This window comes from Sphingobacterium phlebotomi, from assembly GCF_008180195.1.
Taxonomy (GTDB): Bacteria; Bacteroidota; Bacteroidia; order Sphingobacteriales; family Sphingobacteriaceae; genus Sphingobacterium; species Sphingobacterium phlebotomi.
Window position 1 is genome coordinate 1 of record NZ_VTAV01000004.1, and the last position, 57,671, is coordinate 57,671.

The following is a 57,671-nucleotide window of genomic DNA, read 5'->3' on the forward strand; positions in this document are numbered from 1 at the left end:
ACATGGTATTTTCATCGTATTCGTACGAACCACCCCTATGCGCAAATATTTTAACTTCTTTTTGCTGCGCAAACGAATTGGAAGCATGAAAAGAGATAATCATTGAAAAAAGAATAAAATGAATATGTTTCATATTAATAATATATTTATTTGTTAATAGATTTTACGCATATCTTCCCATAATCTAGTGCATTAAATACCCAAAAGCTTTTGGTCTAACCATAGTCTCGGTATATACATTCCCAAAGCGGTCGGTAACCCTGATCTCCACCGTAGTTGTCGGGCCGGATGCTACCGCTCTAAACATATGCGTCGTTGGGGTGGATACGAAAGAGGTAGCAGGCGTTTCATTAGCGTTCAATCGTCTGGCATTATACGATGCGTTGTGCAGCGGATCATACGCGTTTACTCTTGTCACAGGTAACGGTACACCGTTTTCTATCATCTCCACTTTCCATTTCGAATCATAGCTCCAAACATTGACAAGGACAACATTATCGCTACGTTTATCTACGAATTTAGAATATGTATTCCATTCGTCTCCCCTATAATCGGGTGCATACTCCTCCTGTGTGATATGTACTTCATTGAGGTCATAGGCTCTGAACTGGTAATTCCTGTTGTAACCAATGCCTTTATAATACCAAGCCACATCCTTGTTATCCATTTCCCAAACACCGTAACCTCCGGGACTACCGTCCTTGCATACATGATTGCCTGCATATCCCACTGCACCGGTCCACCACCATGTGGCACATACAGCTCCGGTATTATGCTCCATCAAATTTGAAGAGTTTTCCACCGTATAATTTGTATGGATATGCCCGGTGATAACATGAACCTTGGAAAATCCGCTTACTGCAGCAACAAAATCCTCAGCATTCGTTAATGCGTACTTTGGTGGATTTTCCTGCCCGCCACTCAGAGATGGTCTTTGGTGTAACGGAATATGCATAGCAATGACAATGGGGGTACTTTTATCCTCGATCATCGCCAGGTCTTTTCTCAACCAATTCATCTGGTCTGCCACTATTGTTTCATTAACATGACGATTGCCCATACTATTGGGGGTAGCTCCACTATTTGCATACTCTACATTGTCCAACACCACGTAATGTACCCTCCCTATATTAAAGGAATAATAGTTCGGCCCCAGGATCTCCCTATACTTATCCGCAGTTGCCCAATCGCCGTCAACATAGGGATTATGATCATGATTTCCGATGGTATTAAACACGGGAGCATTTATAGCGTCCATTTGCGCCCTATATTCGGGCAAGCCATAATTGTTCGAACGCCAGAAAGTTTCCCAAGTTTGATCGCCAAGGGTCAGCGCATATACCTTCGTACCTGAACTCTGATAAGCCTGTATAGTTTCGTTTATATCTTTTAAGGCCATTTCTTGAAACTGCGCTATATCACCGTTCTCTTGCCTATTCGCCAAATGCATATCACCCAATGCCAATACGATGTGCTTGTCATTATTCACAGGCGTCAGTTCAAAATCCTTCGTTTCTGTCACACGCATAGGTCGGGTCAGCTTATTAAAAAAAAGAGGTAAACTACCGTCATTATTGACTTCATAATTGCCCGGTATAGAAACAAATATGTAGCCATTTTCCTTAGGGGACCAGAGGTAATAAACACCATTTTCATCGGTTTTCACTACATTATAGCCATCAGAAACCACAACATTTGCCACACCGACCCCACCCGAATAGACAACTCCTTTTAAATTCGTCCCTTCCCGATCCGGAATATTTCTATTGAAGACAATATCCAAAGAGGTATCCCCGACAATTGCAGTATGCTGCCCACGCTTTATTGTTACCCGATATTTTCCGGATAAAAATGCGGCCGGTAATACGATCTGGATATACGTCTCCATGAGGCTTTGGATATTCAACGTATACTCTTCACCGATTCCATTTAATGAACGAAATATAATCTGGTCATTCTTATCGAAGCCCTTACCCTCAATATCTAAGCTCCCTCCTTTTTCTATATCGATATATGGATCAATAGAGACATCGGCTAGTCGTATACCGGTTATGTCATCTTCGTCCTGTTCATGGTCGATAATAGGTTTGGCTTCCTTCGTGCAACTGTACAAATTCAAGGAAAGACCTATTCCTGTCACAGCCGAAACCCAAATAAAATCCCGACGGTTATAGTTTTTATTTTTTGGTTTCATTCGTTTATAATTCAAATTAATAACATTCATGCGGTAACTATACTAAGGTAGATATCGCATGAGAATATTATATTTAATTTCGGTTTTACACGATATTGACTGCAACGTCACCTTATTTAGCTATTCCCAATACTTGTTCCTGTTTTATCAGCTCACTTCTCAGTTTATCGTAATCAATGTTTTGAACAGCTTTATTGGTATCAATAGCTTGCACAGCAGCCACAGCAGCACTTTGCCCTAAAATCATAAACACAGGTTCCATTCTGATGGAGCCGAACGCAATATGGGAAGCCGATAGCGAAACAGGCACCAATAAATTCGTACATTCTTTTGCTTTTGGCGTTATCGAACGATAAGATATGGGATAGGGCGGAAATTTACCTACTTCTACATTTCCCTCATTTTTTACCATGCCATTTACTACAATACGTTGCACATTATGACTATCCATCGTATAAGCTGCCATACCTATCGGATCAGTGATTACTTCTTTACTTCTGCAATTGTGCTCTGTCATCACGTACTCTCCTATCATGCGTCTGCCTTCACGCACATACAATTGCGGCGTAAAATGTCCATGCTCGACATATTCGTCTTTCGGATAACCCCAGTTTTTCACAAAGTCCTGCAGCTCTTTCGGGACGCGTTCGTCACTTACATAAAAATAAAGTAACCCCTTTACATGCGCTACGTGTTCCTCGAATATCTTCTTCCGCTCTGCAAAGCTTGCCTCTGGCCAATTATGATTTCCACCAATCAAATTGGACGAAAAAGCGCCACGGTTGTTGATATCGGTTTTGCGATTTGGCATCCGGCTCCATATAAAATAATTATTGATTTTACGATCATTGGGCTGCGCTTCAAATAGGCGCACCAACAGCTCATATTTCTTTGGATCATATCCTTCCGGTTTCGTTATCGGAATCATATTCTCTGCACTATCTGTCAAACAGATCCGAAAATTATAAGCCTGAACCAGTTTGTCTCCTGTACCGGTGGGATTCGCCTGTCCGCTACTTATTCCCGGCAACAGGCCGCTTGATGGATCTCCCGGAACGATATACGGATTTACACCGTCGGGAAACTGATGATAACCGGATTGTTTTCGGTATGCTGCTAATTGATATCCATTTAACGTCTCCTTATATACGCTATTATCTTCTCTTCCCACCGTATACGATACGCCTGCCATAGCGAAAAGATCACCTTCATATGTACAGTCTAAAAAAACCTGTGCTTCAATTCGTTGTGTTGTTCTATCGGAACCATAGGTATCGGCTAAATCAACAGATTTAATTTGTGCTTTTTTCTTATTTACCTTTTTTATACGTTGGTTATAAATAACAGGAATATCAGCCGTTTTGATATAGGTTTCAAAAATTCTCTTCGCTTCTTTCGGTTCAAATTTCCAGGATTCATCCTGGCCATATACTTCACCTAATTGCTTATAGAATTCCCGCGATAATCCACCGATGGCATTTTTATTTCCGATGTCAGTCTGGCCTAAGCCTCCGGATGACAAACCACCAATATGACCGTCCGGTACAATGATCACGACAGATTTACCCATTTTCTTTGCTGTATAAGCAGCAACTACTCCTGCTGAGTTTCCACCATAAATACAGATATCATACGTATTGTTCGCGTATCCCATTGCCGCACTGATTAATACAGTCAGCATCATCAATACACATTTTGTCATCATTACCTTTCTCATTCTTTTTGATTTATATTGTTTTAAATAAAGTTTATTTTTTGTTGTTTACATATGGTTATATAGAGGGATACATCTATTACGGGCATTCCCTAGATATACCCTCTTAAAGTTATGTATCCTATTAATAGTATCAAGACCAGAGCCAATTTATCGATAGTAAGAGGACGATAAAAAAATAAAACGAAACCTGCTCATAGATTAAAAGATGCGAAGTCTCTTTTAACTCTACATCTTTATTAACTTACACACATTATGAAATGGTATCCTTAATAGACACATTTTCAGAAAATTCTGATGAAAAAAACATCAGTATTAAAGGTATTATAGTAAGTAAGCCTATAGTTATATACCATAATACATGGATTTTTTGCTTATGTCTAACCTTCAATAAAATGGTAACTAATACAAAGACATAAAGCAATGAATATAATATAAGATATATCATAATAAAATACTTGAATTTTTAAAACACTTATTACTCCTAAAAGGAGATATACTAAGCTCTGCTGAATTTTACCAGCACGCAGCAAAGCAAATTGTAATGCATCCTAAATTTTGTTTATTCTATTCAACTCTTACAACCTGACCAAAGACACCTATATTACCGAGAAAAAAGTGCGGTTGATTTTCAAAGGTTTCCATTGCCCTGATTCGGATAAATCTCACCACAGGCGCATCCATAGAAATAGTAATTTCATGACCTTCCTGCGCTGCAGCTATATCTTCAGCCGTCACTGGCTGTCCCGGAGACAAACCAGAGGGTCGGACGACTTCATGCTCTCCTAGCTTATACCAATTGGCATAATCGCCGTCAGGATCAGGGTTATCCGTCCCCCAAAGCTCAATTTTTTTAGGGCTGGCATTTGCATAGAGCAGTCCATGCTCCGTTATGACTCCCCGTTGCCAAAACTTAAAACGGGTCAGCTTAGCTACTACTCCCATATCAATAGTCACCTGATTGGGTACGCCTGAATTTGTCGCTGTACGGTACCATCCACCAGACCCAGAGGTGGCTCCCTCAAAATCACCATTCCAAAGGAACGGTACCCGGTTTACACCAAAATCACCAGGGTCATTGTCTAACTTGTGTGCTGCAAATCTAGCATAGTCTAATTCCCTTTCTATTAACCGAATTTCTTCTGTTTTAAAATTGGTATAAAAAGTATCGATTGCCAACGAGTCAGGACGATGCCAGGTACGATAATCGAATGTATCTCCCAACGCCACATTATCTAGTGTGGTACTTGTTTCGGTTGTCGGTACGAAAACCGTTGCTTCCACACCATCTGCATTGGTATAACGGATTTCAGAACCGACTTCGTTACTTTCTGGATTAAACCAGAGGACGATAGCCTGATCATCAAAAAAACTGATACTTTCTATCGCCCGATGAAAACGATTTTGCTGATATTCATCACCATACACCTGGCCCTCTACTGTCGACTTGATCGATCTGTCTCCTTCTGCATTAATAGAATAAATATCAAAAGAATAGAAACGTTCCTCCAGATCTTCAATAACGACACCTATACTGTCCACTCCGTCGGTTTTATTGACATCGATCGTCAAGGAATCCAAATTGCTATTCCAATAAACTTTCATTTGGATAATGTTCGGATCTTTTATTCTCCAGGAAAGCTGCGCCCGGTTTTTACCCGGATGGAACAAAACGGAGTCTGCCTTTCCCGTATAAATGATTTCTCCTCCTTCAAGAAACTCTTTATAAAAATGGTCTTGCTTTCTACAGCTGAAAAGCAGACAGCTTATACAAATATATGCGAACACGCATTTCATTATTATTTTCATGGTATATCAGTTAACAGGTTGACCATATAATCTAAACAAACTCATCCAGAAATAATCTGTAACGCCGTATGTCTCGAGAACCTTTATCCGAAAGTAACGCATAGGCTCTATATCAGCGGAGTATATATCGTATTCATGCCCTTCTACGGCTGCGGCGATATCATCCGGCGAATTATTGGGAATCGGAAGACCCGATGGTTTAATCAATTCACAATCGGCGATTTTTGTCCAACTATCAAAGGATCCATCCGGATTCGGATCATTACTGCCCCATAATTCAAAAAAACGTGGACTTCCCGCTGTGTATAGCAAATTTAGCTCCGCCACTGTTCCTCGCTGCCAAAATTTAAAGCGACTTAACCTTACCTTTTGCTTCATATCAAACGTAACCTGGGTCGGCATCGGCGTGCCATTATCCGCACGGAAATATGATCCAGCACCAGATAGGTTATTGTTCAATAGAAAAGTTAACACGGCGTTATTCCAGTGGTTCGGATCATTTGGCATCTTCATCGCTGTGAATAGAGAACGATCTAGCTCCACTTCATATATAGGAGTCAATTCTGTATTCAATATGTCAGATCTATTACCCCACCGATCATTTACAAAAATTCTAAAAGATTGCAGTCTGGATTCCAAACCTCTGACCTTCAAGACGTCTGCTTTTTTATTCGTATAAAACGTTTCTACGGTATACCATTCGCCATTTTCATTTATACTTTCTACAACCATAGACACGTCGGCTTCCTCGTCATTCTCAAATTCAATGGCCATTCCACCGAAAGCTTCGTCAACTTTTAATGATCTAAAAATGGTGGAAACAGGAGGTTCCAACGGGTTTACTTTTACAGCGATAGGTTCCGATCTTTTCAGATTTCGACCAACAGAATACAATTTCACTTCATATTCCCGTGAAGCTCCAAATCCAGCGATTTCCAGCGAATGATTGTAGTTAGAAGATTTAGACGTGACTATCCTCCCTTGTCCCATATCCACTTCTGCTTCCACGTATAATAAAGAGGTCTCCCGGGGAAGCGTGTAAGAAATCTCGACCTTTCCAGGTCTATTTTCTACTTTTGGGTCCCTTACTGCTTGTGGAATAACATCACTATCATACATGATTTTCGTAACTTCTTCCTTGCATGAAGACGTTAATAATATAGCGAGTATGGGTGTAATAATAGATTTTATCGTTTTCATCTCAATTAATTATATACAAAAAATATAAATCACCATCCCGGACTTTGTATCAAGCCCTTATTTCTCAGCATTTCAGATTCTTGAATAGGCCAGAAATAATCTTTCAACCCAAAGGTTTGGTTAAAAATAACAACCGGTCTATAATAGGTTTCCGGTGCTTGTTGCTGCGTATCCCAACCAACAATCGGGTTATTGAGTACCTGCGGAGCAGTTCTCCATCTCCTTAAATCCCAAAAACGGCTTCCTTCAAAAGCAAGTTCTATGCTCCGCTCCCGGCGAATAATATCGCGCAATCCTTGTTTTGTGTTGTACTTATTGGGTTGATTGGAATAATTGCTCCACGATTCTTCTATCGATTGAAGACCGGCTCTCGTGCGTATTAGATTTAAATAGTGAAATATTTCAGGTGAGGGGCCGAAGACCTCATTGGATGCTTCGGCATACAATAAATATAAATCTGCTAGCCGCATAATCGGCCATGGATACCGTTGTACCGTCCACTGCGCAGCTTGAGCCGCGTTCAAATAGTTTACCACTTTTTTGGGCAGGTATCCGGTCGCAGAGTAGGCGTATGCATGTCCAGATGCTGCCCCTCCCAACCTACTTTCCACATAGAAAGTCTCATCATCCGTCAATCGCCCGTGTCCATACCATCTTCCGCCATCAAATCCTAAATAGGCATAAAAACGCGGTTCACGGTCGAAATTGAGCGATGCTGTCGTATAGCCCTCTTTAATGTAATTTCTATCTATACGTTCCGCTGTTTTTAAGGTATAGCGGTTGGCATAATCCCAGGAAGTATCTTCTTCTATCGGCACTCCGTTTTCTGAATAAAACGACTCTACAATGGAGAACGGAACAGATAGATACCCACCGAAATACGTGGCATTTCCCGGAAACAGACGTGGGTATGCAGCAGTCTGTATACCGCCCGCTGTACTGTTGGTACTTCCCCAGATAATTTCTGAATTCCATCGCTCGGTCATCGCTGTCCTGAGATCCAATTCCGTCTGCGTCGTGTCGGAAATAACATGTCCGATATTCCCTATGTAATGAAGCTTCATATCTAAATCATGGCATAGATCAACGGCTTCTCTACATGCATCCGCAGCTCTCACCCATTTCTGCTCATCATATTGGCTATTAAAAAGAACTTCTCCTCGCGCATTCCGGTACTGCGGAAAATCCATATTACCATTGAACAACGGACTAGCCGCCGTGACTAGGACCTGTGCTTTAATCGCCATCGCTATCGGCTTGGTAATTCGCCCCAGCTCTTCCACGTCAAACTGAACTCTATCGGGCAGATCAGCAATGGCTTCATCCAGTAAACCTACTATATAATCTACTACCTGATCGATAGGGTCACGCGTCACCAATTTGACCTCCTCTACACCTACCGATATTGGCGGACTTTCGTGCATGATCGGAATTGGACCATACATGCGCATCAACCAAAAATGATAGTAAGCTTTCAGAAATTTCGCTTCCGCGCTCATTTTTGCTTTGTCATAATCCGACATATTCGGAACCAGATGGATATTGTCGAGAAAGATATTGCAGTCCCGGATTCCCATAAACATGTTATGTCCTCCTTTACTACCACCTTGCCAATAATTAATAATCGGGTCTTGCACATTTTGCAGTCCTCTGGCGATGGCAAAAGAATTGTATTCATAATAAGAATTAAACCACATTTCATCCGCCCCTGCAATCGCCGGATTTCCGCTGTAGGGATCCGCAAAACCGGGGAGCCAGGAATAACAGGTAAACAGGTATTTCTCGGCCGTCAAAGGCGTGCGAAAGGCATAGTCAAGCGTTGGTATATTATCTGGAGTCACATCCAGATAATTACAGGAAGTTAATGTTCCTGCAAAAAAAAGATAAAGTATATGTTTCTTAAATTTCATTTTCAACAAATTTTAAAAAGATACATGAACACCTAGATTATAGACCTGTTGGACGGGGTAACCCAGACCATTTCCCGCCATTTCGACATCCCACAGCTTGAAGCTGCTTAATGTCAGCAAGTTGATACCGCTAGCGTAAACACGAATACTTTCCAGTCCGATGCGTTCCAATTTGGATCTAGGGATGGTATAACCAAATTCGGCATTTTTCAACCGTAGGAAAGAGCCGTTTCGCATAAACCAAGTACTGCGTTGCATATTATTAGCATGTTCCAAAGTTGTTAATCTAGGCCATAACGCCATAACATTTGCATTATCTTCTGACCAATGATTATCCGCATACGCCTTCAGTAGCTGCTTTTCCCCAATAAAAGGTGAGGTAGCCGTCGGATCGATCCAAAAAGACTCTTGTGCCAGCCCCTGAAAAAAACAGGATAGATCAAAGTTTTTGAAGCCTGTCGAAATCCCAAAACCGTATACAATCTCCGGTCTAGTCGGATTTCCAATCGGTACCTGGTCCAATGCTGTAATCTGTCCGTCGCCGTTCACGTCCCGATATTTAATATCTCCTCCGCGGGTGGACATTCCAGTACCAAAGTTCTGCGTGGGGGAATTAGCGACTTCTTCGTCATCTACAAATAGTCGTTCAGCAATATATCCCCATTGCTGGGTTAACGGATAGCCGATTTTTGACTTCCACCATTCCTTATCATATTCCGGTTCCTCATTTATTTTATATTCACTCGTGGCATAGGTAAAATTACCACGTGCCGTGATCCAGAAATGGGGAGAAAAACTATGCTGATAATCTATCGACATATCCATTCCACGTCCTAATGCTTCTCCCACATTCGCTCTGATGGGTGCTGCAAAGCCCATATACGCCGGAATAAAAGCCCGTGTCATCAAGATGTTCTTTCTAATCTCTGAAAAGAAATCGGCTTGTATACCCACCTTATTAAAGAGTTTGAGTTCGACACCTAAGTTTGCCTTTTGTGCGATTTCCCATGTGATATCTGTATTCTCATAACGGTTGACGGAAACACCACTATTGGAATAATTCCAATCCGTCCCGAATACAGCACCTCGTCCGGAATTATCCATGTTGACATCTGAAAGATAAAAAAAACGATCTGTTGCACTACCAATTTCATCGTTCCCCACTAATCCGTACGTAGCTCTTAGTTTAAACAACGGTACAACGGACGAGAAAGGTTCCCAGAATTTTTCGTTCGATACCTGCCATGCTACTCCTCCAGATGGAAAGAGGCCAAACCGGTTGTTCATATAAAATCGCTCTGAGCCATTATATCCAAAGTTAAATTCTGCGGAGTAACGGCTATCATAATTATAGGTAAATCTTCCTGATAGCCCTAAATTACGGGCGGGTAGCGAGAGCTGTAAACTGCCGGCGTTCGCATCCAGCGCCTGACGCATAATATAAACCATCATGGCACTTACCCCATGTTTTTCCCGGAATGTGCGATTATAGTTCAGTGCGGACTCCAGATAAAAAATAGATTTTATTGTTTTTGATCCCGGATCAAAACTTAAATATTCTTCCCCTACAGGATAGGGACTACCTCCCCGTTCGTTGAGTACCTGCAGTGTCAAGTCTCCGGTTTGGCGGTCATAAAAAGAGGGTTGATAATAAAACGGTGAATAAGCACGTGAAAGACTAAAGTAAGACTGACGGTTTGTATTGGCCATGGCACGAAAAGAAAGTCCCTCCGTGAGAAAAGAAAGGTTTTGTTTCAATTCAAATTGTGCCATCAAAACCGAACGGGAATAATCACGGTACCCTTTGACCATATCTGCATAAGGATTAATATATCCATGTTCATCTGATCCACCAAACAAAATATGCTCGACGTGTGCGTATTCTTCCGTTTTTGGATAGTAGGCGGGAAACATGACCGGATTGCTACGCATCACCTTTTCGTACATTTCTTTACCACCGTCCAGTGGTCCGGTATATTCATCAAACGTACCATACATGCGCACACCTACCTCCGTTGTTTTGGTCAAATTGACATTGACATTCGACCGCAGAACGTACTTTTTAAGATCGATGTTATTGTTAAAATTATTTTGTCCGTCTACCTTCAGCACGCCATTGTCCTGCGTAAACGCACCCGCAAAATAATAACGTGCGACTTTCCCTCCCCCGCTAACACTCAAATTGGCGCGTTGGTTCATCGCATAATCTCGAAAAAGTTCTTTCCGCCAATCCGTAGCTGGATACATATACGGGTTTGTTCCCGCTATCGTGTTGTCTATATAGCTTTGCGGATACAGTAATCGAGCTAACGGATCCCTCGTTCTCACGGCTTCGTTATGCAAGCGCATATACGTAATGGGATCGGCAAGTTCCACATTCTGCGTTGGTGTCGAAATAGAATTTTCGAGACGGAAGGAGACTTTTGCCGGCCCTTCTTTTCCCTCTTTCGTCGTGACCAATATGACACCATTCGCTCCCCGAGCGCCATATAAAGCTGTTGATGCCGCATCTTTCATGATCGAAAAACTGGCTATATCATCGGGTTGTAGATTTCGCAAATCTGTGGTAGAGAATTCAACCCCATCAATTAGAATTAAAGGATCTACCTTTCCTGTTCCGAAAGAGGTTACACCGCGGATAAAAAAATCAGCATTATCCTGTCCGGGTTCTCCACTCCGTTGGTAAGCAATTATTCCTGCAATTCGCCCCGCTAACGCTGTTGTCAGGTTGCTGGATGGTATCCGAAGCTCACTCGGATTGATCGTGGTCATGGCACCCACTACTTCCGATTTCTTCTGCGTCCCAAAGGCCACCACGACTACTTCATCGATGTCGCTGTCGGCATAGCGCATCTTCACGTTCACCACGGATCTGTCCTTAACCGAAATTTCCTGTCTATTATATCCCACCATACTAAAGACCAATATGGCATTTGTAGGCACTTCCAGTACATACCGGCCGTTCAGATCGGTGGTTGTACCGATTCTATTATTGTCTTTCACCCCTACCGACACACCGGCAAGAGGCATTCCTAAAGAATCTGTTACTAAACCATTTACCGTTCTATCCTCTTGTTGTATGATAAGCACAGGCTCTTTTTTTATGACCGTTTTGGACACAGCGCGCAGTACAATTGTTCCATCATGCAGCTGATACGTCAGGGGTTGGTTTTCCATGAGTTTATCCAAGGCATTTTTGAGCGGCACATTTTGTAGGTTTACGCTCACCTTTTCCGTTTTTCGAAGGGCCTCCGCCGGATAAATAAAACGGTAGCCGGTCTGCTGCTTAATAGCGGAAAATACAGTCTCCAGCGAGGTGTTGTTTAAACGCAATGTGACCGTCTGTGCAAGTCCAGTCGACATGGCATTTAATGTAGCAATTAGCATAAAAGCAATTGTTAATTTCATTGCCAGAACATTTTTTTTAAACAGGTGAATACAACGATCTCGACGTCGTTGTCTCCTATGGATATTATACATATCTTTGTTATGGATTAAGGTTATAAATAAAAACAATTAATACAGTTAGTACAGCCTTGGTCTTTTTACTGGGGGTATAGGCGTACCCTCAGTTTATAGACTTTTTTTGGTTAATTCATCGTTCTTTTGTTTTCATAATTATATTGTCTTTTAGTTTAACATTTTCTATTCTCTAACCTGGAGTTTTTTCCCCACTATCGTAATTTTGTATGGCGTCAGGTCGCTCAACACCGCGCAGACAGCCGCAATGGATTCACTTTTCTTAATTCCTCCTATATATCGCTTATCGGCTAGTGGGATCGTAATATCCAATTCTACATTATACCAACGGGCGATATCATCCAATACTTCTTTCAATCGTTTACTATTAAAATAGAAATAACCTTCTTTCCACGCCAACGCTTCCTCTAGATCGGCTTTTCCAATTTCAATATTTCTATTCCCATTTCCGCTTATCGTCGCATAACCCGGTTCAATAATTTTACTATCTTCCGGTGTACTGACTTTAATTTTACCCTCCGTTAAAATCGTTTTAATTTTTTCTCTATAGAGATGAGTGTTGATATTAAATGCTGTACCTAAAGCCTCCACCTGTGTTTTTCCGACTTGTACCCTAAACGGTCTAGTGGCGTCTTTGGCAACTTCAAAATAGGCTTCACCGCGTACGGTTACTTTCCGCTCGTCTCCCGTAAAGGCTGATGGAAACTCCAATTCGGAATCGGCATTTAACCATACTTTAGTTCCGTCAGCCAATTGGATGTGGTACGTCCCTCCTAAGGGTACATGTAATTTGTGATGCTGCACCGTTGCATTTTTTGCAGTACTATAATCTAATGTTGAGCCCGAGATGGATAGGGTCATCTGACCATCCACTACGGTACGTTCTTCCTCCTCTTCCAATACCGTGACGGTACCATCGGATAAGGTCAACGTAGCGAGGGTTCTTCCCGGAGCCACCTCCATAACCTGCTGTGTTTTTTCTGCAAACCTATTTTCCTTTTGTTTTTTTAGAAAGAAGCTTCCCGCTACTCCACAAATGACAAGCACGGAAGCTGCGACAGCCCACCATGTCCTATGCCCGGTTTTTCTATTTGTGTTATGGCGATATTTTTCGAGTACAGACTGCCACTCTTTTTCGACATTAATCGTTTGATAGTCCGTAAGCCTTTTATTGATTTCTTCTAAAGGTAAATCTTGATTAGCTATCCACGAACGCAATGTTGGATATTTTTTCGCCATATCCATCAGTTCGTTGTATTCCTCTTCCGAAATATCGCCTCGTATATATTTGGAGACAAGCTCAGCAGCCTTTACATATTCATCATCCATCGGTTCTCTCATGTGCCGTTTTTTATCTTTATACTACCAATCCCTTGGTGATATAACATTAAGACACCTATACATGAAAAAAGGATGAAAAGGGGTGAAAATTTTTCTAAAAAAAGATGAGAACAAAACTTTTCAGTACGGACACCACTGGAGCGAGCCTATGTCGAAGAAGTTCTACCGAACGCCTTTTTTGTGTTTTTATCGTATTGATCGAAACACCACATAGTTCTGCTGCTTCACTATTTGACTTGCCCTCCAACCAGGTCAGTCTACATACTTCCTGACAGGATTTAGGAAGAGATTCGATGGCTTTATATAAGTTATGAATGGTTTCGGCATAAATCATGGCATCTAAAATACGAGCGTCGTCGATCTCATTCAATGGATTGATTTGATGGTATTCATCCTGAACTTTCTGATGCCTGATATAGTTGAGGGCAGTATTTCGAACAGCGGTATAGAGGTAACTTTTTATTGCTTTTTCATGAGAAGGAAGTTCCTCCACCTTCTCCAACATTTTTACAAAGGTATCTTGAACAATGTCTAACGCAATTTCTCGGCATTTCACAATATGCCATGAAAATTCTACGAGGGGAATATAATATTGCTCAAATAGAATCTTTATCTGCGTTTCCGTCAAAACCTTATCCATGCATTTAAATTTATAACCGCTTCATATTTTTTATGTTGCAAACATATGTAAAATAAATAAAGACGTTATTACAGAGGTGTTATCAAAATATTAAGTTCGGTTCAAATATAGTAAAATAATTTTCACTGTCAACTCTTGATATAACTTCTGGTAAATCGACATGCAATAATAGGTGAATTATTGAGTTACCGAGATCAATCCAATAATAATTCAGGATAATCTGTTATAATACCATCTACTCCCATTGCCTTCAATTCTTCAATCTCTTTTTTCGTGTTGGGCGTCCAAACGACGACCTTCATTCCCATCTTTTGGCATTTTTCGACATCTTCCGGTGTTATGTATTTGAAATTTGGGCTATATATATCAGGTCGAAACCCGAGTACTTCCAAGTCTTCCTCAACAGTAAAATCTTTCCTCCTAGCACCTACTAAATAGGAGGTTCTAACATGTGGATATTTTTCTTTTAGTACGCGTAAGGTCCGGACATCGGCGGACTGTACAATGACATAGGGCGTAATACCTTTCTTTTCAACGATCTCCATCAGCAACTTCACAAACTCTTCCGGAACAGGATTATATTGATGATCACCTTTCTCAGACGATTTGGTTTCTATATTATAAAAAACTTGTTCCCTCTCTTGTTTCTCAATAAAATGTTGTACAGAATCGATGACGTCTTCCAGTAAGGGGATGGAAACTTCCATTTTATGCTGTTTCGGAAAAAGATGATGAACTTTTGATCCAACATCAAATTGCTTCAATTCCGCATAGGTCATCTGCATAACGGGATAACGCTCTTTTTCCTCCTTTGTGAGATCATCTCCATTAGGTTTCCGTGTAAACCAGGGGTTCAAATAATTATCATGTCCCAACACAAGCTTTCCATCCGCCGTCACTCTTACGTCCATCTCCAACGTTGTAATGCCATCCAGAGAAAGGCTATAGAGCATAGCTGGAATTGTATTTTCCGGCATCACTCCCCGCCCTCCGCGATGACTCTCGGTATCAAAGGTGGGAAGCGCGGCAGGTTCTTTTTTGGATGGTTGTCCTTTCATGGTGGAACAGGAGGTCGTAAACCCCGCTATGATCAAGATTAAAAAAAGCTTCGTTCGTAATCGTTTATTATGTTTCATTTTATTCGTTTTTCTGTTTTCGAATCACCGTACTTAATTGATTTTTAACAAGATGTTTCTTGCCTGCTTTGCCATAGCGCGATCTTGACTACGGGATAGTATTTCTAGTTTCTCTCGTATTCTTTCATCTATTCGAGGTTTATTGCTTTCGATGATATTCAACGCTTTTGTAACGTAATGTTCTTGAAGGTTAGGTAGCGAGGAAAGAAGCATGACCATCGTATTAGCGTTCATGGGAACAGAAGCTAATCGGTCTAGTAGTGCATTTTTAAGCGCATTGTCCGCCGCCGGAAAATAGACCAGCAACTGTTGTTGGATATTCGGTAAAAACAGGACGCTATCTTTCAACTGTGCCAACGCCCAGTGCGGTATATACATATCGCTGCTCCCCACCAGTTTAACAATATCGCTCCCCAATCGACTATGCTGTTCTTCCGTGATATGTTTGAAAACAAAACCCACATAATCCCTGTTGTCGGAAGCTAGCATATTTTTAACGACAGCATCATCGGACATGAATGACTTGGTATGTGCTTTGATCTTCGCCCGTATAGCACCATTCGTAAAATGCCAAAGCGTGTATACCGTATACAGTGCCCCTTCAACCGTTGCGGCACTAAATGTCAAGCTGGTAGGCCGTGTAACCGCATCTATCTGTTGAGATCGCAAATAACCGGCAGTATCTATCATGTCATTTACTTCATAGTCCCGAAGAATGGCGGCAGTATCAGAAAGTATGCGATGCAGCTGTTTATGATCTTCATCCGTGAATTCTATATGATCAAATTTGGTCAGGGAATACAAATCTGCTGTATGGTATGCTATAAATTGCCCCAATAAATCCCAACTTACCGTGAGACTGATCGGCTTACATAAACCATCCGAACAAACGCCCGTCTCTAAATGGGCTGTATAAATAACCGGATAGCCATCTTCCTTATAGATAAGGTCAACGTCTACCTCTACGGAATCGTTGACCTTAAAATGGAATGCCGGAACTGTTTTATTAGACGTTTGCACATCTTGCGCATAACAGCTGCCGCCTATCCAGAAAATCAGGAAATATACAATACCTACTTTTATCCCATTACGCATAGCATCGGATTTCAAAAATCCGGGCAAGTTTATCATCATGTGTTTTTGTCACTTTAATCCGCACGGTATCTGCCTGCACTTGTGGAAAACTATGCACGAATTTACGTAAATAATTTTTCTCAAAATACGCCTCGTAAACTACTTTCCCCTTATTGCTCAATTCAATCTTAAAATCAGAGACCGTTTCAGGTTGATACCCTCTTATTTGATTCCTTTGAACCGAACGCTGTCCGGATAGACGTAAGAAACGATTCAAGCCTGTATCAAAAGTACATTCCACCGTCGCGATTCGTTGTGGCTTTTTCCAGTTCAGTTCAATCCAGGGTTCACCATCTGCCATTTCTGCGCGCCATTGATGAGCCGCACCATCCTGTATGTCACGGTTCACACCATCAATAACATAACCCGCTTTCCCTTCGGCCGTTTCGTGAGACGCTTTTACCTGTGCCGAACGTGCCAAATCCTGATCGTCACTATTTACCACGCCCAGCATCGCCTGATCCTGACGTAATAATATTTGCTGAAACTTCGCTAAATGCTTTTTATCCAGACAAAGCTCTTTGGGCGTCAACGCATGCCTGATATTGTAGGCCATCGCCGTACCAATCGCTTGACCCAGCACTGCACATGTAGCCATTACCCTCGTGGTGGACAGCGCAACATGGGATACGCTGATATTGCGGCCGGCCATATACAGATTCTTGAAACTCCTACTGTATAAAGATCGCATAGGAATGGAGTAAGGTCCCTTTAAGGGGATCGAGCGGAAAGGTTTCTGTGAGGTGTCGTCCATACCTTCGGGGAGATGGTCGTCTAACGGCCATCCGCCATAGGCGACACGGTCTTCCAATAAGGAAGGCGCCTGGGCATCCCGTTGTGTCATCACATAATCACCGGTAATGCGCCGGCTTTCTCTCTTACCGGGGATCATCCCAAACCAACTCAGCGCCCAATTGGCCGATTTGGGGTGGTCACCTGAGTTTTTAACATAGTCCCAGATGCCAAAGACAACCGCCATTAAATCATCCCGGATCTTTTGCCCATCGTTGACGATATCTTCCATGCCACCCAATTCAATCCACCAATAACCATATTCGTAAGAACGTATCTTGCGGTGCTGAAAATCTTTGAACGTATATTTCCTTGCCCATGAAGGCGCCACAAAAGGCATCGGTTTATCATGTTCGCGCGCTTCAAACATCAAACTGTTTCCCATGGTAATATCATCGGCTTTTTCAAGACCTAACGACTCATTATACGTCGATTTTGCTTCGCGTCCGCGCATAAATTCTGCACCGGCGAGAGCTGCCAAAGTTCCGTCACCGGTACAATCTGCAAATTTTTTCGCAGTAATTTCATACAGTTCTTCCGTTGGCGAACAAAAAGCATTTACCCGGCTGATATTATCGCCCTCCGTGAACACCTCATACATGACCGTATCCAGCAATAACGTGATGTTTTTTTCTGAAAAGACTTTATCATACAGCACATAATCGAGCATCTCGTAGCAATCCTGTGGATTGGTGACAGATTCGGTCAGCATGAGTTCTTCCAAAATCCCTGTTTCCCGCCACACCTGTTTCAAAGCGGTAGCCCCCACGATATGCATCCGGATCTCGCTGCTGGCATTCCCGCCCAAACGGGAACGGTCCTGCACCAGGACAACTTTCGCACCATTTCTCGCGGCTGCCAGCGCGGCACAGACGCCGGATAAACCACCTCCTGCAATCAATATATCGGTGTCGATCTTGCGTCGTGCATAAACGTCATCCTTTTTATCGATGGCCGCAATCTCCTCTTTTATGCTTTCCGAGCTAAATCCGGCCGTAGGGTTCATCAGTAACGCGCCCGATCCCAGCCCGATCGTCTTGATAAAATTTCTTCTGTTCGCTTTAATCTTCTTCTCTTCCATATCTTATATTTATTTATTAGGTAAGTCATATATCGTAATATCGTCCAGATTCATCCGACAAGCCGCGGTAGTACAATCAGGAGTTTCAAGCTTGAAAAACCGAAACCTTACCGGGCCTTCTATGTCGATCGAAATCTCTCGGTGAATCAAGTTTGCCGTATTGGTAAACCCTCCGTTACTGATATCAGTCCAAGTAGCTCCCTGATTTTGTGAGGCTTCTACCCTAAACTGACTAACCCCATCCGATGAACAAGTCCCATGATAAAAAGAAATCTTCGATGCCCCGTTGGGCAGGTCATACAACATCTCAAAAATACACTGCGCCTTCGCAGAGGACCTAATCGCACCGTTACCATTTTTTCGATCGGCAGCATTCCCCCTAGCGGTTATAAACTTATCAAACCTCCACTCTCCCGAGCCTATTACCACATTTGCTGGTGTTGTCTGGTTGGTATGGTTATATTGTGTATCTTCAAAAGTCTCCGGAAATCCAAATGCGTTGTATATCCGGGCACTATGAACCGGAGATATCGGAGAATAATCCGTATAAAACGTATCGATGGCATTCGGGTGGGGAAGGAATACAGTCCGATATTCTATAGAACCTTCTAGAGGCTCTTCATCGATAATAGTTTCCATATCGCCAGCATCCACCCGGATCTGATGTGCTGTTCCATCTTGGCTTTTATATCGGATTTCTGATCGTATGGCATTTTCATTGGATTGCGTATACCAGGAAATAATGACCTCCTCCTCTATTAATGATGCTTGGGAAATTAATCTGTTCGACATGGAACTGATGTATTCATCCCCATACACATAGCCCACCGTATCGACCACAATAGAGGTATTCCCCTCTCTGTCGAAGGTCAAAAACTCAAAGGTGTATGAGCCTTCTTCTATATTGTCGATAATGACGCTCAATGTATCCGTTTCAAAAGCATCTGTCACGGGGACTTCGACAGAATTCCCGCGGTCATTCCAGTATATTTTAAATTTGGATACATCCGTTCGCTTTGCGACCAACCATGCTTTAACGCGGTTATGGCCGGGGCTTATGCCGAGTGTATCCGGTTTTTGGCTATAGCGGATCTCCCCATCCTTTATAAAATCTTTGTATGTAGCATCCATCTTGCTACACGCCGCTACGAGAATCCCTACCAAAGCCACCATCATCCATAAGCCTTTTCGCAATATTTTTGTTTGACTTACCATTTTCTAATTTTCTTAAGTTTCATTACCATATGATATCCCTTAGAGCTGTTCCTGTCCCCAAAATGTAATTTCCCGCATCCAAGCTTGTGCATTGGCCGCATTGCGCGGCGAAGCAAAAGTAGATAGTATATTGATACGTATATATCTGACGGGCGGTACATCCTGCGATATCTCAAATTCAATTCCCGCAGCAGCGGTAGCTCTGTCATCTGCAGACAACTCCCCTTCAGGCAAACCCGACGGTTTAGCCACCGTATATAACCCGATCAATTCCCAACCATCAAAGCTACCCTGCGGATCCGGATCGTTACTGCCCCATAGCTCAAACTCCCGGATATTGCCGGCGCTGTATTCCCGACCATCGTATACACCCCAGAATTTAAAACGACTTAATTTAGATCGCGTGCCTATATCGAAATTATACCTTGCTGGAAAAGATCCCGTGGAACTGATTCCATGTCCGGAAGCCGTGACGTCATTCCACAATCCGGAAAGTGTCCAAGCATTGACTCCGTCGCCCGGTAAAGCAAGCGTCGTAAATTTACTTTTATCTAATTGCGCCTCATAAATAGGTGTAATTTCCCTGATCAGGGTGTCTGAACGGTTTTCCCAACGGTCGTAGATAGACACGCCAAATGTCGTAGGCACTGCATCTACGCCCCGGACGGAATAAGCCCCCGAAGGTAAAGCCGTATAATATTTATCATACTCCACCCATTCCCCATGCGCATCTTTGACCAGGACATTGGTTACCAGATTTGCTTTCGCCGCATTTTCAAAGGTCAGGTAGATCCCGCCAAAACCCTGCACATAATCCAACGTTTCAAAAGCGGTTTGCACCGGCGATGGCAGCGGTGTTATGGTAACGGTTGTCTTTTCCGAACGGTTTCCACTGCGATCTACGACATACAAGTCTACGGTGTACTCGTCTGTCGTCCCAAAACCGACTACGGTCAACGAATTATTGTAATAAGACGATTTTACATTATAGCCTACCCCTGTTCGAATATTATACTCTCCAACCACATACAGAACATCATTATCGTCCGGCAAGGAATAGTTTATCTTAGCCGCTCCCGGAAGACCTTCAAACGAGACGTCGGTCACCGACCCCGGGGCTACGTCGTCTTGCTCCAGGTTATCCCGTAATTCGACCTTATCGCAGGAAGACAGCATAAAAATAACACCACAAAGTAACAAGACTATGTTTTTATGCCGTGTTTTTAAAATTTTCATATTCTTTATCATTTCTAATTAAATATAAAGTCTACCAACCGGGGTTTTGTACCAGATTTTTATTGATGATCAATGAACTTTCCCGCAAAGGCCATAAATAGTTTTTCTTTCTGAATGACTGGCTGAAAAGCAAGACTTGCTGGTAATAGGGTTCTGTTTCAGCCTGCGAAACATCCCACCCCTTAATCTGCTGACTTAGTACTACTTCTGCCCTTCTCCAGCGTAATAGATCCCAATAGCGCGTTCCCTCGAATGCCATTTCGATTAGCCGCTCCTGCCGGATAATCTCCCTAAGCCCTTCTTTTGTTAAGTGTTTGCCTGGTGTTTTTGCAGCGGACAATGTCCAAGATTCTTCTACATCGGGGATTCCGGCTCGTCTACGAACCAGATTGATCCAAAGATAGGCTTCTGGTGTAGGGCCATACGCTTCGTTTAGTGCTTCCGAACAATACAGGTAGAGATCAGATAATCGGATTTCGGGAAAAGGATATTGCTGTACGGAATAAACACCGCTCGTCTGCAAAACACTACGGTAATCAATCAGTTTCTTAGCGTAATAGCCGGTGATAGAGTGCTCGTCTGCCCGTTTTTTACCGGCAAGCTGTCCACTTTTTCCTTCCAGGTGCCAAGCTGCATCCTGATTGTAGTTTCCGTTTCCCCACCATACGCCGCCATCGAATCCCAAGTCCGCATAGAAACGGGGTTCGCGGTAGAAATTCAGCTTTGCCGTTGTATAATAAGGCTTGATGTAGTATTTATCCTCCTCTTCGGCTTCTTGCATCTCGTATCGGTTTGCATAATCCCAAGAGAGGTCTTCATCGATGGGTAACCCATTCTTGGTATAAAACATTTCTGCAATCTTCAGTGGCGGTGCCCATTGCCCTTTAGGCCGTGAGCTTCCATTGGTCATGACAGACGCTGGATCAATAAAAGGCTGCGCATACCTTTGAATCCAATTGACCATACTATTGTTCAATCCCCAGATGATTTCGGTATTCCATTTTTCCGTCACGGCTGCCCGTATGTCCATCTGTGTTTTTAGCTCAGGGCCAAGATTGTAGGTGTTCACCGTCGGATTGAAGTAGTGCAGCTGATTCCCGTTATCGTGGATCATATTGATCGCATCGATACAGGCCTGGGCGGCTTTCTCCCATTTTTCAGGGTCATTGACGGAATTAAAAAGATGCACGCCTCTTTTATCTACAAAATTCGCATAATCCGGATTTCCGTTAAACAAGGGGCTGGCAGCCGTCACCAATATTCTGGCTTTCAGCGCCAAGGCAATGGGTTTTGTGATCCGTCCCATCTCATTCACCTGGTCCACGATGGTTATCGGAAGCGTAACCGTCGCCTCGTCCAGCAGATTGACAACATAATTAAATACATCGTCGACAGGATCCCGAAAAACCTGTGCTTCCTCGGGTGTAGCCGATATAGGCAGATTAACGTCCGTAATGGGAATAGGACCATACATACGAAGCAGAAACCAATGGTAATAAGCCTTTAAAAATTTCACCTCGCCAATCCATCTTTCTTTTTCCGTATCATCCATATCCGGCACCTGCTGGATATTTTCCAGAAAGATATTGCAGTCCCGAATGGCACGCCACATACTTTTTCCACCATTCGCACCATCCCAATAATTCAGATAAGGACCGGTTATGGTCTGGTTCCCACGCGCTACTTCCCACACATTGGGCGGCGCACCGTAAAAGGCCGTCGTATATGGATAGAAAAACCAAACCTCATCACCGCTCAACAATGCGGGGTTATAATTCTGAACCCCCAGATCGGGTAGGTATGAATAGCACGTAAACAAGTACTTCTCCGCCTCGTTGCGCAACGCAAATGCATGTTCGACCGTCGATATATTATCGGGTATCACATCCAGATAATTACAGGAAGAGGCCGTTCCTAATAAGAGTATAATAATATATAGTTTGATTTTTTTCATGATTCAATACTTTTGGACATTAAAGAGAAATTTGGATACCCATGTTAATTACCCGCTGCACGGGATACCCCAAACCGTCTCCTGCCATTTCCACATCCCACATTTTAAAACCGCTCCACACCAATAAGTTTGTGCCGCTCAAATAAAACCTGGCCTTGGTTAGCTTTACCCGATCGGTAATCCGTCGTGGTAATGTATAGCCAATTTCAGCATTTTTGAGACGTAAGAAAGCTCCGTTTCGCATAAACCAGGTACTCGTTTGGTTGGTATTGGGGTGTAAACCCGTGCTTAGACGTGGCCATAAGGCATACGGATTGGGATTATCCTCCGACCAATAATCATCAGCATAGGCCTGCAAAACATGAGTCTTTAGCTGCTCGCCACCATTTTGGCCAACTCTAAATGGAGAAGTAGATTCAATATCTAACCAAAAGGATTCACGTGCCAATCCTTGAAAAAATACGGAAAAGTCGAAGTTTTTATACCCTAAAGATGTTCCAAATCCGTAGACAATCTCTGGTGTTTCGGGATAACCTATCGGTACCTGATCCAATGAGGTAATCCGTCCATCGCCGTTGACGTCGCGGTACTTGATATCTCCTGCTCTTACCGGTTCCCCAAAATCCTGGCTCGGCGAATTATACACTTCCTGGTCATCAATAAACAGACGCTCAGCGATATACCCCCATTTCTGTTTTATGGGGTATCCTACGCGAGACTTCCAGGGCTCGTTATCATACACCGGTTCTTCATAGGCCAGAAAATTACTGGATGCATAGGTAAAGTTAGCTCGTCCCTGTATCCAAAAATCGCTACCTATATTTTGGGAATAGTCTACAGAAAAATCAATCCCCGATCCTTCCGCTTTTCCGACATTGGCCCGAGGTATGGCATCTGCTGCCAGCCCCATCGATGTTGGGATGGAAGAACGTGTCATCAGGATATCGGTTCTCCGCTCTTTCCAGTAATCGACGATGACGTTCATATTATGAAACAGCCCCATATCAAAACCAATATTGGCTTTGTATGATTTCTCCCAGCCGATATCTGCGTTGGCATACCGTTTAACCAACACACCATCTCTTCGATAGAGATTTTCGAGTCCGAATACCGTCCCTCGTCCCGGATTGTTCAGATCAACTTCCGATAGATAAAAAAAACGGTCACTGGCACTGCCTATGGCATCATTACCGATCAGGCCATAACTGCCCCGAAATTTCAGGTTCGTGATGGTTTTGGAAAGCGGCTCCCAAAACTTCTCGTTGGACACCTGCCAGGCCAAACCGGCAGAGGGGAAAAAACCAAAGCGTCTGTCTGCATGGAATCGTTCGGAGCCGTTATAGCCAAAGTTGAACTCTGCAAAATAGCGTTCATCAAAAGAATAGGTCATTCGTCCGGAAAGCCCTAAATTTCGACTTGGTAGTGAGGTTTGTAAGGTATAATCTATATCCGGATCCACGACGCCTTCATTTTGGAATCTGTTCTGCATCAAAAACACGAGCAAACCACTGATGCCATGTTTATTAAATGTCCGATTGTAGGTTGCTGTGCCTTGAATATAGGTTGTTGCAGTAATATCTGGAATACTTTGCGAATAATCTAAATATTCGGTGCCCGAATTTGGGTTCAACGCATCAGTCAAGGTAAACGTATCGGTGAATCTATCGTAGGAACCCACGTCGTAATAAAAAGGATTGTATGATCGCCTTGTCGTGGAATAAGCATAACGCGATACATTGAACATACCTTGTAGCTTGAGTCCTTCTGTGATAAACGATAGATCCTGTTTCAATTCAAATTGCGCCAACATCGTGCTACGGCTGTAATCCCGGTAACCACTGACTAGTCGTGCATAGGGATTCACCATTAAGACATCAGTGGAGTTACCAAAAAGAATGTGGTTGACATACTGATACTGCTCGCTCGCGGGAAAATAGGCGGGAAAAGAAACCGGATCGGTTCGCATCGCCAACCGATAATAATGGGAACCGGATTCCTTTGGCCCTAGATAATCATCAAACGTTCCGTAGAGTCTTACGCCCACTTCGGTAGATTTAGTAAGATTGACATTGACATTCGAACGAAGCTGGTAACTTTTTAAACTGATATTATTATTAAAGTTATTTCGTTTATCCACGTTCATGATCCCATTATCATGATTGTAAGTTGCCGCGATATAGTAACGGGCATTTTTTCCGCCTCCCGTCACGTTCAGGTTTGCTCTCCTGTTCATGGTATGATCCTTAAATAACATATTCAACCAATCGTTATTGGGATAGACATATGGATTTGCGCCAGCTATCGTATTGTCAATTTTAGCGGGCGAATACGGCACATCACCAAGGGGGTTACGGGTCAGCACAGCCTCGTTATTCATTCGCATATAGGTAATGTTATCCACCAAGTCAACCGTACTGGTCGGCGCTGAAATGGAGTTTTCCAGACGGACAGCGATTGATGTTCGTCCTTCCACCCCTTCTTTGGTATTAATTAATATAACACCATTTGCACCCCGCGCGCCGTATAAAGCAGTTGCGGCGGCATCCTTCAATATGGAGAAGTTCGCGATATCATCTACCTGCATACGAGACAAATCACGGCTCGTCATCTCGACCCCATCGATCAAGATCAAGGGATTCTGTTTGTACCCAAAGGTCGTTACACCCCGTATAAAAAAATCAGCGTCATCTGCCCCGGGTTCACCGCTTCGCTGATAAGCGACGACACCTGCCAGACGCCCAGCCAAGGCTGTGGAAAGGTTGCTGGAGGGAACCCGTAGCTCTCCGGGGTTGATCGTGGTGATTGCACCGACTACCTCTTTCTTCTTCTGCGTTCCAAATGCAACGACAACAACATCTTCCAAACCACTGGTCGCATAGTTCAATGCTACATCCACAACAGATTTACCTTTCACGGCAATTTCCTGGCTGTCAAACCCTACCATACTGAAAACCAAGATCGCATCGCTGCTTACTTCCAAAACATAACGCCCGTTTAAGTCGGTTGTCGTTCCTACGCTACTCTTATTTTTCACGGCTACAGAGACTCCGGAAAGTGGTGATCCCAGCGAGTCAACAACTAAACCGTTTACTCTTACTTGCTGTTGAACAACGACGCTTTTCGGTTTTAAAACCGGTTCTTCTTTTTCCTTTACCAGTATATTCTTTTTCACCACCTTATACGTAAAGGGCACATCCTTAAAACATTCCGCTAATACATGGGTAATCATGCTGTGTTCGATATCTACACTGACTCGGGTTTTGTTAATCTTCGGGCTATTGTAAATAAAAACATAATCGGTTTGTTTCATGATGGATTTAAACACATCTTCCAATGATGCGTTTTTTACATGCAGCGCTATTTGCTGGGCATGCACGGTGGCATTTGCCGGCGAAAAGATAACGGCCACCCAAATAAATAAAAAACTGACATGCAACGCATTACAACGGAGACCGTTCACTTTCTGTAATACGGAGTTGAACCACAGTTTTAATTTAACTGTGGAAAATGAATTTAATTTCATTAATTTTGTTATATTAAAAGTTAATACTGAATATGTTCGCAATAATATTCGTAAGCTTTTTACTCTAGAGTCTCTCACACCCATGAGAGACTTTTTGAATTCGTTAGTCGTCTTCTAGAATTTTCGGATAATACTTCTCCATAGATTTATAAATTAATTGATTATTATTGTTTATAGGTTTGAGACGACTATTTTCCATTTCGATTTCTGTTTAGCGTCCTTTATTAATCGATATTTTAGATTAAAATAGTCTAGAATTTCCAGTGCTTCTGCGGCATTTACATTTCGATAGACGCTCCCCCATAAATTGATATCGGGTACACCATCCTCAAACTCAAAATCGAAATTATACCAGCGGGCAAACTCTGCTAACACCTGTTCTACCGGTGTATTTTCGAAATAAAAAAGTCCGTTTTTCCAAGCAACAGCATTTGACAGATCTACTTTTTTAACCGCTAACCTATGCTGTCCATTCAATACTGCTTGCTGTCCAGGCTTCAATATCTGCGAATTCCGTTTTTCGCCGCTGCTATAATCGATCATCACGCTGCCTTCTAAGAGTGTTGTGCTGGTATTTCGGGTATCTTTATAGGCATTAATATTAAAATGCGTGCCCAATACTGTCACAGATTGATTTTCTGTCTGGACGATAAAAGGTGACAGGGTATTTGGAGCCACCTCAAAATAACCCTCTCCGGTTAATTCCACTCGCCTTTCTATTTTGGAAAATACAGGAGGGTATTTTAATGAGGATGCAGCATTGAGCCAAACCTTAGTGCCATCAGGTAATAACACCTGATACTGTCCTCCTTTCGGAGTTGTTATAGTATGATAAGCTCGTTCTACTTCATCCATCGACTGTGCATTGTTGTCGGTAGCATACACCTGATACAACAACTGTCCATCTTCTGTTTTGGTAACCACAACCCCCTGTTGTTCGACAACATTTCCTGTAGGGATATCATTTAACGAGATCATCTCCCCATTTGCTAATCTCAATGTCGCCTTGTTTTCACCCGGCAAAATGTCTTCGCCCAACGTTTGCTGAACCAAATCTGAATCAACCGATTTAGTCCGATCTTTATAAAATAAGAAACCAATAGTCATCGTTACCAATAGTAATGCAGCAACTGTGGTGAACTTCAATACCATACGTTTTGAAAAGAACATTTTCTTTGGTTCTGGCGCAAAAGACGCCGGATTATTGTCGGGCAGAATAGCGCCTAACATCTTTGTCCTCTGAACCGTCGTAAACATTTCTTCATCAAGATCCGGAAATTGGTATGCTTCTTCCAATAAAGACACGATCTCCTCCTCTGGAGCCGTATAAATATACTGCATCAGCTCATCCCTTTCACTCAGGCTTGCTGTTTTATCAATATATTTTGCAAATAGATAGTTAATCCGTTCTTTGTCCATTCTTTATTAGGCAAATGAGCTTCACAATTTATATAAAGACGATAGATTAGGAAAAAGGGGGTAATGGAAAATGAAAAAATTTAGAAATAAATCAAAGCTACAAATAGCAAGCCCAAATTCATATTTTGGATCTGCATCTTCACCTGTTGTTTTAGAAAAGCCAACGCAAGTTTCATATGTTTCTTAACCGTTTCTTTGGAGATACCCATATGGAGAGCAATTTCCTCATATTTCAATTTTTCATAACGGCTTAGATGGTAAACTTTTTGTTGTTGCGGGGGTAATTTGGAAACAGCTTTTTCTATAATTAAGTTGTATTCTTCTAAAGGAGAGACGCTATCCATCGTATAACTTTCCTCTTTCATTTGTTGAAGAACAGCGAGTTGCTGCACACGTTTTTTTGCTATTGCTCGAAGATAATCCACTGTTTTATTCTTCGATAAGATGAAAAGATACGCTTTAAAGCTATCAATCTCGCCTAATATTTCCCTTTTTTCCCATATCTTGATGAACACCTCTTGTACAATTTCTTCTGCTGCTTCTTTGGATTCCGTAATTTTGTAGATATAAGCGCCAAGAAGCTGATAATAGCTATCAAAAATTACCGTAAAAGCTCGTTGATCCCCTGCAGCAAGTTTATTTAAGATCTCTTTCTCGTTATGGATATTCAGTTTCAAGTTCAGCATTTTAATAAGTTCCCGTACCAAACAGGAGTTTACTGTTTATGTTGCAAACATATGTAAAACAAATAAAGACGTTATTATAAAGGTATTATCAAAATATTAAGTTCAGTTCAAATATAGTAAATAATTTCCACTGCCAACCATGGAAATCACTTTTGACGGAATCGGTTCTCGGGAGGAGTTATTTAAAGTTTCTTCCTTTATAAAAAACACCCTCAGCAGTTCCTTCCGAGTTGCTTTCGAGTTCCAAAAGCCAGCTGTTTAGGTTGAAACATCGCTGTACCACAACATGAATCACCCGTTCTTCTATCTGTATCTTCCCAGTCACCATTAACAGCTTAGCTTGCAATATCTCCCGACGGTATTTCTCAAACATTTTGCCCCATAGTACCAGATTGGCAAAACCTGTCTCGTCTTCAATTGTCACGAACAACACTCCTTTGGCGGTACCCGGCCGCTGACGTACAGTAATAAGGCCACATACCTTAACCGGCATCCCGTTTTTGACAAGTGGTAATTTATCGGTAGGCAATACATGCAACAAATCCAGTTTCTTTCTTAAAAAGGATACCGGGTGCGCCTTGATGGAGAGTCCTGTTGTCGCATAATCCTGGACAACATGCTCACTTTCGGTCATAAATGGCAAACAGATTTGTTTTTCTTGTGGATTTGCTAAATTTTGTCCTTTAAACAGGGCAACTTGCCTATCCTGTATCGCGGCGACTTCCCACAATGCTTGTCTGCGATCTAAACCGATAGATCGAAAAGCATCAGCGTCCGCGAGCCTTTCCAAAGTAAAAACAGACAATATGTCGGCCAGCTCATCCACACGTGTATAATACTTATGACGGCATTGGATCAGTTTCTCGATATTTTCTTCTTTCAACCCTTTAACTTGCCGAAAGCCCAATCTTAGCTTATGTGGGCGTATTTTAAACTCCCCTTCCAATGTATTATCCCACAAAGAATGGTTTATATCCACGGGTAGTATCTCCACGCCATGCCTACGTGCATCGATAATGAGTTGGGCCGGTTGGTAAAAACCCATCGGCTGACTGTTTAACAAAGCAGCCGCAAATACATCGGGATGATAACATTTTATCCAACTAGACACATATACCAACAAGGCAAAAGAAGCGGCGTGGCTCTCGGGGAAGCCATAACTACCGAAACCTTCCAATTGTCGGAATACGCGATGGGCAAATTCTTCGGTATAATTGTTTGCTACCATGCCGTCTACCATCTTTTTACGAAATCGGCTCACTTCTCCATTGGATTTAAAGGTCGCCATACTACGTCGCAGCGCATCGGCTTCAGCCGGTGTAAACCCTGCTGCTACAATGGCGATTTCCATCGCCTGTTCCTGAAACAAAGGAACACCTAATGTTCGTTCCAAAATACCTTTAATTTCTTCTGACGGATAATCTATCGCTTCTTCCCCATTCCGTCTCCGCAAGTACGGATGTACCATATCTCCCTGTATAGGTCCAGGCCGTACAATCGCCACTTCGATGACTAAATCATAAAATATTTTAGGTTTCAAACGGGGGAGCATGGACATCTGTGCACGGCTTTCGATCTGGAATACGCCCAAGGTATCCGCCAAACTGATCATATCGTACACTTTTTCATCAGTCGTTCCCATACTCGTCAATGTTAATTCATCGCCATAATGCTTTTTAATCAGGTCAAACCCCTTGCGGATACAGGTCAGCATGCCCAATCCCAACACATCTACTTTTAGAAATCCTAACGCCTCTAAATCATCTTTGTTCCACTCCAGATTGGTGCGTTCTTCCATGCGTGCCGGAATAATAGGACATAGTTCGTGAATTTTGCCTTGCGTGATAACAAAACCTCCTGTATGTTGCCCCAGTTGACGTGGAAACCCAATCAGTTGCTCTGCCAATTCCAATATTTTACGGAAGTGCGGATCTTCAATATAAAAACCATGTTCTTCGAATCTTTCAGGCTCCAGCGTACTATCCCAATGCGAACCAATCGTCCTAGACAACCTACTGAGCGCATCCATGGATAAGCCCATCGCCTTTCCCACATCCCGTAAAGCACCTTTCACGCGTTCTTGGGTTACCGTTGCCACAATAGCTGCCCTATCCCGACCATATTTTTCATAGATGTACTGGATGACTTCCTCCCGACGTTCATGTTCAAAATCGACATCAATATCGGGCGGTTCATCCCTTGCATCCGACATAAACCGAGCAAACAACAACTTTATGTCATTAGGATTAACAGCAGTGATTTCCAGACAGTAACATACAATAGAATTTGCCGCTGAACCACGCCCTTGGCATAAGATACCACGTTCACGGGCAAAGCGCACATAATCATATACGGTCAAGAAATAAGAAGCATAGTTTTTTCGTCGGATGAAATCTAGCTCCATCTGTATGGTAGGTGTATGCTTCTCTAATTCCTCTTCATTAAAAAGTTTTTTTGCTCCCTTCCATACCCATATTTCTAATTCTTCCTGTGGTGTACGTCCCTCGTGGGTAAGCTCTTCCGGATAGACATATTCCAACTCATCTAACGAAAAACGACATGCATCGGCTATTTGGATGGTATGTTCCAGTGTCTCCGAATAGGGTGCGAACAAACGTTCCATCTCTTCTTGTGGTTTTAAATAACGTTCGGCATTGGGATGCAAGCGAAATCCTGCTGTATATATGGTACATTTTTCACGCACACAGGTCAGTATATCCTGCAATTCACGACGCTCCGGAATATGGTAATGTACATTACCTAACGCTACGACGGGAATTTGAAGCTGTTCGGCTAAATCATAGAGACGAAACAGCCGTTTGGTATCGTCGCCTTGATAAGTCCGGGATAGTCCTACGTATACTTGTCCTTTCAAATGCTCCGCATATGCTGTGACTCTTTCTATAAAAGCAATATCCAATTCAAAACCATCCGAAAGTGTGGTTGGTGGAACAATGATAAACAGTAAATCTTCTTTATGTGTGTATACATCCGCTGGATAAAGATGACATTTTCCCTTCTCTGCCCGCAGGTTTCCTGTTGTCAACAAGGTACACAATTTACCATAACCTAATTTGCTTTTTGGATAAGCCAGCAAACTGGCTCCATCCAATAGATCTAATCGACAGCCCAGCACCAGACGAATCCGATGTTTTCGTGCTGCGACGTGGGCACGAACGACACCTGCCAAACTGTTTCTATCCGTAATAGCGATGGCCTCATAGCCTAACATAGCTGCTTGTTCCACTAGCTCTTCGGGATGCGATGCACCTCGGAGAAAACTAAAATTACTGGTTACTTGTAGCTCGATATATCTCATTATCCCTCCTACGCAAAAAATCCATGCAAATACCAATTGGGAGAACGATCTCCCTGATAATGCCCTAAACGAAATAACCAATACCTTCTTCCCTGATTATCCTCTACATAGTAATAATCACGGTGCTCTCCTTGCTCGATCCACCACTCGCGTTCTATTCGCTCCGGGCCATCTGCTTTTTTAATAAGATGCACCTCTCCTTTGTAACGGAATAACATCGGAGGATAATCCGGAATAGGCGCACTTACTTCAATAGGATGAGGTGGATTCAGCAATCTTGTCGGACGAGGACGGTCTGTACGCCATGCTGTAGTTCGTTTCTCCGTCAAGGAAATAGCTAGCCTAATAGAACGTTCTGGCCAATAGTGTTCATCTGGCAAAAACCGATTGATACAGCATGCAGCATCTCTTCCCTTAAACCTGTCCAGCAATTCAGCCAATGCATCATTGTCTAGACTTTCTTCTCCATTCCATAACAATTCTTGGACGGGTATCGCATCCTCTACTTTAAGAGCTTCTAATACAAAAATTTCAATTCCCAAACCGGGTGCTATGGTGGGTATTTTTTGCTTAAATAAACCCAAGAGATGTTTTGCGTGTGCAGAGGCACGGTTTGTTCCAATCTCTATATATCTTACTTTTCCGTCCACACGATAGCAAGATAATTTTGCTTTACGCAGTCCCTTCCCTTCGTTCATCAAGCGTTTACACAGCATAACCAATAGCTTTTCTATCGCTATTTCAATACCTTTTGCCGTCTTGATGGGTTCTAGGCAAGGAACCCGTTCAGCATAAGGGATGACAGGTTTCAATGGGGCAATATATTCTTCTTCCTTTCCCAAGGCTTGCGCCATACGTTTCGTTAAATCTTCTCCAAAACGCCTTTTCAATACTTGTGATGGTATCTGTGTAACGCTAGCTACCGTCCTAAATCCTAACTTTTTCAATCGCTCCAGAAGATTGGATTCTAAACGTAAACAAGCTATTGGCATCGTCGATAGGACTTGATCTTGGGCATTGTCTGGAATAATAGTATCCTGTTGTCCATATCGAGCTATTGCCCAAGCAGCTCCTATAGTCGATGCTATACCTATCCGAACTTCATACGCTTTTTGCCTTATTTGCCGATGTATTTCTTGGAGATAGACTTTCTCGCCTCCCCATAGATGGGCACAGCCTGTTATATCTAAAATTAAGAAATCTCCTGTATCTACACTTACTATGGGCGTGTATCGCATACACCACAACCCGATACCTTGCAATAGCTTCTCTTTTCGTAACGGTTTATCTGGTAATACCTCTAGTCTTGGAATAGCTGCGCGAGCATCGGCCACGACCATGTTTGGCACAACGCCAAGTTGAGCTGCCAACGGGTTGACCGCCGAAACACACATTCTCCCTCGCACGAGCATAGCAAAAACGAAGGGTATATCGGCCAATGAGGGGTTATGTTTCGTATACCAATCTGTCAATAAAAAAGGGAACCATAATACAGCGTATCGTTTTGCCATCATTACCCCACCTTTCTCTTATCCTGATATACGTGATCAGAGGTTAGGGCAAGCCGCTTAGCTTGCAATTGGTTTTGTCTCCATCCCACTTGCCATCGGCTAGGGTTTCCATTTCTGACTTTTAAGAGTTCCACTTCCCATTCGGGAAAACCCACACCAGGTATATTCCCTTGCACATAGCTTGGCAAAGGACGGATATGCCAGCGTGCCGCACAAGTTGTTGCACCGAAAAATCGAGGCTGTAACCGTAATACAAAACCTGTAACCTTACTTCTCTCTACGGCAAGTTGTAATCGTCTGGATTGCACAAAATCAATATCTTGTACTTCTGCAATAACCACACGTATTCCCTCGCATTTTAGCCCTTCCTCTAATGCCCAAAGAATATCCTTTTGCTTTTTCATCTGCACAAAGATGATACGGTCCGGATCTATACCAAACGATTTGATGGAGGGTGCAAACAATTGATCGGAATTGTTTATCCATAAGCATACACCACCCCTCTGCATCAAAAAAGACAACAATCTGCCTATGAAACCACTTGATGCAGCTTCTTCTTCCTTGTTTTCACTTATAAACTCGTGCAGGGTACCTAAAGGAAAAACATGACCCGGAAAAGCGTTTTCTAACGCTCCTAAACCTACTTTATAGTCCTTTTTATCAATTTGTTTAAAGCCTTGCCATTGCAATATCTGTTGTTGCAAATCAGCTATTAACATCGATTTTTCGACAGATGTGCGCATCGCTATCTCCTTTCTCCAAGACAAATATAATACTAATATTTTTAGTATTATAATGAAAGAAAAAATAAGCCTACACTATCTCATCTACGGTGTCTTCGCGAAATGGGGCTTCTTCATCAAATTCGCCCTCCCATTTTGCTACGACAACTGTTGCTAAACAGTTGCCAATAACATTGACTGAAGTACGTGCCATATCCATCAGTTCGTCTATACCTAAAATAGCTGCAATGACAAAAGTCGGTAGCCCAAACTGGTCTGCCGTAGCAATCAGTACAATCAAAGAAGCTCGCGGTACTGCAGCCACTCCTTTGGAGGTAATCATCAACGTGAAGGCAATCAATAATTGTTGTCCAATGGTCAATGGTATACCGGCCGCTTGTGCTACAAAAATAGAGGCAAGGGAAAGATAAAGTGATGTACCATCCAGATTAAAGCTATACCCTGTTGGGATAACAAATGAAACAATCTTACGGGGCACACCGAATTTCTCCATAGCGTTCATGGCTTTAGGCAAAGCAGCATCAGAACTTGTAGTGGCAAAAGCTATGGAAACAGGTTCTTTAACCGCGTTCATAAAACGTTTAACTGGTATCTTTAAAAATAAGGCAATCGGAAGCAGAACTCCTCCTAGGAAGAGCAACAAAGCGAGGTATAGACTTCCGAGCAGCATAAATAGGTTTTTTAGGATATCCACACCGAGGTGCCCCACGGTATATGCCATAGCTGCCCCCACACCAATTGGAGCAAACAGCATGACGATATTAGTAAACTTAAACATGGCCTCCGAGAGACTCTCCGTAAAGTTAACCAATGGTTTCCGCTTCTTTTCCTCTACCAACGCTAGCCCAATACCAAATATCACCCCAAACACCACGATTTGCAATACTTGATTTTCGTAAACTGCTTTAACGATATTTTCGGGGAAAGTATCCCGTATAAATGCGTTAAATTTATATACGCCGTGAGCATTGCTCGATATATGCGACATGGCCGCACTATCGGCCACACTCATCGTAGCGGTTTTAGGAAGTTCTTCGTGTGGCATATTTTCTACATCAACGCCCACCCCTGCCTTTGTAATATTAATGACAATCAAACCAATAAATATAGCGCAGGTAGTTGCCGACACAAAGTACAGCATAGATTTCCACGCCATTCGCCCTACCGATTTTAGATCGGAATGTCCTGCAATACCAAAAACCAGTGTAGCAAACAGGATGGGGCCGACAATGGTTTTCACTAATTTAATAAAGGCTTGTGATAAAGGCTGTAAGGCGCGAGCAAAATTAGGAAAATCTAATCCGATAAATACTCCCAGAACCAAACAAGTCAATATCCATGTGGTTAAGTTTTTACGGACGATTGCATTCAGTACCAAAACGGAGGCTACTATCCACCGTACCCACATCATGAAATCTGGATGGATAGCAAACCAGTTAAGTTCATATATTAAGGTTAGAATGAGCGCAATCGAAACAGTAAAGAGGGTGATAACGGCGACTTGTTTTTTCAACATCTGGGTTTTATTTTTGTTTTGAAAAAAACAAATGTATAAAAAACAAAAGAATATACGGACTGAAACAACAAAAAAGCATCACCCATAGGGCAATGCTTTTAATATTAGTCATAAGCAATTGTTTTGCTTATTCAGCGTGAAGCCATGCTTTCTTCGCTAAAAGTTCTTCCTCGGTCTCTACAACCTCTTCATCTTCCACACAGCAATCCACCGGACACACTGCTGCACATTGCGGTTCATCATGAAAACCTTTACATTCCGTACATTTGTCAGAAACGATATAATACACCTCATTGGAAATAGCTTCTTGGGATTCATTAGCATCCAATGTGACTCCATCTCCAAAATCAATCACACCGTCCAAGGCAGTTCCCTCCGAAAATTTCCAAGTTACACCTGCATCATATATAGCGTTGTTCGGGCATTCGGGTTCGCATGCTCCGCAATTTATACACTCATCTGTAATTTTAATTGCCATTTATCACCTCACAATTATAATAAATAAACTAATTTTGTCTCGTCCTAAAATAATACTACAAAGTTAGTAGTTATTTCTTAAGACACGCAAAGATACTTCAAAAAAAAATCAGAACGATTCTAAATTAAAAGATTTTGACACAGAAACAACGAATAGATGCCTTTGTAACGCTGGGTAAATTACTTGCTTCCGATCAAGAAAAGACAGAGAGGATTCTACAGCAAGCATCCATTAAAAATCCGTGGTACACCATGGAGAATACAAAAAAGCAATTCCAGGCGTTGTCTTCCAATTTGACATCCGAAAAGCTTATGCGATGGGTAGCCCTCTATCCGGCAATACAAAATGATCAAATTGTCGGACTTATATTAGCGGGAAATATTCCTTTAGCAGGTTTCCATGATATATTATGTGTACTTATCGCAGGCTTTAACGCACAGATTAAATTATCATCTGACGATGCCGGGTTGACTACCTTTGTGCTTCATGAACTTATCGAAATAGAACCTGCATTCGCCAAGAAAATCCAAATCGTAGATCGATTACAACAATATGATTTGATTATTGCTACCGGCAGCAATAACAGCTCCCGCTACTTTGATTATTACTTTGGAAGGAAACCTCACATTATCCGTAAAAATCGAAATTCCATGGCCATCCTTACCGGCACAGAATCTCCCGAGCAATTAAAAGCTTTAGGATTTGATATTTTCGACTATTTTGGACTCGGGTGTCGTTCTGTTTCCAAATTATATATTCCTCGTCATTACAACTTCAATGCATTTTTTGAAGCTATCGAAGACTTTAACGTCGTTAAAGAACATTATAAATATGTCAACAATTACGACTATAACAAATCCATCTATTTAATTAATGGCGATAAACATCTTGACAATGGTTTTATGTTGCTTAAAGAAGATATGAGATTTGCGTCTCCGTTAGCTACGGTGTTTTACGAAGAGTATGATCAAATTCATGAAATTGCAGATCAATTGGAAGCACAAGCAGATAAAATACAATGTATCGTTACCGAAACCACAATAGAAACAAGCATTCCGACGTTTTCTTTAGGAAACAGTCAATGTCCTTCTTTAACAGACTATGCTGACGGGGTGGATGTTTTGGAATTTCTTTTTCGGCACAATAAATAATTTAAGCTTCCAATGGTTTGAAAATCTTGGAGAGTTTAACGTTGAATCGAAGCATTTGTGTTAAATAAAAAATGATAACTTTGTTATGATGTATGTTATTAAAGTTAAAGGTGTCGCCAAAATTCCCGATTATGTCCAACTACGGGACGAGGCTTTTACCTTACTAGCATATTTCCGAGTAGATAGACCAGACAAATCCCTGGAAAAAATAGGGTTAGGTGATAAAACCGACTATATTATGCAGATTGTAGCGGAAATGCCTTTCGGCCAAATAAAAAAAATTGATGTATAAAACAGTATGACAACAGCGAACAACACAGTTATTAAATTAAAAAACGTAGATATATACCAACAAAAGCATTTGGTGCTTTCCCATGTCAATCTCGATATTAACCAAGGGGAATTCATCTATTTGATTGGACAATCGGGAACCGGAAAAAGTAGTTTGTTGAAAATAATATATGGCGACCTCTACATCGCCAGCGGCGAGGGAATGGTAGCAGGTTTCGATCTGAAAAAGCTTCATGAAAACGATGTGCCTTATCTTCGTCGAAAATTGGGCATTGTCTTTCAGGATTTCCATTTGTTAAATGACAGAACGGTAGAGAAGAACCTCGAATTTGCCTTGAAAGCTACCGGATGGACAGACAGAGGATTGATAGAAAGCCGTATGTTGGACGTACTGGAAAAAGTAGGTTTGCGATCAAAATTGCGTAAGATGCCCCACGAATTGTCTGGCGGTGAGCAACAACGTGTCGTCATTGCCCGAGCATTGTTGAATAATCCGGAAATTATCCTTGCCGATGAACCGACGGGAAATCTTGATCCCGCTACTTCCGAAGAAATCGTGCTTTTGTTGAGGGATATTGCTGCGTCCGGTACAGCTGTATTGATGGCCACTCACGATTACCAGATTATCAAAAATATGCCTGCACGCATTATTAAAACGGCGGACACTGCGTTATATGATGACGCAACGATATAATCGAGGCACTGACAGAACATCAAAAAACCGACATTTTGGTAGTTTATTTTAAGATAGACTGACAGGGTGTCGGTTTTATTTGTGTTGGCAATATTATTGAGTGCCAACAAAGGATATTAATGTAGGCTATAATATTAGATATGATGAACGAACAGGAAAACAATATTCAAGACGAAAATTTAGCGTCTGTTGACCCAACTTCGGAAGAAAGCACAGACCAATCTGAAGAAACAATTGAAGAGCGTTTACAACAAGAATTAGCAAATGCGAACGACAAATATGCGCGTCTGTTTGCTGAATTCGACAATTATAAAAAAAGAACGTCCAAAGAACGAGTAGAACTTATACAGTCTGCAAGCAAAGACGTTTTAGCTAAACTTTTACCTATTCTAGACGATTTCGACCGTGCACTAGATGCTATGCAAACAGCACAAGATATAGAGTCGGTAAAACAGGGCATTGATTTGGTAAATCAAAAATTTAAAAGAACGTTGGCAAATGAGGGATTAAAAGAAATGGAAAATCTTATCGGTCAGCCTTTTGATGCTGAGTATCAAGAAGCAATCACTGCCATCCCTGCACCGTCAGAAGAATTGAAAAATAAAGTTATAGATGTAGTGGAAAAAGGTTACTTTCTCAACGATAAAGTAATTCGTTTTGCGAAGGTGGTAATAGGTCAATAAGAAGATGGCTAAGAGAGATTATTACGATATATTAGGGGTTTCGAAGTCTGCGGATACGTCCGAAATTAAGTCTGCATATCGCAAACTGGCAATAAAGTATCACCCCGATAAAAACCCAGACGACAAAGAAGCAGAAGAGAAATTTAAAGAAGCAGCGGAAGCGTATGAGGTATTAAGCAACCCAGAGAAACGACAACGGTATGATCAGTTTGGTCATGCTGGAAATTCGGCTTCCGGTTTTGGCGGTGGCGGCATGAATATGGAAGATATATTCAGTCAGTTTGGTGATATTTTTGGTGGTGGACATCCCTTCGAGAGCTTTTTCGGTGGAGGTGGCCGCAGTGGAGGTGGCAGACGCGTGCAACGGGGTACCAATCTTCGTATCAAAGTAAAACTGACTTTAGACGAAATTGCCAAAGGTGTAGAGAAGAAAGTTAAAGTAAACAAACAGGTACAATGCCATACTTGTGGTGGCACTGGAGCAAAAGATAAATCGTCTTACCATACGTGTAAGACCTGTGGCGGTGCGGGATCCGTAAGGCGGGTAACCAATACCATTTTAGGACAAATGCAAACAACAAGCACCTGTCCTACTTGTAATGGTGAAGGCGTTGAAATCACATCCAAATGTACCACTTGTCGTGGTGAAGGGTTAGAAAGAGGAGAAGAAACAATTGCTATCAATATCCCTGCAGGTGTAAGTGAGGGCATGCAACTATCTATGAGTGGAAAAGGAAATGCCGCGCCAAGAGGTGGTATTCCCGGAGACTTAATCATCCTCATTGAAGAGATACCACACGAAACATTGAAACGAGACGGCATCAATGTCATCTACGATTTATATATCAATTTTGCAGATGCCGCTCTCGGTACCAGCGTTGAAATCCCAACTATTGACGGAAAAGCAAAAATAAAAATTGACCCAGGAACACAAGGCGGAAAAATCCTACGTTTAAAAGGAAAAGGTGTGCCGGAAGTAAATTCTTATCACAAAGGAGATCAGCTGGTATATGTTAACGTATGGACGCCTAAAGCGGTATCACCAGAAGAGCGTTCTGTTTTGGAAAAATTAAAGGCTTCGGCAAACTTTAAACCTCAACCAGGTAAAAGCGAAAAATCATTCTTCGAACGCATTAAAGAATATTTTGAATAAATAAGTTTTCATTTTATTGATAAAACCTCGGGAGGAATTCCGAGGTTTTTCTTTATATAATAATACAAAATCGAAATAGGGTTGTTAAGAACTGGAACAAAAACGTGCGCCGATTGTTCAAAATACAAAGTATTATCTATGATAACAACCCAAAAGCAGAAGCAAGAGTCGGAAGCATTCTATCGAGATTCGCTCCAATTACTACTTAACAGTGAATGCGAATTTATGTTAGGTGGAGCTTTTGCTATGTTCCACTACACGGGGATATTCCGAGATACTAAAGATTTAGATATCTTTTGCAAGAGTAGCGAATACCCCAAAATATTGAAATATTTTGCTGCTCAAGGTTACGAAACCCAATTAACCGATGCCCGCTGGCTTGCAAAAGTTTTTCATGGAGAATATTTCATCGATATTATTTTTGATACCGTTAATAATATTTGTACCGTAGATGATTCCTGGCACCAACGAGCATCTAAGGGTACATTTGCTGGTATCCCTGTGCAATTTATACCGGTGGAGGAACTTATTTGGTGTAAAATATATGTGCAAAACCGAGAACGGAACGATAATGCTGACATCAACCATATCCTTTTAAAATACGGTAAAAACGTAAATTGGGAATTATTACTACAACGCTTAAGCCCACACTGGCACTTGTTATTGGCGCAGATTCTAACCTTCCAATTTGTCTACCCCGCCGATTATCGAGACATCATCCCTAAGTGGCTTTTCGATGAACTTATGGCTCGCGCAGCTGAGCAATATGATCTCCCGTCTCCATTAGAAAAGGTATGTCGAGGTCCTTTAATTGATCAGACCCAGTACGAAGTCGATATAAAAGAGTGGGATTACAAGTCTTATACAATAACAACAATTTAATAGCATGACTAGGAAAAAGAAAACGAAAATTGCCGCCATGGCTGATATTCACACCAAAATAACCGACCAGGGCAGTTTGCGCTCGACCTTTGAACAAGTGTCTGAAGACGCCGATGTATTGGTTATTTGTGGTGATTTGACAGATACGGGAGATGAGGACGAAGCAAAGATTCTAGGCGAACAATTGGATATCTTAAAAATTCCTGTAATCGGTGTTTTAGGAAACCATGATTATGAAAAGGGACGACAAAAGATTATTAAACAAATTTTTTCGGAACATAATATGATTATTTTAGATGGCGAATCCACGGTCGTCGAGAACGTGGGCTTTGCCGGTGTAAAAGGATTTGGTGGAGGGTTTGATCAATATATGCTTTCCATATTTGGGGAAGAGATGATGAAGCAATATGTACATGAGGTTGTTAACGAATCGTTGCAATTAGATCGTGCTCTTACACGGCTGGAACAAGAGTGTCCGGAGTTGCCAAAAGTAGCGCTTTTACATTATGCTCCTATTAAAGAGACAATTGAGGGTGAACCGGAACAGTTATTTCCATTTTTAGGATCCTCCCATCTTGTAGAGCCCCTTATCCGGCGTCAAGTTTCTGCAGCTTTTCACGGGCATGCGCACGCGGGCAAACTCCAAGGTGCCACCACAACCAAAATACCTGTATACAACGTTGCCCTCCCGGTGTTAAGGAAAGAATATTCGAATGCTTCTTATTTCCTCGTTGATGTATAGGCGATCGTGCACACACAATTCTGCCATTCTAGCACTGCCAATTTAACTCCCCTTCTGCCAAATTGCCTATTTTAATTAGCTCCTATAAATCTACATGCTTTTCTTATCCAAAACTTAATGATTAATTTAATTTAAAAACCGTATAAACCAACCATTTACTCAAACAAACAATATAATGACAATTATAGCGTTACGATGGCACAAGTATTGAATAAACTGAACTAAATTGACAAAAAGTCAAACTAAAAGAACAAATTAAATTAAAGTAACATGAAAAAGTTTTACTTAACATTAGCAGCCGTAGCGGCGTTAACATTTGCTTCACAAGCACAAACTGAAAAAGGTAAATTTGTTGTGGGTGGAGGATTAGGATTCGATACTGAATCAGTAAAAGACACCGATGTGAAGTATAATTCGTTTAACATTATGCCGTCTGCAGGTTATTTCGTATCCGACAACATTGCTGTAGGAGTCGGTTTAGGTTATCAATGGAACAAAAGTGAATACGATGCAGAAGCGAGTATAACAGAACAAGCAAAAAGTTCTTTTACTGTTGCTCCTTTTGGTAGATGGTATTCAGCTAATGGTCCGGTGAGATTCTTCGGACAGCTTTCGGTTCCAATGTCTTGGGGGAATCAAAAAGTCAATGATGAAAAAACTGCCGATATTAGTAACTACGGTGTAGAATTGGCTCCAGGTATCGCGTATTTCCCTACATCAAAAATTGGATTAGAATTTAAAGTGAGAGGTTTGTATTACAATGCTCGTACGAGCGATCCTGTAGGCGACGCTCCTAAAACCACCGTCAACACTTTTGGTTTAAACGCCAATTCACTGGCTCCAACAGTAGGTGTACAGTTTTATTTCTAATACAAATCATTAATACCACAATAACACCATTGAAAAAGCCGGTTTATATGAACCGGCTTTTTTGTTATTATATATTTTGAATATGACGTACTATTGAAATGAATCTATCGCTGTGTTAAATGTAACGGACGGACGCATAGCTTTAGATGTCAATTCGTCGCTAGGGAAATAGTATCCGCCAATATCCTGCGGCTGACCTTGTGCACCGATCAGTTCTTCATTGATCTTAGCTTCATTTTCGGCTAGTGTATTCGCTAAATCACCAAATTTAGCAGCTAGTTCTGCATCTTTTGTTTGGGTCGCCAATGCTTCAGCCCAGTATAAGGTCAAATAAAAATGTGAACCCCTGTTATCAATTTGTCCCACTTTACGCGCTGGAGACTTATCGTTGGCAAGGAATTTTTCTGTTGCTACGTCTAAGGCATCTGCCAATATTTGCGCTTTGGCATTCTGCTGTGTTTGCGATAGATGTTCAAATGAAGCACCCAATGCCAAAAATTCGCCCAATGAATCCCAACGTAGGTAGCCTTCTGTTACAAATTGCTCTACGTGCTTCGGTGCAGATCCTCCTGCCCCTGTTTCAAAGAGACCGCCGCCATTCATTAATGGAACAATAGATAACATTTTTGCCGATGTTCCTAATTCTAGAATCGGGAACAAATCTGTTAAGTAATCCCGCAATACGTTCCCGGTTACGGAAATCGTATCCAAACCTTTACGAATACGTTCTACGGAGAATTTCGCCGCTTCTATCGGTGATAATATATGAATATCTAAACCTGTTGTATCAAAATCCGCCAGGTATTTATTTACTTTTTTAATGATTTCACGGTCATGTGCACGGTTTTCATCTAACCAGAATACCGCAGGTGTATCTGACAGACGCGCACGGTTTACCGCTAATTTTACCCAGTCTTGAATAGGCGCATCCTTTGTTTGGCACATGCGGAATATATCACCCTCTGCTACAACCTGTTCCATTAGCACATTCCCCGAAGTTTCCACGACCCGGATTGTTCCTTGGCCACCCGCTTGAAAAGTCTTATCATGCGAGCCATATTCCTCCGCTTTCTGGGCCATTAGGCCTACATTCGGTACCGAACCCATTGTTTTAGGATCATATGCACCATTCGCTTTACAGTCGTCAATTACAGCCGCATATACGCCCGCGTAGGAACGATCGGGAATGATAGCTATCGTATCTTGTTGTTTTCCTTCTTTATTCCACATCTGTCCAGATGTACGAATCATAGCAGGCATAGACGCATCAACGATAACATCAGAAGGCACGTGTAGATTTGTAATTCCTTTATCAGAATTGACCATAGCTAAATCAGGGCCCATGTCAATCGCTGTTTCAATAGCTGCTTTTACTTCCGCTTCTTGTGGTTGACCTGCGATTTTGCTATAAACTTCACCTAGTCCATTGTTTTTATTGATACCTAGGTTGGCAAATAAATCACCATATTTCGCAAATACGTCTTGGAAATATACTTCCACAATAGCACCGAATATGATTGGATCGGACACCTTCATCATCGTAGCTTTCAAATGAGCAGAGAGTAATACATCGGCAGCGCGAGCTTCTTCCATCGTTTTTGCAACAAAGTCTTTTAATTTTGCTACATTCATTACCGATGAGTCAATAACCTCGCCGGCTTTTAGATTGGCTAAACCCTTCAATTCCTTTACATTTCCGTCCTCACTTACAAATTCAATTTTGAATTGTGTATCGCTATGTACTGTAACCGATTTTTCTGTTGCATAAAAATCACCGTCAGACATGGACGCTACTTTTGTTTTGCTATCTGCCGACCAAGCACCCATACTATGTGGATTTGCTTTCGCATAATTCTTTACCGCCTTCGGAGCTCTACGATCAGAGTTTCCTTCCCGTAATACTGGATTCACCGCTGAACCTAAAACCTTTGCATAAGTTACTTTAATTTCTTCTTCTTCTGCGTTAACAGGAGTATCTGGATAATTAGGTATATTATATCCTGCTTTCTGAAGTTCTGCAACAGCTCCCTTTAATTGGGGGATAGAAGCAGAAATGTTTGGCAACTTAATGATATTTGCCTCAGGCGAGGTAGCTAGTTGGCCCAATTCGGCTAATGCGTCAGACATTTTTTGTTCTGGCGACAGGTATTCGGAAAAGTTAGCTAATATACGTCCGGCTAATGAAATATCTCTTAACTCTACTTCGATGTCGGCCGTCTTCGCAAAGGCCTGAACAATGGGTAAAAACGAATAAGTTGCCAATAACGGCGCTTCATCTGTCTTTGTGTAAATGATTTTGGATGACATAATTTTCTATTCAATATTCTTAATATGCGATGAAAGATGCTAACGTATGCTTGTGGTACGTTTATCTTAAAAATTCGTCTAAAGATACAGATTTGAACGCAAAATTGAAAGCGTATATCACATGTGATTTTATAAATCCTTCGTTCTTGGCATTACCCCACCTCTTGCCTTTGACGCACGAAAATCAAGCGTCCTTTATATACCAAGTACTCTAATTGTACCGACGTCCATAACGGATCTAGAAATCCCTGATGTGCCGGAGAGAGATTGTTCTGGATTCTGTGCAACCCACCCGCTAACCTGATCCAACCGTCTAATATGGTGGTTTGTCCTCCTTGCCAGGTCCGGGTTAAATACCATTCATTAGAAATGCCCCTATAAACTTGCACTTGCACAGAGGGATGGTGTTTATCCATTAATGCCCGTATCCTAGATAAGTTAATCAATACATGTATCCCCATCATCAGCAGCACAACACCGTTAAATATAATGAACATCAATCCATACGTGTCCCATCCTCCCCCTATCTTACGTTCAATAAGCCATTGGGTAATCAACAGTATTATCGAAACCACCAAACCCAACCAGCCAAAGAATTTCAATCCCCCCCATTGTGATTGCGAAATCACACGCCAATCCTCTATACCAACGGCTCTAGTTGTGGTTTCGCTATCGAGCGCTGGATAAATAGCTCCCGCGATAAGTTTGCCGGGCAAAATATACAGCTTAACTGCTTGGCCTGATGTGGTGATAACGTCTTTGATATACGTATTCTGGAAGGCCGTAAAACCAGAAAAAATTAATGTGCCATCAACATAGGATCCATCTATTATGTATCGTACACGTTTGTCTCCCAAGCACTGAATCCCGTCCAACGTACCACTCAACACTGAAAAATCCCCGCGCTCGAGACTGTTATCCAGCACTCGCTTCTTGTTACGGTGATAGATGGCGAAGTAACCCGATATACAAAAAAAAACGAACCAGATCATATTCAGGAAGAGCTGCACAACAATATGTTCTTCTATTAAAACCCATACCACCAAGAGCATGATGATAAAAAGTAAACATGTTGCAACCATAAGGGTGTAAAAAAATCGTTGATGGTAGCCTCGTCGTTCTTCTATCGTGATACGGATCATCGGAGGTAATGTTGATAATGACTTCGTAATCATATATGGTCCCTGTTTTTCAAGATTATCTTAAACAAAAATCAATCTCTTTCACGTTTTTACAAATCCCTAAAAACCGGTATTTTACCAGATAAGTATGAGGTGCAACTTGTTTTCGTAAAAGATGATAGATCTCACAAAACCTCTATCACCGTTCCGTCTTCCAACGGATGTGATACGCAGATTAGACATCGTCCATTTTCCACTTCCCTATCCGTTAGCACCTCGTTGTAATCCATACGTACACTGCCCGCCGTACATTGGGATATGCAGGTGCTACACATGCCGGATTTGCAGGAATACGGCAATTTGATTTTATGCTCCAATCCTACATCTAAAACCGTTTTGTTGTATGGAATAGTTAAATTGTATTCCTCTCCCTGGAAACGAAGTTTGATATCATAAGGAGTCATATCCACAGGTTCCTCTTCCTTTTCATCATCATCTTCCTCTTCTTCGGGGAAATGAAATGTTTCCTTCTTTATGTGTTTATCAGGAAATCCCATGCCCAATAAGGTAAACCGTACTAAATCCATATAGAACACCGGGCCACAAGTAAAAAACCACACATTATCATGCTCCGGCATTTGTTCCTGCACAATACGAATAAGATACTCCCTATTTAGTCGTGCAAGCAGAAGGTTTTTTGAACTGGAAAATATCCACACGATTTCCAACCGGTTGGCATACCGATTTTGCCATTCCAGCAATTCCTCGTAAAAAACCGTACGCTCAATCGATCTATTACTGTACACAAGGACAACTTTTGTTCTATCTTCTGCAACCAGTGCCGTCTTCAAAATAGAATAAAGTGGCGTTATTCCGACGCCAGCGGCAAAAAGAAACAACGTGCGTTCGCGTCCCCTTTGAGGTTCATAATAGAACAACCCTTGCGGTTCCAATACATCAATAATATCACCTACCCTTGTTTGATGATGTAATAAGCGGGAAATCTCTCCATTATCCACTCTCTTTACCGTGATGGCAAGCGGTTCGTCCATGTGGGGTGAGCTGCTAAAAGAATAAGATCTCCTCACCTCTCTTTCTCCAAACGTAAAAGAGAGAGTTAAAAATTGTCCTGCCTTGGGTTTTGGATAAATGCCGGATAGGTCTTTAAATATTAATGTAATGGTATCATTGGGTTGATATATAATATTAGAAATCTCAAATTTATACATGTTATAAAAGTAGCTTAATTATTGAAATTAGGCAAATAGATAGCTTCTATAGGATATAAAAAATCCCGACAATAGCTTGCCGGGATTATATATTATCAATACGTAAATAGGCTTAAAGCTTACGTTTAACTTCTACTTGCTCATAGGCTTCCACAATATCACCTACTTCTATATCATTGAAACGGTCTATATTCAAACCACATTCATATCCTTGCGATACTTCCTTGACATCATCTTTGAAGCGTTTCAGTGAGGCAAGTTTACCCGTGTGTATAACCACACCATCACGAATCACACGGATATCATTGTTACGGTTGATTTTACCTTCACGGACCATACATCCGGCAATTGTACCCACTTTAGATATCTTGAATGTCTCCCGAATTTCAACCTCTGCGACAATTTTTTCTTCGAATTTCGGTGCCAACATACCTTCCATCGCAGACTTCAATTCGTCGATGGCGTCATAGATAATAGAATACAAACGAATATCAATTTGCTCGTTTTCCGCTATTTTCTTCGCTCCTTGTGTTGGGCGCACTTGGAAACCAATGATAATGGCATCTGAAGCAGATGCTAAAAGCACATCAGACTCCGAAATTGCACCCACTGATTTATGGATAATATTGACCTGGATTTCATCAGTAGACAGTTTCAATAGGGAGTCAGACAATGCCTCAATCGAACCATCCACATCACCTTTGACGATAACATTCAGTTCTTTAAAGTTGCCGATAGCTAAACGACGACCGATTTCATCCAATGTAATGTGCTTCGTAGCACGCATACCCTGCTCTCGCTGTAATTGCAGACGTTTATTTGCTACTTGGCGCGCTTCCGATTCACTTTCCATCACATAGAGCTTATCTCCCGCTGTAGGAGCGCCAGACATACCTAATATCTGCACCGGTACAGATGGTCCTGCTTCCTTCACGCGTTCACCACGTTCATTCGTCAGGGCTTTAACTTTACCTGAATGCGAACCCGCAAGAATAGGGTCTCCGATACGTAAAGTACCAGCTTGTATCAATACTGTCGTAACGATACCTCTACCTTTATCCAACGCAGATTCAATCACAGAACCAACAGCCCGCTTTTTAGGGTCAGCTTTTAGTTCCAGCATTTCTGATTCCAAAACAACCTTCTCTAATAATAAGTCGACGTTCTCTCCCGTCTTTGCAGATATTTCCTGGGCTTGATATTTTCCTCCCCAATCTTCTACCAAAATGTTCATGCCCGACAATTGTTCGCGTATTCTATCTGCATTAGCGCCCGGCTTGTCTACTTTGGTAAAGGCAAAAACAATCGGAACTCCCGCCGCTTGTGCGTGGTTGATAGCCTCTTTCGTTTGTGGCATCACAGCATCATCCGCTGCAATAACGATAATAACAATATCCGTCACTTTCGCTCCACGTGCACGCATCGCCGTAAAAGCTTCGTGTCCCGGCGTATCCAAGAACGTAATTTTACGTTCATCTTCCAACTTCACGGCGTACGCCCCGATATGCTGTGTAATCCCCCCTGCTTCGCCTTTCGTTACATTCGCCTTACGAATATAATCCAACAAGGATGTCTTACCATGGTCGACGTGTCCCATTACCGTTACAATAGGTGCACGAGGGATTAAGTCTGCCTCATTGTCCGGTTCTTCTAGTTCGGTAACTTCTTCATCTTCCGGCTTAATAAATTCTACTTGATAACCAAACTCTTCAGCAACAATAGTTAAGGTTTCTGCATCCAAACGTTGATTGATGGATACAAACATTCCTAAACTCATACAGGTCGAAATGACTTGTGTTACCTGCACATCCATCAAATTCGCCAACTCGTTTGCTGTCACAAATTCCGTAACGCGTAAGATTTTGGATTGTGCTGCTTCCTCCATTGCCGCCTCTTCCGCAGAAAGGGCTATATCGTCACGCTTCTGCCGACGTAATTTGGCACGCTGTGCAAATTTGCCTGATTTACCAGCACCACTTAGGCGAGCTAACGTAGCTTTAATTTGGTCTTGGATTTCTTTTTCCGAAGGCTCCTCTTTCGGTGCTTCTTGATGACGTCCTTTTCCGCGATGGTCATGACGTCCTTTTCCATGTGCATGCTGTTGGCTTCCTTGCCCTTGCTTATACCCTCCAGTCTGTTGTCCGCCTCCTTTGTTGAAGCCGCCACCTCCACTACGATTAGCATTAGCATTACCTTCGTTCGTTCCTTTTTGCCCCGTTACCGCATTTGGATTGACCGGTGTGTTCTTATTCGAACGTTTGCGTTTCCGCTTGTTGTCATTACTATGTGAAGGTCCCGAGGATGAAGCGACGGGTTTACGTTCCACAGGAAGTTGAATCTTACCAACTACTTTAGGTCCGCTTAATGTTTCAGAACGTCCACGTATCACATCTTTAAGAGGTTCTGCGGATACAGCAGGTTTTTGTTCTTCTTTTACCGGAGGTTTAATTTCTTCAGTTTCTTTATTCATATTAGGCGCGGGTTCTGCTTTTATTTCTTGTTTTTGCTCCTCTTTCGGCTGCAGATCCTCCTTATCCTCTTTTTTAGGTTTAATTTCCTGCTTAGGTATTTCAGCTTTCGGCTGCTCCACTACAGGTTTAATTTCCTCTTTCTTCACCTCCTGTTCAACAGGTTTGGTTTCCGGTTCCACAGTCTTAGAAGATGGCTCTTGGATCACTGCCTCTTTTTCGGATTCTCTCTTAGGTTTGCCCCGTTTAAGGCTATCTAAATCAATCTTTCCAACGACTTTTAACGGACTAGAGCTTTCCTCTTTGACTGCAGGCTCTTCCTGAACAGGCGGTGTAGGTTCCGATGCAGGAATTGAGCCGGTATCCTTAATTAGAACTTCTTTATCTTTAGACGTTGTATTGTCTTCGTCTTGAATATCTTCTCCAGATTCCGTAGGATTCGCTCCACCTGTTCCAGCAGCTGACTCGTCACGACGAATTTTACCGATAACAATTTGTTTCGCTTCGTCTTTTACGATTTTGTCTCCTTGAAATTCTTTTAGAAGGACAGTATACATATCTGGAGACAACTTAGTACTAGGTTTTGATTCCACATCAAAGCCTTTTTTTACTAAGAAGTCAACAGCCGTACCTATCCCAATGTTAAGTTCTTTTGCTGCCTTTAGCAAGTTTATGCTTTTTCCTTCTGTCATCTATTATTTACCTTCTATAATTTTAATGCTACAAAAATATGTTTTTTTACACTGAAAAAACAATTTCCGCTCAATTGTTTTTTCAGTGTACGGATACGGCGAAACCCTTATTCAAATTCGGCTTCGAGGATACGAAGAATCTCTTGTATAGTATCCTCCTCCAAGTCAGTGCGTCTCACCAACTCTGCTTCTGTCAATGACAAAACTGATTTTGCCGTATCAAGGCCAACGCGTTTCAATTCATCGATAATCCAGCTATCGATTTCATCTGCAAATTCTTCGATGTCCACATCCTCTTCCACTTCGTCATTTTCTCTGTACACATCGATTTCATAACCTGTCAATTTACCGGCAAGTTTGATATTATGTCCGCCTCTACCAATCGCCAGAGACACCTGATCTGGTTTAAGGTAGACAGCCGCTGTCTTATTCTCATCATCAATTTTAATCGAAGAGATACGAGCAGGGCTCAATGCACGTGTGATATATAAAATGTTATTTGATGTGTAATTTATTACATCGATATTTTCATTGCGCAGTTCCCTCACAATACCGTGTATACGGGAACCTTTCATACCCACACAAGCACCGACAGGATCTATACGGTCATCATAAGATTCCACCGCAACTTTGGCTCTTTCTCCCGGTTCACGAACAATCTTCTTAATCGTGATGAGCCCGTCAAAAATTTCAGGCACTTCCAATTCAAACAAACGTTGCAAAAATTCTGGAGCTGTACGCGAAATAATAATTTTCGGATTACTGTTCATCATATCAACCTTTAACACTACCGCACGGATACTGTCGCCTTTTTTGAAATAGTCCGCCGGAATCTGTTCAGTTTTCGGCATGATCAATTCATTCCCATCTTCATCCAATACCAAAATTTCTTTCTTCCATATCTGATAGACCTCACCTATTACCAATTCCCCTTCACGATCCTTATATTTCTTGAAGACTTCATCCTTTTCCAATTCCAATATTTTCGAAACCAACGTCTGACGTGCAGCCAAAATAGCTCTCCTACCAAAGCTTTCCAACGTAATTTGTTCAATATATTCGTCACCAACCTCCAAATCGGGGTCATATTGGTGTACATCTGACAATTCGATTTCCAAATCATCATCTTCAGAAAATCCGTCTTCCATGACTACGCGTGTTCTCCAAATCTCTAAATCCCCATTATCCGGGTTCACAATTACATCCACGTTCTCATCTGTTCCAAAACGCTTGCGTATCATGCTGCGGAACACCTCTTCCAATACTGTAATAACGGTTGGACGATCGATATTTTTAAATTCCTTGAACTCTTGGAAAGAGTCGATCAAATTGATATTGCTGCTCATTTTTTATTTAAATGAAATTAACACCTTTGTTTCTGTTATATTATCCAATGGAATTTCAGCTTCCTCTGTGGTTGCTTTCTTTCCTTTTTCTTTCTTTACTTCTTCTATCACAATGCTTTTATCGTTCACTGCAATCAGTTTTCCTTCTCTCTTCTCTCCTTCCACCCCTTTTATCCGAATACTTCGTCCGATATTTTTTTGATATTGCCGATTCAATAACAGTGGAGTATCAATACCAGGCGAAGAAACCTCTAAACGGTAAGCACGGTCAATTGCATCCTCCTCTTCCAAATGGAAACCTACGTGACGGCTAATTTGGACACAATCCTCAATCGCAATTCCATTATCGCCATCCATCAATATCTCCAGAAGACCACTGTTGTGCATCTTAATCCGCACAATAAATAGGTCTGTCCGATCAGCTATCTTTTCTTCTACCAGTTCGTGTACTCTTTCCTCTATTTGCATACCCTATTTCGATAAGTGAATTAAAAAAGGGGGCATACCATGCCCCCTCTTATTCAGATTTCACAAAGATACAATTATTATTTCAAACAAACAAATGAGATTATTTGTTATCTACTACCGATTTAATTGTTTTTTGCATCTGTGCCATCATCGAGGTCAATGTTTCCATCGTAGGTTCAGGACTCGGCTCAGGGAGCTCCGTACTAATAAACGCTTTGGCTTTCCAAAGCTCGATAATATCTTCTGTATTTACCCAATACGGTTCATACGTTTTATTATCAGAGACAAGCTTCAATCCTTTTTCCTCTTTAAACTTGTACGCCACGCGCTTGTATACCACGCCGTCTTCTTTGGAAACCACAACATAGGTTTGATTGGGCTTGATATCGTGCCAGTTTTCAATGTACTCTCCGATAATAATACTTCCCGATGGCAGTGGTAACATCGAATCACCTTTGATTTCGAATGCGCGGTATGTTCCCTGATTGAACATTGGAAGCGAAAATTTAGGCAATTCCGCGACATATTCAGGATCGCCATACCCGTTTAAGTAACCTGCACTGGCTTTAACAGGCACTAACTCAATGTTCTCGCGATCGCCGCCATCTACGGTTATACTTAATACCCGTAAATTGGATGCATTACTTTTGGGTTGCGGTCTCCACTTTTCGTCGATCACGTCATTCGCCAATTCATCCATTGTCAGATCATAGAATTGTGCTATTTTTCTTAGCAGTTCATATTTCGGTTCAGCCCGATCCTCCTCATAAGCGCCTACAGAAGCCCTTTTTATCTCCAGCGCATCAGCAAATTGCTGTTGCGTTAAGCCTTTTTTCTTTCTCAAAAACTTAAGATTCGATGCGATATTTGACATATTTTTCTTAAAAATTTTTATTTACTAATATAATTAGTATTATTGTGCCAATAAAATTAGTAATTAATATTTGGACAACCAAATTTATTAGTATATAAACATCAATAACATATGGAAACACATATTGTATATATTGTTACCGATAGTAACCGAGCATACTTGGAAGTTGGATATTGCAGTGATATGCCCGCTCGCCTACAGGAAATACACAACACGTCATCGATTTTGTTTAACGGTTCGCCTAAACTAAACAACGTCGTTTATATGGAGATATTCGATAGTAAAGAAAAGGCACTTTCTTACCATAGTACATTACGCCACTTTACTAGGATGCAACGGGAAAAACTTATTCGTCTTAAGAATCCTAATTGGCTTAATCTTAACATCTCTCCAGCTAATAGAAATAGGCTGGAGAGTGGTGTTTGGACTACCAACCGGGCATGAAGTTTAATCCAAACGTACCGAATTTTGTTCTCGACGAAACAAACGGTATCGCATAATAAGGTTCAAGAATCATCGCTCCAAATAAATTGACCCGCATGGATATACCCGCGCTAAATACCGGCACACGATAATTTCTATCGTATCCCATAACCTGTTGACCATTTTGATCGACTACAGGCGTACCATCTGGGTTGAATTGCGGTACAACGGGCTTTTTATCCAGATTGCTCACAATCTTATTGCCACTGTTCCATGCCAGCCCAGCATCGAAGAAAAGATTAAGATCAGAAAACAGTAATCCCGATTTTACGACCGCAAGCTGTTCCGGACCTGTAAACGGCAAGCGCACTTCAAAGTTACCCACCAGTACCCTGGACCCCATCAAGTCATCGAAAGAAATATTTCCAACACGGTCACGGCTTAAATTGTCGTAACCCCGCACAAAGAATGGATAACCGATGTAGTTTCCACGCAAGCGATTTTCATCGCCACCCGAGCGGATATAAGAATAAGCACGTGCAGCTATTGTTACCGGTTTAAAACGCATATAACGTCGTAAATCTACATTATAAGCGCGCATGTTGAGGTCACCGAAATATTGCCCGGCAGACAAGCGATAGCGGAATCCCTGTATCGGAGATGTTAAACCAAATATCGAATTATCCCCTACAAAAGCTGTACTCACCTGCTGCATAATGAGCGGATCGAGGCTGAATCCAAGCAAGTCCATTGCCTCCTCATTCGACAAGCGTTCACGATCGACGAAACCAAAACTAAAATAACTTTGTTGCCATTTTTCCACACTATAGCCATAACGAGCCAATGCTCCACCTATTTCGAACCGATGATGCCTGTTAAAAGGATAAGCCACGAAGGCATCGAATTGTGTTTCAAATTGACGGATAATATAATCACTAAGCACCAGTTCATCCCCTCTACCTAAATCGTCGACTTCATACATCCGAAATCCACTTCGATAAGGTATATGCGAGATCGAACCGCCCCAATTCCAACGGCTTCGCTGGTTTACATAAGCCACTTGTCCACCAAAATCCTGTACCTCTCCATTGATATTCAATGTAGAATAAATCTGGTTGTAACCAAGAATATCCGAGAAAATGCCGAAAATACCACCTGCCATTCCCGCTCCATAACGCGTACCAACAGTCATTCCCACTCCCGAATTCGCTAAGTAGTCTAGTTTAAATTTCGAACGATAGGGTACTGGCTGTATCATCGATTCATTAATACGTCGATAGGCATTGAAGTTCTGCAAATTTGTATTGACAACGTTGACACCACGATCTACATTCGGAGGTAACATTGCGGCTGTAAAATCGGGGGCACTTGCATCGATCACTTCCGGTTCAAATTCTGATGCATTCGCTTTATAGATACTGTATTGATTACCTTTAAAATAAGAGTACACAATGTCATCATTGTTGGATATACTCATCGCGGGCGAATACTCTGTGATACCACTGATGCCTGTAAAATAATCAGTGAGCCGCTCGACGACCATCCCTTTCAATGAATAGCGAAACATATTGCGGTAGCCGTCCCCATTGGACAAGAAATAAATGTGTGTTCCCTCTCCGGAAAAATGTGGGTTTAGATTGTTTGCTCCCGGAAAAATATCAATAACCGTCACTTCCTTCGTAGCAACATCAATTGTTGCCATCCCCATGGGAATATCAACAGAACGGGAAGCATTTTCCAACGACATTCTATCCGTGCTGAAAACGATAGTTTTCCCATCTGGTGAAAAACTTGGTTGGAAGTCCGAATACTTATCATTCGTTAATTGCTCCAATTCCTTTGTCTTGAAGTTATAGACATAAATATCACTCTGTCCTTCCTTCAGTCCTGAAAATGCAACGCGGTCACCATCGGGGGCAAAATTGACGTTCGTAAATTCCACAATATCGCCCATCGCTTCTATAGCTATGGTCTTTCCACTTTGCACATCGATCACCATCAATTTGTTTTTCCCCTCACTAAATACGCTGAATGCAAAATAGCGGCTATCGGCCGAAAAATCACCTGCTGATTCCAGGTAACTAAATTCGTCTATGTCGGCATTGGTCGTTCGACTTCCCAACTTGCGTATAATGTTACCTGTTTGTGCATCCGCCAGAAAAAGATCAATTCCAAACAGATCCTTTTCTGACATAAAGGCAACAAAACGACCATCCGGAGAGATGGCCGGCGCTACATTCATGCGGCCTGCGTTCTTTGGTGTAATTAAGGCCTGACCAATAGGTCGGGAAGTCGTGTCTTTATCCAATGCCTTAAAAGTAGACTCCATCGTGTTTCGCCATAAAGTCGACATGGTCTGTGCGTCATAACCAAAAACGCGACGTATGCCCATCTCGTAACCATATTTCGCTGTTTCCATAAACATCGGCATAATGACAGTATCCCCATAAGTAGCCCCGATAAACGCCAAAAATGCTTGCCCATAACGATAAGGAAAATAATTGTACGATTGTTCCGTCAGTTGTCTTAACGAGGGAATATCGTTACGGGCATAGGCATCCCGCATCCACATAGCCGTAAAGGCATCTTTCTTTCCAATAGACAGATACTCCGCCATTCCTTCCACCATCCATAAAGGAATATTCCCCACATTTTCTAACCGTGTCGTATCTCTTCCCTCCATCAACATACGGAATTGGAAAGCATGCACCATTTCGTGCCCTAATACGTGTCTCGTTTGATGGTTAATTTGCATGATCGGCATCACCACACGTTGCTTGAATGCTTCGGTCACCCCACCCGTACCAACAGAAATTTCACCAGATATGGCAGTTGTTTGTTGAAATTCCGGGTGATTGTTATAAATAATGAGCGGATTTTTTCGTAAGAAGGTATCTTGAAAGACTTGCTGATGCATATTGTACCATACTTCTGATTCCTTCGCCAGCCAAGTCATCATACTATCGTTTTTAAGATAGCTGTACATTTCAAAATGAGGTGTTTCCTTCACATCGAATTTCAGTTTCTTATAACGCATTTTATTTTGTCCGAAATATTGCGCCGAAGCAATATGCGGTACGAGCAATAACAGCATCATCGCTACTATTGCCTGCTTTATTCCCGTTAAGCATCCCTTAGCGTACATATCCTTATTTTTTATTTGCTTTTTAACCGTCCGATATGGAGATGAATATTTCATATGTAAATAATTTTTCTTTCAATGGCCATATGGAATACCCAGATTATTTTCATCGGTGTTGGTGTTTTCTATACGTGGGTATTTCATAATTAAAGATTAGTCTTTTCAAAAATACAAATTATCTTTCTATTTCGTTTATATCTGTCCTTTCTGACTCTTCTACTTCCGGCAATGTGAATAAGGTTTCTGTTTGTTCATCTTCTACATCCGATTCAACCGCTGTACTGTCACTTGGCACCTCCACTCGAATCCGTGGGCTCGGACAATTATATTTTTTCTTAATCTCTACCTTAGGATCTGGAAATTTTCCTTTTGTGACACCTAATTCCGGTTGTTGATATAACTCCTCCATAAATGCCGCGTAAATGGGCAAAGCCGTTTTAGATCCCTCTCCTGTTTGGGAGCTTTTAAACCGAATGCTTTGTTCATCACATCCAACCCAAACACCTGCAACTAAGTCTTTTGTCACCCCCATATACCATCCATCAACATAATCAGACGAAGTACCTGTTTTCCCGCCAACTTGATTTTCATTACCAAAAAGATCCCATTCCCACAACGCCTGCGAAGTTCCTTCTGGTTCTTCTATCGTACCACGCAGCATATAGGTCATTAACCACGCATTCTCGGGATCCACGACTTGTTTCTCTTTCGTTTGAAAAGATGTTATCAGTTTACCGTTATTATCATAAATCTTGGAAACAAGAATCGGTTCTACCCGTTTACCCTCATTCATGAAAGTCGCATAAGCATTCACCATTTCAAACACAGACACATCGTTTGAGCCAAGGCCTACTGATGGTACAGACTCCAAATGGCTTTCGATTCCACAACGATGTGCCGTTTCCACAATTTTATCCCACCCGACGTCTCTTGTTATCTGCGCTGTTATTGTATTTAAAGAACGAGCCATTGCCCAACGAAGCGACATGTTACGATAAGAAAAATTCCAGTCTGCGTTTTTAGGTTCCCAGACCTCTTTTTCTCCTTGTTTATTTACAAAATCTAACCGTACAGGTTTGTCTTCATATTTATCGCAAGGTTCCA

General features: G+C 41.8%; 40 protein-coding genes (1 of these 40 running past the window's edge). 9 read left to right on the plus strand and 31 right to left on the minus strand.

Going from position 1 to position 57,671, the window contains the following annotated elements; genetic code table 11:
• Positions 1-184 precede the first annotated feature (184 nt).
• From FXV77_RS08070 to FXV77_RS08175, 22 genes are all read right to left on the minus strand, one after another.
• A complete protein-coding gene (locus FXV77_RS08070; RefSeq protein ID WP_187444065.1) occupies positions 185-2,194 on the minus strand; it encodes a calcineurin-like phosphoesterase C-terminal domain-containing protein in 2,010 nt (669 codons plus the stop codon).
• 112 nt (positions 2,195-2,306) lie between these two features.
• Positions 2,307-3,911: an FAD-dependent oxidoreductase gene (locus FXV77_RS08075; protein ID WP_222867743.1), complete on the minus strand. Its 1,605-nt coding sequence runs from the start codon at positions 3,909-3,911 to the stop codon at positions 2,307-2,309.
• A 564-nt stretch (positions 3,912-4,475) separates the two neighbouring features.
• Positions 4,476-5,717: a DUF4998 domain-containing protein gene (locus FXV77_RS08080; protein WP_148918722.1), complete on the minus strand. Its 1,242-nt coding sequence runs from the start codon at positions 5,715-5,717 to the stop codon at positions 4,476-4,478.
• Positions 5,718-5,723: 6 nt separating this feature from the next.
• Complete coding sequence (locus FXV77_RS08085) at positions 5,724-6,917, minus strand: DUF5000 domain-containing lipoprotein (RefSeq protein ID WP_148918723.1); 1,194 nt, start codon at positions 6,915-6,917, stop codon at positions 5,724-5,726.
• A 29-nt stretch (positions 6,918-6,946) separates the two neighbouring features.
• Positions 6,947-8,827, minus strand: coding sequence for a RagB/SusD family nutrient uptake outer membrane protein (locus tag FXV77_RS08090; RefSeq protein WP_148918724.1), 1,881 nt, complete (start codon positions 8,825-8,827; stop codon positions 6,947-6,949).
• A 12-nt stretch (positions 8,828-8,839) separates the two neighbouring features.
• Positions 8,840-12,235, minus strand: coding sequence for a TonB-dependent receptor (locus tag FXV77_RS08095; protein ID WP_246162359.1), 3,396 nt, complete (start codon positions 12,233-12,235; stop codon positions 8,840-8,842).
• Positions 12,236-12,472: 237 nt separating this feature from the next.
• A complete protein-coding gene (locus tag FXV77_RS08100) occupies positions 12,473-13,648 on the minus strand; it encodes a FecR family protein (protein ID WP_148918725.1) in 1,176 nt (391 codons plus the stop codon).
• Between the two features lie 94 nt (positions 13,649-13,742).
• Entirely contained in the window at positions 13,743-14,288 is a 546-nt protein-coding gene (locus tag FXV77_RS08105) for a sigma-70 family RNA polymerase sigma factor (RefSeq protein WP_148918726.1), read from the minus strand.
• Positions 14,289-14,482: 194 nt separating this feature from the next.
• On the minus strand, positions 14,483-15,424 hold the full coding sequence (locus FXV77_RS08110) for a glycerophosphodiester phosphodiesterase family protein (protein ID WP_222867745.1): 942 nt from the start codon (positions 15,422-15,424) through the stop codon (positions 14,483-14,485).
• 33 nt (positions 15,425-15,457) lie between these two features.
• Positions 15,458-16,558, minus strand: a complete 1,101-nt coding sequence (locus FXV77_RS08115; protein WP_148918727.1) for a hypothetical protein — start codon at positions 16,556-16,558, stop codon at positions 15,458-15,460.
• Positions 16,512-18,431 (minus strand): FAD-dependent oxidoreductase, encoded by a 1,920-nt coding sequence (locus FXV77_RS08120; RefSeq protein WP_148918728.1) that lies wholly within the window; start codon positions 18,429-18,431, stop codon positions 16,512-16,514. Before FXV77_RS08120 ends, FXV77_RS08115 begins: the two co-directional genes overlap by 47 nt.
• Positions 18,432-18,440: 9 nt before the next feature.
• Positions 18,441-19,646 (minus strand): DUF4998 domain-containing protein, encoded by a 1,206-nt coding sequence (locus tag FXV77_RS08125; RefSeq protein ID WP_148918729.1) that lies wholly within the window; start codon positions 19,644-19,646, stop codon positions 18,441-18,443.
• Between the two features lie 39 nt (positions 19,647-19,685).
• Complete coding sequence (locus tag FXV77_RS08130) at positions 19,686-20,882, minus strand: DUF5000 domain-containing lipoprotein (protein ID WP_187444066.1); 1,197 nt, start codon at positions 20,880-20,882, stop codon at positions 19,686-19,688.
• Between the two features lie 31 nt (positions 20,883-20,913).
• Entirely contained in the window at positions 20,914-22,836 is a 1,923-nt protein-coding gene (locus tag FXV77_RS08135; protein WP_148918731.1) for a RagB/SusD family nutrient uptake outer membrane protein, read from the minus strand.
• A 19-nt stretch (positions 22,837-22,855) separates the two neighbouring features.
• Positions 22,856-26,359, minus strand: coding sequence for a SusC/RagA family TonB-linked outer membrane protein (locus FXV77_RS08140; RefSeq protein WP_187444067.1), 3,504 nt, complete (start codon positions 26,357-26,359; stop codon positions 22,856-22,858).
• 171 nt (positions 26,360-26,530) lie between these two features.
• On the minus strand, positions 26,531-27,778 hold the full coding sequence (locus FXV77_RS08145) for a FecR family protein (RefSeq protein ID WP_148918733.1): 1,248 nt from the start codon (positions 27,776-27,778) through the stop codon (positions 26,531-26,533).
• A gap of 80 nt (positions 27,779-27,858) precedes the next feature.
• Positions 27,859-28,464: an RNA polymerase sigma-70 factor gene (locus FXV77_RS08150; protein WP_148918734.1), complete on the minus strand. Its 606-nt coding sequence runs from the start codon at positions 28,462-28,464 to the stop codon at positions 27,859-27,861.
• A 178-nt stretch (positions 28,465-28,642) separates the two neighbouring features.
• On the minus strand, positions 28,643-31,783 hold the full coding sequence (locus FXV77_RS08155; RefSeq protein ID WP_148918735.1) for an error-prone DNA polymerase: 3,141 nt from the start codon (positions 31,781-31,783) through the stop codon (positions 28,643-28,645).
• An 8-nt stretch (positions 31,784-31,791) separates the two neighbouring features.
• A complete protein-coding gene (locus FXV77_RS08160) occupies positions 31,792-33,297 on the minus strand; it encodes a Y-family DNA polymerase (protein ID WP_317132142.1) in 1,506 nt (501 codons plus the stop codon).
• A complete protein-coding gene (locus FXV77_RS08165; RefSeq protein WP_222867746.1) occupies positions 33,297-34,061 on the minus strand; it encodes an ImuA family protein in 765 nt (254 codons plus the stop codon). The genes FXV77_RS08160 and FXV77_RS08165 overlap by 1 nt, the downstream gene beginning before the upstream one ends.
• Before the next feature lie 46 nt (positions 34,062-34,107).
• Positions 34,108-35,553, minus strand: a complete 1,446-nt coding sequence (locus FXV77_RS08170; protein WP_148918736.1) for a dicarboxylate/amino acid:cation symporter — start codon at positions 35,551-35,553, stop codon at positions 34,108-34,110.
• A gap of 127 nt (positions 35,554-35,680) precedes the next feature.
• Positions 35,681-36,031 (minus strand): 4Fe-4S dicluster domain-containing protein, encoded by a 351-nt coding sequence (locus tag FXV77_RS08175; RefSeq protein ID WP_148918737.1) that lies wholly within the window; start codon positions 36,029-36,031, stop codon positions 35,681-35,683.
• A 134-nt stretch (positions 36,032-36,165) separates the two neighbouring features.
• Here FXV77_RS08175 and FXV77_RS08180 point away from each other — a divergent pair, with 134 nt between their 5' ends.
• The 8 genes from FXV77_RS08180 (at position 36,166) to FXV77_RS08215 (ending at position 42,497) form a co-directional block, all read left to right on the plus strand.
• A complete protein-coding gene (locus tag FXV77_RS08180; protein WP_148918738.1) occupies positions 36,166-37,182 on the plus strand; it encodes an acyl-CoA reductase in 1,017 nt (338 codons plus the stop codon).
• 88 nt (positions 37,183-37,270) lie between these two features.
• Positions 37,271-37,474: a fructose-6-phosphate aldolase gene (locus FXV77_RS08185; protein WP_130141123.1), complete on the plus strand. Its 204-nt coding sequence runs from the start codon at positions 37,271-37,273 to the stop codon at positions 37,472-37,474.
• 6 nt (positions 37,475-37,480) lie between these two features.
• Positions 37,481-38,167, plus strand: coding sequence for a cell division ATP-binding protein FtsE (locus tag FXV77_RS08190; RefSeq protein WP_148918739.1), 687 nt, complete (start codon positions 37,481-37,483; stop codon positions 38,165-38,167).
• A 140-nt stretch (positions 38,168-38,307) separates the two neighbouring features.
• On the plus strand, positions 38,308-38,850 hold the full coding sequence (locus FXV77_RS08195; protein ID WP_394344138.1) for a nucleotide exchange factor GrpE: 543 nt from the start codon (positions 38,308-38,310) through the stop codon (positions 38,848-38,850).
• 4 nt (positions 38,851-38,854) lie between these two features.
• Positions 38,855-40,003: a molecular chaperone DnaJ gene (gene dnaJ, locus FXV77_RS08200; RefSeq protein WP_148918740.1), complete on the plus strand. Its 1,149-nt coding sequence runs from the start codon at positions 38,855-38,857 to the stop codon at positions 40,001-40,003.
• Positions 40,004-40,141: 138 nt separating this feature from the next.
• The gene (locus FXV77_RS08205; protein ID WP_148918741.1) at positions 40,142-40,885 is read left to right on the plus strand and encodes a nucleotidyltransferase; all 744 of its coding nucleotides are present in this window, start codon (positions 40,142-40,144) and stop codon (positions 40,883-40,885) included.
• Positions 40,886-40,889: 4 nt separating this feature from the next.
• Positions 40,890-41,627 carry a metallophosphoesterase family protein gene (locus FXV77_RS08210; RefSeq protein WP_148918742.1) on the plus strand — a complete coding sequence of 246 codons (738 nt, stop codon included), beginning with the start codon at positions 40,890-40,892 and terminating at the stop codon, positions 41,625-41,627.
• 270 nt (positions 41,628-41,897) lie between these two features.
• A complete protein-coding gene (locus tag FXV77_RS08215) occupies positions 41,898-42,497 on the plus strand; it encodes an outer membrane beta-barrel protein (RefSeq protein ID WP_148918743.1) in 600 nt (199 codons plus the stop codon).
• 90 nt (positions 42,498-42,587) lie between these two features.
• Here the strand turns inward: FXV77_RS08215 and FXV77_RS08220 are convergent, their stop codons facing one another.
• The 7 genes from FXV77_RS08220 to FXV77_RS08250 form a co-directional block, all read right to left on the minus strand.
• Positions 42,588-44,804: an NADP-dependent isocitrate dehydrogenase gene (locus FXV77_RS08220; RefSeq protein WP_148918744.1), complete on the minus strand. Its 2,217-nt coding sequence runs from the start codon at positions 44,802-44,804 to the stop codon at positions 42,588-42,590.
• A 152-nt stretch (positions 44,805-44,956) separates the two neighbouring features.
• Complete coding sequence (locus FXV77_RS08225; RefSeq protein ID WP_148918745.1) at positions 44,957-45,979, minus strand: hypothetical protein; 1,023 nt, start codon at positions 45,977-45,979, stop codon at positions 44,957-44,959.
• Between the two features lie 131 nt (positions 45,980-46,110).
• Positions 46,111-47,154: a ferredoxin--NADP reductase gene (locus tag FXV77_RS08230; RefSeq protein ID WP_148918746.1), complete on the minus strand. Its 1,044-nt coding sequence runs from the start codon at positions 47,152-47,154 to the stop codon at positions 46,111-46,113.
• 112 nt (positions 47,155-47,266) lie between these two features.
• The gene (infB, locus tag FXV77_RS08235) at positions 47,267-50,314 is read right to left on the minus strand and encodes a translation initiation factor IF-2 (RefSeq protein ID WP_148918747.1); all 3,048 of its coding nucleotides are present in this window, start codon (positions 50,312-50,314) and stop codon (positions 47,267-47,269) included.
• A gap of 107 nt (positions 50,315-50,421) precedes the next feature.
• Complete coding sequence (gene nusA, locus FXV77_RS08240; protein WP_148918748.1) at positions 50,422-51,660, minus strand: transcription termination factor NusA; 1,239 nt, start codon at positions 51,658-51,660, stop codon at positions 50,422-50,424.
• 3 nt (positions 51,661-51,663) lie between these two features.
• Positions 51,664-52,128: a ribosome assembly cofactor RimP gene (rimP, locus tag FXV77_RS08245; protein ID WP_148918749.1), complete on the minus strand. Its 465-nt coding sequence runs from the start codon at positions 52,126-52,128 to the stop codon at positions 51,664-51,666.
• A 100-nt stretch (positions 52,129-52,228) separates the two neighbouring features.
• Positions 52,229-53,002: an XRE family transcriptional regulator gene (locus tag FXV77_RS08250; protein ID WP_148918750.1), complete on the minus strand. Its 774-nt coding sequence runs from the start codon at positions 53,000-53,002 to the stop codon at positions 52,229-52,231.
• Positions 53,003-53,113: 111 nt separating this feature from the next.
• Between FXV77_RS08250 and FXV77_RS08255 the strand changes: the two genes are divergently transcribed.
• Entirely contained in the window at positions 53,114-53,446 is a 333-nt protein-coding gene (locus FXV77_RS08255) for a GIY-YIG nuclease family protein (RefSeq protein WP_148918751.1), read from the plus strand.
• Here the strand turns inward: FXV77_RS08255 and FXV77_RS08260 are convergent.
• Positions 53,430-56,624 (minus strand): DPP IV N-terminal domain-containing protein, encoded by a 3,195-nt coding sequence (locus FXV77_RS08260; protein ID WP_246162361.1) that lies wholly within the window; start codon positions 56,622-56,624, stop codon positions 53,430-53,432. The two genes, FXV77_RS08255 and FXV77_RS08260, sit on opposite strands and share 17 nt — an antisense overlap.
• A gap of 118 nt (positions 56,625-56,742) precedes the next feature.
• Positions 56,743-57,671, minus strand: partial view of a transglycosylase domain-containing protein gene (locus tag FXV77_RS08265; RefSeq protein ID WP_148918752.1) — the end only. It continues 1,411 nt past the right edge of the window; only the last 929 of its 2,340 coding nucleotides appear in the window; its start codon lies off the right edge, out of view; its stop codon occupies positions 56,743-56,745.

Excerpts from the sequence above, each read along its gene's own strand:
- FXV77_RS08070 (WP_187444065.1), bottom strand. The coding sequence starts at position 2,194 with ATGAAACCAAAAAATAAAAACTATAACCGTCGGGATTTTATTTGGGTT.
- FXV77_RS08075 (WP_222867743.1), bottom strand. The coding sequence starts at position 3,911 with ATGAGAAAGGTAATGATGACAAAATGTGTATTGATGATGCTGACTGTA.
- FXV77_RS08080 (WP_148918722.1), bottom strand. The coding sequence starts at position 5,717 with ATGAAAATAATAATGAAATGCGTGTTCGCATATATTTGTATAAGCTGT.
- FXV77_RS08085 (WP_148918723.1), bottom strand. The coding sequence starts at position 6,917 with ATGAAAACGATAAAATCTATTATTACACCCATACTCGCTATATTATTA.
- FXV77_RS08090 (WP_148918724.1), bottom strand. The coding sequence starts at position 8,827 with ATGAAATTTAAGAAACATATACTTTATCTTTTTTTTGCAGGAACATTA.
- FXV77_RS08095 (WP_246162359.1), bottom strand. The coding sequence starts at position 12,235 with ATGAAATTAACAATTGCTTTTATGCTAATTGCTACATTAAATGCCATG.
- FXV77_RS08100 (WP_148918725.1), bottom strand. The coding sequence starts at position 13,648 with ATGAGAGAACCGATGGATGATGAATATGTAAAGGCTGCTGAGCTTGTC.
- FXV77_RS08105 (WP_148918726.1), bottom strand. The coding sequence starts at position 14,288 with ATGGATAAGGTTTTGACGGAAACGCAGATAAAGATTCTATTTGAGCAA.
- FXV77_RS08110 (WP_222867745.1), bottom strand. The coding sequence starts at position 15,424 with ATGAAACATAATAAACGATTACGAACGAAGCTTTTTTTAATCTTGATC.
- FXV77_RS08115 (WP_148918727.1), bottom strand. The coding sequence starts at position 16,558 with ATGATGATAAACTTGCCCGGATTTTTGAAATCCGATGCTATGCGTAAT.
- FXV77_RS08120 (WP_148918728.1), bottom strand. The coding sequence starts at position 18,431 with ATGGAAGAGAAGAAGATTAAAGCGAACAGAAGAAATTTTATCAAGACG.
- FXV77_RS08125 (WP_148918729.1), bottom strand. The coding sequence starts at position 19,646 with ATGGTAAGTCAAACAAAAATATTGCGAAAAGGCTTATGGATGATGGTG.
- FXV77_RS08130 (WP_187444066.1), bottom strand. The coding sequence starts at position 20,882 with ATGAAAATTTTAAAAACACGGCATAAAAACATAGTCTTGTTACTTTGT.
- FXV77_RS08135 (WP_148918731.1), bottom strand. The coding sequence starts at position 22,836 with ATGAAAAAAATCAAACTATATATTATTATACTCTTATTAGGAACGGCC.
- FXV77_RS08140 (WP_187444067.1), bottom strand. The coding sequence starts at position 26,359 with ATGAAATTAAATTCATTTTCCACAGTTAAATTAAAACTGTGGTTCAAC.
- FXV77_RS08145 (WP_148918733.1), bottom strand. The coding sequence starts at position 27,778 with ATGGACAAAGAACGGATTAACTATCTATTTGCAAAATATATTGATAAA.
- FXV77_RS08150 (WP_148918734.1), bottom strand. The coding sequence starts at position 28,464 with ATGCTGAACTTGAAACTGAATATCCATAACGAGAAAGAGATCTTAAAT.
- FXV77_RS08155 (WP_148918735.1), bottom strand. The coding sequence starts at position 31,783 with ATGAGATATATCGAGCTACAAGTAACCAGTAATTTTAGTTTTCTCCGA.
- FXV77_RS08160 (WP_317132142.1), bottom strand. The coding sequence starts at position 33,297 with ATGATGGCAAAACGATACGCTGTATTATGGTTCCCTTTTTTATTGACA.
- FXV77_RS08170 (WP_148918736.1), bottom strand. The coding sequence starts at position 35,553 with ATGTTGAAAAAACAAGTCGCCGTTATCACCCTCTTTACTGTTTCGATT.
- FXV77_RS08175 (WP_148918737.1), bottom strand. The coding sequence starts at position 36,031 with ATGGCAATTAAAATTACAGATGAGTGTATAAATTGCGGAGCATGCGAA.
- FXV77_RS08185 (WP_130141123.1), top strand. The coding sequence starts at position 37,271 with ATGTATGTTATTAAAGTTAAAGGTGTCGCCAAAATTCCCGATTATGTC.
- FXV77_RS08190 (WP_148918739.1), top strand. The coding sequence starts at position 37,481 with ATGACAACAGCGAACAACACAGTTATTAAATTAAAAAACGTAGATATA.
- FXV77_RS08195 (WP_394344138.1), top strand. The coding sequence starts at position 38,308 with ATGATGAACGAACAGGAAAACAATATTCAAGACGAAAATTTAGCGTCT.
- dnaJ (WP_148918740.1), top strand. The coding sequence starts at position 38,855 with ATGGCTAAGAGAGATTATTACGATATATTAGGGGTTTCGAAGTCTGCG.
- FXV77_RS08205 (WP_148918741.1), top strand. The coding sequence starts at position 40,142 with ATGATAACAACCCAAAAGCAGAAGCAAGAGTCGGAAGCATTCTATCGA.
- FXV77_RS08210 (WP_148918742.1), top strand. The coding sequence starts at position 40,890 with ATGACTAGGAAAAAGAAAACGAAAATTGCCGCCATGGCTGATATTCAC.
- FXV77_RS08215 (WP_148918743.1), top strand. The coding sequence starts at position 41,898 with ATGAAAAAGTTTTACTTAACATTAGCAGCCGTAGCGGCGTTAACATTT.
- FXV77_RS08220 (WP_148918744.1), bottom strand. The coding sequence starts at position 44,804 with ATGTCATCCAAAATCATTTACACAAAGACAGATGAAGCGCCGTTATTG.
- FXV77_RS08225 (WP_148918745.1), bottom strand. The coding sequence starts at position 45,979 with ATGATTACGAAGTCATTATCAACATTACCTCCGATGATCCGTATCACG.
- FXV77_RS08230 (WP_148918746.1), bottom strand. The coding sequence starts at position 47,154 with ATGTATAAATTTGAGATTTCTAATATTATATATCAACCCAATGATACC.
- infB (WP_148918747.1), bottom strand. The coding sequence starts at position 50,314 with ATGACAGAAGGAAAAAGCATAAACTTGCTAAAGGCAGCAAAAGAACTT.
- nusA (WP_148918748.1), bottom strand. The coding sequence starts at position 51,660 with ATGAGCAGCAATATCAATTTGATCGACTCTTTCCAAGAGTTCAAGGAA.
- rimP (WP_148918749.1), bottom strand. The coding sequence starts at position 52,128 with ATGCAAATAGAGGAAAGAGTACACGAACTGGTAGAAGAAAAGATAGCT.
- FXV77_RS08250 (WP_148918750.1), bottom strand. The coding sequence starts at position 53,002 with ATGTCAAATATCGCATCGAATCTTAAGTTTTTGAGAAAGAAAAAAGGC.
- FXV77_RS08255 (WP_148918751.1), top strand. The coding sequence starts at position 53,114 with ATGGAAACACATATTGTATATATTGTTACCGATAGTAACCGAGCATAC.
- FXV77_RS08260 (WP_246162361.1), bottom strand. The coding sequence starts at position 56,624 with ATGAAATATTCATCTCCATATCGGACGGTTAAAAAGCAAATAAAAAAT.